The 57671-nt window shown below is 45.1% G+C and carries 60 protein-coding genes, 1 tRNA gene and 1 CRISPR repeat array (1 of these 62 running past the window's edge); of the genes, 40 read left to right on the top strand and 21 right to left on the bottom strand.

Translation table 11 applies throughout. From position 1 onward, the window contains the following. The 8 genes from gspN to VNN20_15335 all read left to right on the top strand — a co-directional run. Nucleotides 1-51: the final stretch of a type II secretion system protein GspN gene (gspN, locus tag VNN20_15370; GenBank protein HWP93572.1), read on the top strand. The gene continues 858 nt to the left of window position 1, outside the view; 51 of the gene's 909 nt are visible here — the last part of the coding sequence; its start codon lies beyond the left edge, outside the window; the stop codon is at nucleotides 49-51. A 21-nt stretch (nucleotides 52-72) separates the two neighbouring features. Next, on the top strand, nucleotides 73-336 hold the full coding sequence (locus VNN20_15365; protein HWP93571.1) for a cupin domain-containing protein: 264 nt from the start codon (nucleotides 73-75) through the stop codon (nucleotides 334-336). A 244-nt stretch (nucleotides 337-580) separates the two neighbouring features. Further along, entirely contained in the window at nucleotides 581-1099 is a 519-nt protein-coding gene (locus VNN20_15360; GenBank protein ID HWP93570.1) for a bifunctional nuclease family protein, read from the top strand. A 78-nt stretch (nucleotides 1100-1177) separates the two neighbouring features. Next, nucleotides 1178-2260 carry a prephenate dehydratase gene (gene pheA / locus VNN20_15355; protein ID HWP93569.1) on the top strand — a complete coding sequence of 361 codons (1083 nt, stop codon included), beginning with the start codon at nucleotides 1178-1180 and terminating at the stop codon, nucleotides 2258-2260. A 185-nt stretch (nucleotides 2261-2445) separates the two neighbouring features. Continuing rightward, nucleotides 2446-3534 carry a histidinol-phosphate transaminase gene (hisC, locus tag VNN20_15350; GenBank protein ID HWP93568.1) on the top strand — a complete coding sequence of 363 codons (1089 nt, stop codon included), beginning with the start codon at nucleotides 2446-2448 and terminating at the stop codon, nucleotides 3532-3534. Nucleotides 3535-3541: 7 nt separating this feature from the next. After that, nucleotides 3542-4411, top strand: a complete 870-nt coding sequence (locus VNN20_15345; GenBank protein HWP93567.1) for a prephenate dehydrogenase/arogenate dehydrogenase family protein — start codon at nucleotides 3542-3544, stop codon at nucleotides 4409-4411. A gap of 35 nt (nucleotides 4412-4446) precedes the next feature. Continuing rightward, nucleotides 4447-5205 carry a DsbA family protein gene (locus VNN20_15340; protein HWP93566.1) on the top strand — a complete coding sequence of 253 codons (759 nt, stop codon included), beginning with the start codon at nucleotides 4447-4449 and terminating at the stop codon, nucleotides 5203-5205. 158 nt (nucleotides 5206-5363) lie between these two features. Beyond that, nucleotides 5364-6473: a lytic transglycosylase domain-containing protein gene (locus VNN20_15335; GenBank protein HWP93565.1), complete on the top strand. Its 1110-nt coding sequence runs from the start codon at nucleotides 5364-5366 to the stop codon at nucleotides 6471-6473. Between the two features lie 114 nt (nucleotides 6474-6587). On the opposite strand, the gene VNN20_15330 is transcribed toward VNN20_15335, so the two are convergent. Beyond that, a complete protein-coding gene (locus VNN20_15330; GenBank protein HWP93564.1) occupies nucleotides 6588-6758 on the bottom strand; it encodes a hypothetical protein in 171 nt (56 codons plus the stop codon). A gap of 242 nt (nucleotides 6759-7000) precedes the next feature. Between VNN20_15330 and VNN20_15325 the strand changes: the two genes are divergently transcribed. The 3 genes from VNN20_15325 (at nucleotide 7001) to VNN20_15315 (ending at nucleotide 11120) form a co-directional block, all read left to right on the top strand. Then, nucleotides 7001-8692: an electron-transfer flavoprotein:ubiquinone oxidoreductase gene (locus tag VNN20_15325; GenBank protein HWP93563.1), complete on the top strand. Its 1692-nt coding sequence runs from the start codon at nucleotides 7001-7003 to the stop codon at nucleotides 8690-8692. A 129-nt stretch (nucleotides 8693-8821) separates the two neighbouring features. Beyond that, nucleotides 8822-10141, top strand: a complete 1320-nt coding sequence (locus VNN20_15320; GenBank protein HWP93562.1) for an anthranilate synthase component I family protein — start codon at nucleotides 8822-8824, stop codon at nucleotides 10139-10141. A 157-nt stretch (nucleotides 10142-10298) separates the two neighbouring features. Next, entirely contained in the window at nucleotides 10299-11120 is an 822-nt protein-coding gene (locus tag VNN20_15315; GenBank protein ID HWP93561.1) for an aminotransferase class IV, read from the top strand. A gap of 247 nt (nucleotides 11121-11367) precedes the next feature. On the opposite strand, the gene mnmE is transcribed toward VNN20_15315, so the two are convergent. Continuing rightward, nucleotides 11368-12771, bottom strand: a complete 1404-nt coding sequence (mnmE, locus tag VNN20_15310; protein ID HWP93560.1) for a tRNA uridine-5-carboxymethylaminomethyl(34) synthesis GTPase MnmE — start codon at nucleotides 12769-12771, stop codon at nucleotides 11368-11370. Nucleotides 12772-12956: 185 nt separating this feature from the next. Here mnmE and radC point away from each other — a divergent pair, with 185 nt between their 5' ends. Next, a complete protein-coding gene (gene radC, locus VNN20_15305) occupies nucleotides 12957-13682 on the top strand; it encodes a DNA repair protein RadC (protein ID HWP93559.1) in 726 nt (241 codons plus the stop codon). A 319-nt stretch (nucleotides 13683-14001) separates the two neighbouring features. Continuing rightward, nucleotides 14002-14709 (top strand): cation transporter, encoded by a 708-nt coding sequence (locus VNN20_15300; GenBank protein HWP93558.1) that lies wholly within the window; start codon nucleotides 14002-14004, stop codon nucleotides 14707-14709. A gap of 2 nt (nucleotides 14710-14711) precedes the next feature. Here the strand turns inward: VNN20_15300 and VNN20_15295 are convergent, their stop codons facing one another. The 5 genes from VNN20_15295 to VNN20_15275 form a co-directional block, all read right to left on the bottom strand. Next, the gene (locus VNN20_15295; protein HWP93557.1) at nucleotides 14712-15938 is read right to left on the bottom strand and encodes a DUF1015 domain-containing protein; all 1227 of its coding nucleotides are present in this window, start codon (nucleotides 15936-15938) and stop codon (nucleotides 14712-14714) included. Then, entirely contained in the window at nucleotides 15932-16543 is a 612-nt protein-coding gene (locus tag VNN20_15290; GenBank protein ID HWP93556.1) for an L-threonylcarbamoyladenylate synthase, read from the bottom strand. Before VNN20_15290 ends, VNN20_15295 begins: the two co-directional genes overlap by 7 nt. A gap of 15 nt (nucleotides 16544-16558) precedes the next feature. Next, the gene (locus VNN20_15285; protein HWP93555.1) at nucleotides 16559-16705 is read right to left on the bottom strand and encodes a hypothetical protein; all 147 of its coding nucleotides are present in this window, start codon (nucleotides 16703-16705) and stop codon (nucleotides 16559-16561) included. A 207-nt stretch (nucleotides 16706-16912) separates the two neighbouring features. Next, on the bottom strand, nucleotides 16913-17635 hold the full coding sequence (locus VNN20_15280) for a DUF1003 domain-containing protein (GenBank protein HWP93554.1): 723 nt from the start codon (nucleotides 17633-17635) through the stop codon (nucleotides 16913-16915). Between the two features lie 67 nt (nucleotides 17636-17702). Then, on the bottom strand, nucleotides 17703-17885 hold the full coding sequence (locus tag VNN20_15275) for a type II toxin-antitoxin system HicB family antitoxin (protein HWP93553.1): 183 nt from the start codon (nucleotides 17883-17885) through the stop codon (nucleotides 17703-17705). Nucleotides 17886-18507: 622 nt separating this feature from the next. Here VNN20_15275 and ruvX point away from each other — a divergent pair. After that, nucleotides 18508-18963, top strand: coding sequence for a Holliday junction resolvase RuvX (ruvX, locus tag VNN20_15270; protein ID HWP93552.1), 456 nt, complete (start codon nucleotides 18508-18510; stop codon nucleotides 18961-18963). A 64-nt stretch (nucleotides 18964-19027) separates the two neighbouring features. Continuing rightward, nucleotides 19028-19837, top strand: a complete 810-nt coding sequence (locus VNN20_15265; GenBank protein ID HWP93551.1) for an alpha/beta fold hydrolase — start codon at nucleotides 19028-19030, stop codon at nucleotides 19835-19837. Between the two features lie 64 nt (nucleotides 19838-19901). Here VNN20_15265 and VNN20_15260 read toward each other — a convergent pair whose 3' ends face one another. Next, a complete protein-coding gene (locus tag VNN20_15260; GenBank protein HWP93550.1) occupies nucleotides 19902-20603 on the bottom strand; it encodes an LON peptidase substrate-binding domain-containing protein in 702 nt (233 codons plus the stop codon). Between the two features lie 178 nt (nucleotides 20604-20781). Between VNN20_15260 and VNN20_15255 the strand changes: the two genes are divergently transcribed. The 3 genes from VNN20_15255 to VNN20_15245 all read left to right on the top strand — a co-directional run bounded on the left by VNN20_15255 (nucleotide 20782) and on the right by VNN20_15245 (nucleotide 23983). Next, nucleotides 20782-22371, top strand: coding sequence for a PQQ-dependent sugar dehydrogenase (locus VNN20_15255; GenBank protein HWP93549.1), 1590 nt, complete (start codon nucleotides 20782-20784; stop codon nucleotides 22369-22371). A gap of 227 nt (nucleotides 22372-22598) precedes the next feature. Beyond that, nucleotides 22599-23243, top strand: coding sequence for a TetR/AcrR family transcriptional regulator (locus VNN20_15250; GenBank protein ID HWP93548.1), 645 nt, complete (start codon nucleotides 22599-22601; stop codon nucleotides 23241-23243). A gap of 53 nt (nucleotides 23244-23296) precedes the next feature. Then, complete coding sequence (locus VNN20_15245; GenBank protein ID HWP93547.1) at nucleotides 23297-23983, top strand: sigma-70 family RNA polymerase sigma factor; 687 nt, start codon at nucleotides 23297-23299, stop codon at nucleotides 23981-23983. A gap of 146 nt (nucleotides 23984-24129) precedes the next feature. On the opposite strand, the gene grxD is transcribed toward VNN20_15245, so the two are convergent. Both grxD and VNN20_15235 read right to left on the bottom strand, forming a co-directional pair. Beyond that, nucleotides 24130-24450, bottom strand: a complete 321-nt coding sequence (gene grxD / locus VNN20_15240; protein HWP93546.1) for a Grx4 family monothiol glutaredoxin — start codon at nucleotides 24448-24450, stop codon at nucleotides 24130-24132. 90 nt (nucleotides 24451-24540) lie between these two features. Next, on the bottom strand, nucleotides 24541-24795 hold the full coding sequence (locus VNN20_15235) for a BolA/IbaG family iron-sulfur metabolism protein (GenBank protein ID HWP93545.1): 255 nt from the start codon (nucleotides 24793-24795) through the stop codon (nucleotides 24541-24543). Nucleotides 24796-25010: 215 nt separating this feature from the next. On the opposite strand from VNN20_15235, the gene VNN20_15230 reads away from it, so the two are divergent. Then, the gene (locus VNN20_15230) at nucleotides 25011-27407 is read left to right on the top strand and encodes a penicillin acylase family protein (protein HWP93544.1); all 2397 of its coding nucleotides are present in this window, start codon (nucleotides 25011-25013) and stop codon (nucleotides 27405-27407) included. A 219-nt stretch (nucleotides 27408-27626) separates the two neighbouring features. Beyond that, nucleotides 27627-27860, top strand: a complete 234-nt coding sequence (locus VNN20_15225; protein ID HWP93543.1) for an Lrp/AsnC ligand binding domain-containing protein — start codon at nucleotides 27627-27629, stop codon at nucleotides 27858-27860. A 98-nt stretch (nucleotides 27861-27958) separates the two neighbouring features. Here the strand turns inward: VNN20_15225 and VNN20_15220 are convergent, their stop codons facing one another. The 6 genes from VNN20_15220 to VNN20_15195 all read right to left on the bottom strand — a co-directional run bounded on the left by VNN20_15220 (nucleotide 27959) and on the right by VNN20_15195 (nucleotide 33579). After that, nucleotides 27959-28906, bottom strand: a complete 948-nt coding sequence (locus VNN20_15220; GenBank protein HWP93542.1) for a diacylglycerol kinase family protein — start codon at nucleotides 28904-28906, stop codon at nucleotides 27959-27961. Beyond that, entirely contained in the window at nucleotides 28896-29504 is a 609-nt protein-coding gene (locus tag VNN20_15215; protein ID HWP93541.1) for a histidine phosphatase family protein, read from the bottom strand. Before VNN20_15215 ends, VNN20_15220 begins: the two co-directional genes overlap by 11 nt. A 59-nt stretch (nucleotides 29505-29563) precedes the next feature. Beyond that, nucleotides 29564-31207, bottom strand: a complete 1644-nt coding sequence (locus VNN20_15210) for a hypothetical protein (protein HWP93540.1) — start codon at nucleotides 31205-31207, stop codon at nucleotides 29564-29566. Between the two features lie 107 nt (nucleotides 31208-31314). Then, on the bottom strand, nucleotides 31315-31944 hold the full coding sequence (locus VNN20_15205; protein ID HWP93539.1) for a lysophospholipid acyltransferase family protein: 630 nt from the start codon (nucleotides 31942-31944) through the stop codon (nucleotides 31315-31317). Nucleotides 31945-32195: 251 nt separating this feature from the next. Then, nucleotides 32196-32564 (bottom strand): hypothetical protein, encoded by a 369-nt coding sequence (locus VNN20_15200; protein HWP93538.1) that lies wholly within the window; start codon nucleotides 32562-32564, stop codon nucleotides 32196-32198. Between the two features lie 142 nt (nucleotides 32565-32706). Continuing rightward, nucleotides 32707-33579: a hypothetical protein gene (locus VNN20_15195; protein ID HWP93537.1), complete on the bottom strand. Its 873-nt coding sequence runs from the start codon at nucleotides 33577-33579 to the stop codon at nucleotides 32707-32709. Nucleotides 33580-33618: 39 nt separating this feature from the next. Here VNN20_15195 and VNN20_15190 point away from each other — a divergent pair, with 39 nt between their 5' ends. The 6 genes from VNN20_15190 (at nucleotide 33619) to VNN20_15165 (ending at nucleotide 39212) form a co-directional block, all read left to right on the top strand. Beyond that, the gene (locus tag VNN20_15190; GenBank protein ID HWP93536.1) at nucleotides 33619-34092 is read left to right on the top strand and encodes a hypothetical protein; all 474 of its coding nucleotides are present in this window, start codon (nucleotides 33619-33621) and stop codon (nucleotides 34090-34092) included. A 364-nt stretch (nucleotides 34093-34456) separates the two neighbouring features. Further along, nucleotides 34457-35464 (top strand): adenosine deaminase, encoded by a 1008-nt coding sequence (locus tag VNN20_15185; GenBank protein HWP93535.1) that lies wholly within the window; start codon nucleotides 34457-34459, stop codon nucleotides 35462-35464. Nucleotides 35465-35689: 225 nt separating this feature from the next. Then, nucleotides 35690-36733 carry a type IV toxin-antitoxin system AbiEi family antitoxin gene (locus tag VNN20_15180; GenBank protein HWP93534.1) on the top strand — a complete coding sequence of 348 codons (1044 nt, stop codon included), beginning with the start codon at nucleotides 35690-35692 and terminating at the stop codon, nucleotides 36731-36733. Continuing rightward, nucleotides 36708-37556, top strand: coding sequence for a hypothetical protein (locus VNN20_15175; protein ID HWP93533.1), 849 nt, complete (start codon nucleotides 36708-36710; stop codon nucleotides 37554-37556). Before VNN20_15180 ends, VNN20_15175 begins: the two co-directional genes overlap by 26 nt. A gap of 144 nt (nucleotides 37557-37700) precedes the next feature. Continuing rightward, nucleotides 37701-38891: a hypothetical protein gene (locus tag VNN20_15170; protein ID HWP93532.1), complete on the top strand. Its 1191-nt coding sequence runs from the start codon at nucleotides 37701-37703 to the stop codon at nucleotides 38889-38891. Between the two features lie 39 nt (nucleotides 38892-38930). Then, nucleotides 38931-39212, top strand: a complete 282-nt coding sequence (locus VNN20_15165; GenBank protein ID HWP93531.1) for a hypothetical protein — start codon at nucleotides 38931-38933, stop codon at nucleotides 39210-39212. Between the two features lie 181 nt (nucleotides 39213-39393). Here VNN20_15165 and VNN20_15160 read toward each other — a convergent pair whose 3' ends face one another. Further along, the gene (locus tag VNN20_15160) at nucleotides 39394-40923 is read right to left on the bottom strand and encodes an AMP-binding protein (protein HWP93530.1); all 1530 of its coding nucleotides are present in this window, start codon (nucleotides 40921-40923) and stop codon (nucleotides 39394-39396) included. Nucleotides 40924-41149: 226 nt separating this feature from the next. Between VNN20_15160 and VNN20_15155 the strand changes: the two genes are divergently transcribed. Both VNN20_15155 and VNN20_15150 read left to right on the top strand, forming a co-directional pair. Next, complete coding sequence (locus VNN20_15155) at nucleotides 41150-41764, top strand: hypothetical protein (protein HWP93529.1); 615 nt, start codon at nucleotides 41150-41152, stop codon at nucleotides 41762-41764. 277 nt (nucleotides 41765-42041) lie between these two features. After that, nucleotides 42042-42482 carry a CHRD domain-containing protein gene (locus tag VNN20_15150; protein ID HWP93528.1) on the top strand — a complete coding sequence of 147 codons (441 nt, stop codon included), beginning with the start codon at nucleotides 42042-42044 and terminating at the stop codon, nucleotides 42480-42482. Nucleotides 42483-42727: 245 nt separating this feature from the next. Here VNN20_15150 and VNN20_15145 read toward each other — a convergent pair whose 3' ends face one another. Beyond that, nucleotides 42728-44653: an alpha-amylase family glycosyl hydrolase gene (locus VNN20_15145; GenBank protein ID HWP93527.1), complete on the bottom strand. Its 1926-nt coding sequence runs from the start codon at nucleotides 44651-44653 to the stop codon at nucleotides 42728-42730. 142 nt (nucleotides 44654-44795) lie between these two features. Between VNN20_15145 and VNN20_15140 the strand changes: the two genes are divergently transcribed. Both VNN20_15140 and VNN20_15135 read left to right on the top strand, forming a co-directional pair. Then, complete coding sequence (locus tag VNN20_15140; protein ID HWP93526.1) at nucleotides 44796-45062, top strand: hypothetical protein; 267 nt, start codon at nucleotides 44796-44798, stop codon at nucleotides 45060-45062. Between the two features lie 74 nt (nucleotides 45063-45136). Then, the gene (locus tag VNN20_15135) at nucleotides 45137-45265 is read left to right on the top strand and encodes a hypothetical protein (protein HWP93525.1); all 129 of its coding nucleotides are present in this window, start codon (nucleotides 45137-45139) and stop codon (nucleotides 45263-45265) included. Between the two features lie 82 nt (nucleotides 45266-45347). On the opposite strand, the gene VNN20_15130 is transcribed toward VNN20_15135, so the two are convergent. From VNN20_15130 to VNN20_15120, 3 genes are all read right to left on the bottom strand, one after another. Beyond that, nucleotides 45348-46808: an amino acid permease gene (locus VNN20_15130; GenBank protein ID HWP93524.1), complete on the bottom strand. Its 1461-nt coding sequence runs from the start codon at nucleotides 46806-46808 to the stop codon at nucleotides 45348-45350. A gap of 339 nt (nucleotides 46809-47147) precedes the next feature. After that, nucleotides 47148-47225 (bottom strand) — tRNA-Glu (locus VNN20_15125). Between the two features lie 57 nt (nucleotides 47226-47282). Further along, the gene (locus tag VNN20_15120; GenBank protein HWP93523.1) at nucleotides 47283-47609 is read right to left on the bottom strand and encodes a hypothetical protein; all 327 of its coding nucleotides are present in this window, start codon (nucleotides 47607-47609) and stop codon (nucleotides 47283-47285) included. Between the two features lie 335 nt (nucleotides 47610-47944). Here VNN20_15120 and VNN20_15115 point away from each other — a divergent pair, with 335 nt between their 5' ends. The 10 genes from VNN20_15115 to cas2 all read left to right on the top strand — a co-directional run bounded on the left by VNN20_15115 (nucleotide 47945) and on the right by cas2 (nucleotide 57341). Next, the gene (locus VNN20_15115) at nucleotides 47945-48100 is read left to right on the top strand and encodes a hypothetical protein (GenBank protein HWP93522.1); all 156 of its coding nucleotides are present in this window, start codon (nucleotides 47945-47947) and stop codon (nucleotides 48098-48100) included. After that, entirely contained in the window at nucleotides 48097-48870 is a 774-nt protein-coding gene (gene cas6, locus VNN20_15110) for a CRISPR-associated endoribonuclease Cas6 (protein ID HWP93521.1), read from the top strand. The genes VNN20_15115 and cas6 overlap by 4 nt, the downstream gene beginning before the upstream one ends. Further along, the gene (locus tag VNN20_15105; protein HWP93520.1) at nucleotides 48867-50000 is read left to right on the top strand and encodes a hypothetical protein; all 1134 of its coding nucleotides are present in this window, start codon (nucleotides 48867-48869) and stop codon (nucleotides 49998-50000) included. Before cas6 ends, VNN20_15105 begins: the two co-directional genes overlap by 4 nt. After that, nucleotides 49997-50539, top strand: a complete 543-nt coding sequence (locus VNN20_15100; protein ID HWP93519.1) for a hypothetical protein — start codon at nucleotides 49997-49999, stop codon at nucleotides 50537-50539. Before VNN20_15105 ends, VNN20_15100 begins: the two co-directional genes overlap by 4 nt. A gap of 30 nt (nucleotides 50540-50569) precedes the next feature. Beyond that, nucleotides 50570-51649: a type I-B CRISPR-associated protein Cas7/Cst2/DevR gene (gene cas7i / locus VNN20_15095; GenBank protein HWP93518.1), complete on the top strand. Its 1080-nt coding sequence runs from the start codon at nucleotides 50570-50572 to the stop codon at nucleotides 51647-51649. A 24-nt stretch (nucleotides 51650-51673) separates the two neighbouring features. Further along, nucleotides 51674-52498 carry a type I-B CRISPR-associated protein Cas5b gene (cas5b, locus tag VNN20_15090; protein HWP93517.1) on the top strand — a complete coding sequence of 275 codons (825 nt, stop codon included), beginning with the start codon at nucleotides 51674-51676 and terminating at the stop codon, nucleotides 52496-52498. Continuing rightward, nucleotides 52482-55400 carry a CRISPR-associated helicase Cas3' gene (gene cas3 / locus VNN20_15085; GenBank protein HWP93516.1) on the top strand — a complete coding sequence of 973 codons (2919 nt, stop codon included), beginning with the start codon at nucleotides 52482-52484 and terminating at the stop codon, nucleotides 55398-55400. Before cas5b ends, cas3 begins: the two co-directional genes overlap by 17 nt. Then, entirely contained in the window at nucleotides 55397-55906 is a 510-nt protein-coding gene (gene cas4, locus VNN20_15080; GenBank protein ID HWP93515.1) for a CRISPR-associated protein Cas4, read from the top strand. Before cas3 ends, cas4 begins: the two co-directional genes overlap by 4 nt. A 135-nt stretch (nucleotides 55907-56041) precedes the next feature. Beyond that, the gene (cas1b, locus tag VNN20_15075) at nucleotides 56042-57076 is read left to right on the top strand and encodes a type I-B CRISPR-associated endonuclease Cas1b (protein ID HWP93514.1); all 1035 of its coding nucleotides are present in this window, start codon (nucleotides 56042-56044) and stop codon (nucleotides 57074-57076) included. 4 nt (nucleotides 57077-57080) lie between these two features. Further along, complete coding sequence (gene cas2 / locus VNN20_15070) at nucleotides 57081-57341, top strand: CRISPR-associated endonuclease Cas2 (GenBank protein HWP93513.1); 261 nt, start codon at nucleotides 57081-57083, stop codon at nucleotides 57339-57341. A 105-nt stretch (nucleotides 57342-57446) separates the two neighbouring features. Continuing rightward, a CRISPR array of direct repeats spans nucleotides 57447-57671; the repeat unit is 26 nt; unit sequence ACTAGAATCGAACCATGGTGGAATTT.

Genomic DNA, 57671 nt, shown 5'->3' with positions numbered 1-57671 from the left:
TTTTTCAATCCCAGATTAGTGAAGGAGTCGAGCAACCCGAGCCGGTTTTAGCCCTGGGCTTGATTGATTACTATGGATAGAGAATTGGAGAAAAAGCTTCGTAGGGAAGGTTTCTCGAACATCTTTGTATGGCAGGACCGTCCGAACGCCTTTTATCCCGACCATACACATTCCGGCGTAACCGCCCACATAGTCTTGGAGGGTGAAATCACTGTCACCTGTCAAGGAGTCACCAGGACATACAAGGCCGGAGACCGGTTTGATGTTCCAAAGGAAACCGTACATTCGGCCAAGATAGGCCCCGAGGGCTGCCGCTATGTAATCGCTGAAAAGTAGCCGACCATAATTGACGGCAACCGTCAGTACCGTGGTTTCCTAGCGGGAATCCATAACTTAAAAACCTAAGGTGTCCGACCTACTCATGATGGGATTCTTTTTGTATACTGACTGGAGCTTTGGTGCAATTACGCAAAACATTCTTTGAGCATTTGACTGGGTGGCTAGTGTAAGTCAACCGACTATATTTTTCCATACTTTTCCCGTCATTTTATGCTATGCTAACTCTGAGGAGGTATAGATCATGAATAAGTATTCTCTATTTAAGGCAATTTTTGTATTTTTAGTACTTATGTTCAGTGTTTTCACTCGAGCCGAGGAGAAGGGGGTTACAGTGGAGGAGGAGGAAATGACTATAAAGGGGCTGGGATTTGACCCGCAGGCCCAAACCCCGGTCGTGCTCCTTTCGGACAAGGAGAATAAAAAGGTTTTACCCATCTGGATAGGCCTCTGTGAGGCAAGGTCCATAGAGCTCGGCCTTTCCGGTGAGGTAGCGCCTCGTCCGCTCACTTACGACATGTTTGCGGCAATAGTGAGGGCAATGAAGGGAAAAGTAGAGAGAATAGTAATTGTAGACCTACGCGACCAGGTTTTCTACGCTCAGATTGAGGTGTCTTTGAACGGCTCGGTATCGAAGGTGGATGCTCGTCCCAGCGATGCCATAGCCCTGGCATCCCGTATGGGGGCGCCGATATTCGTGAAGAAGTCGGTTTTAGAGAGGGCGGCACCTCCAGAAACGGAGGGTGAGAAAAGAGGAACTTAGCGATTGCGGATTGCAGGTTTTAGATTTCGGCTTTAAAATCTTTATTCCGCAATCCGAATTCTAAAATTGAGAAAAATAATGAGTTCTTCAGAAGCTTTAGAAAATCTGCGAAAAAGGATAGATGAGATAGATAGAAAGTTACTCGAACTCCTGAGCGAGCGAGGGCGGGTTGCTATCGAGATAAGTAAGCTCAAGAAGGAGAACTCGTTCAGTGTATATGACCCGGCCAGGGAGAGAGAGATTGAGAAAAATATCACAAAGATAAACAGGGGCCCTCTATCTAAAGAGTCAATAATTTCTATTTTCCGGGAGATTATCTCCGGTTGCCGTTCCATTCAGAATCGGGTCAGGATTGCCTATCTGGGACCGGAGGGCAGCTTCTCGCACCAGGCGGCTTTTCATGAGTTCGGAGCATCGGTCGATTTTGACCCGGTTCCTAGCTTTGAGGAGGTTTTTGAGGAGGTGGAGAAACATAGGGCGTCTTTCGGGGTTGTGCCCGTGGAAAACTCCATGGAAGGTTCGGTGGGGGGAGTTCTCGACCGTTTTATAGCATCTGACCTCAGTGTTTCATCGGAGTTTTTCGAAAGGGTCAGCCATTTCCTACTGTCTAAGACTGACGATATAAAAAACATCGAAGTGGTTGCCTCACACCCACAAGCCCTTGGACAATGCAAGAGATGGCTGAGCCATAACCTTAAACATGTAGAACTCCGTGAGACCACCAGTACGGCAAAAGCGGCGCAGCTTGCCTCACGCGATAAGAAAATAGCGGCCATAGCCGGAGAGCTGTCCGCAACTATTTACAAGCTGAAAATACTGGAGCGACACATAGAGGACAACCCGGGGAATACGACTAGGTTTCTGGTAATCGGACGTATGCATTCCTGCCCAACCGGGTCGGACAAAACATCGATAGTGTTTTCTCTAAAGGATGAACCGGCCGCGCTTCAAAAAGCACTCCTACCCTTTGCTGAAGCTCAGATAAATCTGACCAAGATCGAATCTAGGCCATCCAAAGGAAGGCCGTGGGAGTACGTTTTCTTCGTCGATTTCGAGGGTCATAGTGAAGACGAAGGGATTCGGAGTGTTCTTTCCGCAGTGGAGAAAAACTGTATTTTCTTGAAGGTCTTGGGCTCTTATCCCAGTGGGAAAAGCGAGTGAACTAGAAGAAATTGGCTAATATTTTTTGAAAGGATTAGTAGAAGCGAAGGGCTGTATTCTCTACAAGAGAGCAAAACGCCTTCCAACTAATAAGACTAAGCTTCCTTCCGGATTCTAAATTGAGATACCTTTCTGGTATTATATAGACCGATCTCAAACCGTCTACGCTACTTCTGGAGGACTCATTGATAAAGCCAAATGAATACGTAAAAGACCTGATTCCGTACGTTCCGGGAAAGCCGGTTGAAGAGCTGGAGCGCGAGCTGGGGATTAAGGATGCAATAAAGATTGCCTCGAATGAAAACCCTATCGGCCCATCTCCGCTGGCGATGAGTGCCGTATCAGAGGCCTTGGTTAAAATGCACCGCTACCCGGATGGGGATACATTTTATCTCAGGCACAAGCTTGCCGAGAGGCTAGGGGTAAAACCGGATGAGCTCATTTTCGGAAACGGCTCGAATGAGATAATAGAACTAGTTGCCCGGACCTTCATGAAACCCGGTGATGAGGCGGTCATGGGAGAGTTTGCATTTATTGTTTTTCCAATAGTCACGCAGGCAGTCGGGGCAAAGGCGGTTATATCCCCGATGCCCGACCTTACTCACGACCTCCGGGATATGTTTAAGCGAATCACCGCTAGGACAAAGACGGTGTTTATCGCAAACCCGAATAATCCTACCGGCACTATGGTAAGAAGAGAAGAGCTAGAGTGGTTTTTGGATAGGGTATCGGAAGACATAATCGTGGTCATAGACGAGGCCTACTTTGACTATGTGGATGACCCGGGTTATCCCAATTCGCTTGACTATCATAAGCTCGGGAAGTGCATTATTACGGTCAGAACCTTCTCCAAAATTTATGGACTTGCCGGACTGAGGCTAGGATTTGGGGTTTCTTCGGAGGAGATTATCTCTTACATGAATCGGGTAAGGGAGCCTTTTAACGTAAATTCCCTGGCGCAGGTGGCCGCCTATGCCGCCCTTGACGATAATGAGCATGTGGCCAGGTCCAGGGATATTAACAAGGAGGGACTGGCCTATTTAACCGATGAGCTTAGAAAAATAAATCTTCCCTTTGCCCCATCCTTCACCAACTTCATACTGGTGGATTTGGGTTCTGACGCAATCCCTGTTTACGATGCCCTCCTTAGGGAAGGGGTGATAGTAAGACCTGTTGGGGGATACGGACTTAAAACCCATATCCGGGTGACAATTGGATTGCCCCGGGAGAACAAGAGGTTTATCAAGGCTATTAAAAAGGTGCTAGAGAGATGAATTCGAGATGAAGTGGAAAAAGATCGGCATAGTCGGTCTCGGCCTCATAGGAAGTTCGCTAGCCTGGGCTTTAAAAAAGACAGGACAGGTGGGCGAGGTTTGTGGGGTTGATATAAATGAAGAGACTCTGGAATATGCTGCCAGAAAGGGGATAATCGACTCCGGCTCTAAAGAACTTGAAGATGCGGTCAAACATTCGGAAGTCGTGGTGGTCGCTACTTATGTATCCACTATTCCCACGATAGCTAGGACGGTTTCATCCTTAGCTTCTGAGGGAACAATCGTCACAGACGTGGGAAGCGTCAAGGGAAAGGTAGTTAATGAGATCGAGGGCTTTTTACCGCCTCATCTTTATTTTGTGGGCGGACATCCCATAGCCGGAACGGAGCGCTCTGGGGTCGAGGCTGCCGATTCCGGCCTTTTTCGTGGAAAGAGATGTATTCTGACGCCCACTCCGAAAACCAACCCGGATGCTTTGGCTAAGGTGAAAAATCTCTGGGAGTCTGTCGGGTCTCGGGTTTTCTCGATGGACGTAGAAACCCATGACCGGGTCTTTGCCTTCGTCAGTCACCTTCCTCATGTGGTTGCCTACGCCCTGTTGAACTCGATCGCATCTCAAGAAGAGTCCGAGAATATGCTCGAATTTGCCGGCGGAGGGCTAAGGGACTACACCAGAATCGGCGCAAGCTCTCCTGGCATGTGGGGTGAGATATTTCTCAGCAACAAGGAGAACGTATTGACAACTATAAAAGAATTCAAGAAGGCTCTAGGAGTGATAGAAAGGATGGTCGAGGAAGAAGATTTGAAGGGCTTGACGGAGGAGCTTAGACTAGCGGCAGGGGTTAGAGAACGTATAAATAAAAAAACAATTCCTTGACATAGTTTGTATAGTTGGGTTAAAGTTTAGAAACCATGAAGGCGATAAATATAGCGATTCTCATCCTGGTATTGCTTACCTTAGGGCTTAACGCCTGGATAGCGAAAGACCTTATCAATCTCAAGAACGATCTTAGTGACCAGAAAAATCAAATAGCTACTGCCCTACAGGAAATGAAAAAGATACAATCTCCAAAGGCTGCCGCCCCAGCCCAGCCGGAGCAGCCGAGTGAGGTCAGGGTAAGCATCGAAAACGCCCCAATGAAGGGCGACCCCAAGGCGCCGGTGACTATTGTGGAGTTTAGCGATTACCAGTGTCCGTTCTGTAGAAGGTTCCACCAGCAAACACTTCCCCAGATTGAGGAGGAATACATAAACAAGGGAAAGGTAAGATATGTGTTCAGAGACTATCCCTTAGATTTTCATAAACAGGCCGTGCCCGCAGCGCACGCGGCGAACTGTGCCGGCGAACAGGGAAAGTACTGGGAGTTCAACGACTTCTTATTCGAGAATCCGGATAAGCTGGACACTGCAAACACGCTAAGTTTTGCCAAAGGGGTAGAGGGCCTCGACTATGAACAATTCGAGAAATGCGTCAACGAGAAAAAATTCGAAGCCAAGATAAACAAGGATCTCGAGGACGGCCGGAAGTATGGGGTTAGGGGCACTCCCAGCTTTTTTGTGGGCAAAACCGAGGACGGAAACGAGTTAGTCGGCTACTACATAAGGGGCTCGATGCCTTTTCCAGTATTCAAGACTCAGATCGATAAGCTCCTGGAAGAAAATAAAAGCTAGTGCTTGACCGTAAAGGGCTTTTCCCTCCTGAATACTTTTTCTTTCTAACCCCCGATGGTTATTGACATAATAAAACATCAGATATAAACTTGCCGGAGAATAAATAGTCTTAGCCGAAAGGGTAGCTTACGCTTTGGGTTAAGGAGGATGGGGAGCTTATGAAGAGAAGCACGACCAGGCTTGTTTCTTCGTTTGCTTTTGTTCTTTCAGTTTCTTTTCTTACCCTAAATTTCCCAACTTCTTCATCACCTGCCGCTACCTATTACCATAAATACAAGGGTGGCGTTATCGTGTATACGAATATACCGCCTATCGAAAAGGGTTATAAACGCATAATCATAAAGCATGAGGATTATAACCCCAAAAGGAAAGGTCTTTTTGGCAGCTTCAAGTACTCAAAAGAGTACGATGACCATATCAATAAGACGGCGAATTGGCATGGGATAGACCCCTACCTGGTAAAAGCAATTATAAAGGTGGAATCGAATTTTAATGCCAAGGCCGTGTCTCCAAAGGGAGCTATGGGTGTCATGCAACTCATGCCCGAGACGGCCAGGAACCAGGGCGTAACTAACCCTTTTGACCCTTCTGAAAACATAATGGGGGGAGTGAGATACCTGAAGAAATTAATAGACATGTTTAACGGAAACATAAGCCTTGCCCTTGCCGGTTACAATGCCGGAGAGAATGCAGTGGTTAAGTACGGATACGCCATCCCTCCTTACAACGAAACCATGGATTATGTGGACAAGGTGCTAGTTCACTACAATAATCTTAAAAATAGCCTTATCGGGCAAGCCGATAACAAGGATGAAAAAGTGGACCAGAAGTATACAGTTAACAACATTGGACCGGGTATCAAGAAGAATTCCGAGCCAACAAAGGAAGAGAAGTTTTCTGCCGACGAGGCAAAAAAAGAAGATAAAAAACCTTCAACCGCCGATAATAACCTGGTAGCAGAGGCAGTGATAAGCGACGCTGCGGTTAAAACTGCACCGTCGGTCGTTCCGGCTGACTCCGCAACCGGCAGGTTTACCGTTCAAATAGCTTCCTTTCCGCAATTGGAAGAGGCTCAAAGGATGGAGCAGTCATTGAAGGCAAAATCACTTCCGGCATACATACAAAAAACCGATTTACCGGGCAAAGGGACCTGGTACAGGGTGAGGGTGGGAACATTTGCCACTCTTGAGCAGGCTAAGCTATACGGAGAATCCCTAAAAAGCGGTGAACTGGGAATAGAAGAGGTGCTGGTCACATCAAACCGATGATGGGGAAACTTTGCCCCAGGACTCAGGGTGAAGGTTTTTATTCCTCATTCCCAGCGGGTGCTGCATCCACTAGAAAAAAGTAATAAAACCGTTCACTCTTAGCGGGTCCACCGGTTAAACCGGGAGAAGAATGAACCCCTCAAAAATCATAATTCGTTTGCCGGCGAAGCAATCTCTTGTTCCGGGCAGGCTTGCTGTCAGCTTAATCTGAATATAAAGGAAAAGCTCGTTTATTACCAGATTCTCTTTTAATAATCTAAAACCCGGAAATTCGGTTACGGCCATGCTTTCGGCCTAACCCACATCGGAGTCGAGTTCTGATTAATATATTAGCTATACTTTATATATGATATATACAGTATTAAGTACCCTTCTGGATTCCAATCCCTCTTTGCATACTGCATATGCTATTTTCGGCTCATACTCACCTTGACTTTAGCATCAACTTTTGTTTATGTTATTTGAGAAGCCCTTTTGCAATTAGAGCACCACTTACCGTTTAATCTCAATTTGGAGGGAGTAGCAAAATGTCTAATATACCAGCAGAGTTTAAGCCAGAGATAAAAGAGGATAGATTCGTTTCCGGCATCACCGGAAGCCCAGATGAGCGAGTGGAAGTAGGTATTCTCTTCGTCGGCGCCGGGCCGGCCAGCCTTGCTGGTGCGATTCGGCTGGCGCAGCTCTTAGAGGAGGAGCCAGGGGTGATGGAGTCGCTCGGTGAAATCCCCATCGCCGTCCTGGAAAAGGGTAAGTATCCGGGAGCGCATCTGGTCTCCGGAGCCGTAGTCAACCCGGTGGCCTTCAGAAAGCTATTTCCCGACCTTCCCAAGTTTGAGTTTCCCTTCTTCGACCAAGTGACCAAAGAGGCGGTTTACTTTTTGACCGAGAGCAGTTATCTCCGCCTGCCCACCCCGCCCACCATGAATAATCACGGCAACTATGTGGCATCAATCAGCAAAATGACCCAGTGGTTGGCTCAGAAGGCGGAAGAGAAGGGGGTCATGATTTTCAACGAAATGGCCGGGGTGAAGGTGGTCGTAGAAGACGGGGTGGTGAAAGGCGTCCGTACCGACGATAAGGGCCTCGACCGTGATGGCAAGCCTATGGAGAATTATCAGCCAGGCTCTGATGTCCTGGCGAAGATTACCGTATTCGGCGAGGGCACTACCGGGCACCTCACCCAGGCGGCCATAAATTACTTCAATCTGAAGAGGCCGAATCCACAGATCTATGCACTCGGGGTAAAAGAGGTGTGGGAGGTGCCGAAGCCGCTTGATCGAGTCATTCATACCATGGGTTGGCCCCTTCGCGGAGCGAAAAAGTATAAGGAATTTGGAGGGAGTTTTATTTATCCCATGGGGCAGGATAGGGTTTCTATTGGCCTGGTAGTGGGCTTGGACTACGCTGATGCGTCTCTTTCGGTGCATGATCTTTTACAGGAATTGAAATTGCACCCCTTGATCAAGCGGATTTTAGAGGGTGGAAAGAGGTCGGAGAGCGGCTGGGGCGCCAAGACCATTCCGGAAGGAGGCTTTTATTCTCTTCCCGACCGTTTGCATGTACCGGGCGGGGTGTTTATAGGTGATTGCGCTGGGTTCGTCAATGTCCCTGCGCTAAAAGGAATTCATTATGCCATGTGGTCTGGGATCCTGGCGGCCGAGACCATATTTGCCGCTTTGAAGGAAGGCCGCGACCCGGCAGCACCTAAATCCTTGGTCAAGTACGACCAGGCAGTAAAAAACAGTTTTATATGGAAGGACCTTTATCGGGTGCGGAATATGAGACAGGCATTCCAATACGGCTTTGTACCCGGTTTCATACTCGCCGGGCTGATGACCGTTACCGGCGGTTTATTCCCCGGTTGGCGGTTTAAGTCCCATGCCGATAGCGAACAGCCTATGTTTCTGGGTGACCGGAAGTACCCAAAGCCGGATAATAGCTACACGTTTGATAAGCTGTCCAGCGTTTATGTCAGCGGCAACAGAAGCAGGGATAACCAGCCGAATCACATAATTTACAAAGCCGAGGTGCCGGAGGTGATTGGGGAAGCTTGGATTAACATGTGCCCAGCGCAGGTTTATGAATGGCATGAGGAGGGGGGACACAAGGTGATAAGAACCGACCCCACTAACTGCGTGCAATGTGGGGCGATAAACGCCAAGGGATTACGTCTGACCCCTCCTGAGGGCGGAAGCGGTCCTGAATATACGCAGACATGATAGCGGCGGAAAGGGCAAAACTGAGCATGTCCTAGCGGCCGTTTGACCCTCGTCGGACTGTAAGAGTTTCATCATCCCTTTAATTTTAGCCTCGCTTACGGTGTTTAAACTTAGAGGCCTTTACCGAAAATGCATCCCAAGCCTTTCTCTTCACTTTTTCTCGACTCGGGCGGCGGTTGGCTAAACGGCGAGGAAGAAGCCTTTATCCTATTCAAGAGCCCTTCCCTTTCCCTATTTACCATTGAGGGATCTACCACAGTTGTTTTGCCCGAGGGGCGGTTTAATACCAGCCGTAGTCCTCTTTCCCTCCTGGATGGTTACTTGGGCGAGGGGTACATCGCCGTGGGATATCTAGGCTATGAGTTTTCCAGGTTTACTGAAAATGGTCTTACGGTATCCCGCCAAAAAGAGGGGTACCGCTTCCCGGACACCTACTTTCTATTTTATAAGCAGGAGGACATGATTTCGGGCGAGATCAAGGACTTGATACCCCTTATTATCGAAACTCCTTCACAAAAACGCGTTGGTTTGGGTAGTAGAGACGCCCGGCTGGGCAGCCTGTACAGCAATATGACAAAGGATAAATATGTTGAGATGGTCTTGAGTGTGAAGGAGTACATCGCCAGCGGCGACGTTTATCAGGTCAACCTTTCCCAGCGGTTTACAACTCTACTTAATTTTAATTCTCCCCCTATTTCTTACTTACTTGACTTGTACAATGTGCAGCCCGTTCCCTTCGGTTGCTACATAGACTTTGGCTACTTTCTGCTTGTAAGCGGTTCTATGGAGCTATTTGTGAGAAAAATAGGGAGGAAAGTGGCTACAAAACCGATTAAAGGGACCAGGAAAAGGGCCTTTACGACCGAGGAGGACGCACTACTTCGGGCAGAACTACTCAGCAGTGATAAGGAAAGGGCAGAAAATCTGATGATAGTCGACCTGATGAGGAACGATTTGGGCAGGATATGCCAATACGGGACGGTCAAAGTGAGCGGCCTATTTCGGGTGGAGTCTTATTCCACGGTGCATCAGTTGGTATCGGAGGTGGAGGGACTCCTAAATGACGGAATCAAGACCGGCGATATAATAAACGCTACCTTTCCCCCTGGCTCGGTAACTGGGGCCCCTAAAAGGAGAGCCATGGAGGTCATAGATGAGCTCGAGCCGCACCTTAGAGGTCCTTACTGCGGTGCTCTAGGCATATTTATGCCGAATGGGGATTTTACCCTGAGCGTGGCTATAAGGATTTTAACAATAAGGGAATTAAACGGGTCAGATGTGCCGACTTCGCTCAGGATAAGCAGGGCCGATGAACCCGTCCTAAACAAAGCCGAAGGGACATTCTGGGTGGGAGGCGGTATTGTATGGGACTCAGACCCGGAAAAGGAATACCAGGAGACTTTAATTAAGGCCCGGGCTATAAATAAAGCCCTGGGAATAGAAGAATAGATGTTAATTGGGCCATTTCAACCCCAAATGTTACCCGGAATGGATGCGCAAAAATGTTGTCCCTATACAGCCAAGATCGAATTGCCTGCTTCTTTAAAACTGCTTATTACGGGCGAACACGGCAGCATAAGGCGATGAGTTCACCCAAGGTAGAGTCATGAAGGAATATATTTCTTTAAACGGAGAGCCTATACCAGACCGATTACCCATAAGATCTCTTTCTTATGGAGAAGGTGTATTTGAGACCTTCAGATTGAGGTCAAGCCTTCCGGTTCTATGGGATAGACACCTCTCTAGGATGGGTAGGGGTGCCGAGTTTTTGGGGATCCCCTTTCCAGGGCCTGAGCGCATAGAAAAACTGGTCGAAGACGCCGTTTCAGAGTCTGGGATCTCCGATGCTTATGTAAAAATATGCCTACTTTCTGGTGGAAGTACCCACTTTCATGAATATCCAGGGAATTCTTCACTTCTCATCGTTTTAAGGGAGTTTAGGCCTCCGAAAGCGCCGATTAAGGCCTTCGTTTCTACTTTTAGTCGTGGCTCTTCTTCGCCTATCGTGGGTATTAAGTCCCTGAATTACCTAGAGAACATAATTGCTAGGAGGGAGGCTATTAGACTCGGTTTTGACGAGGCTATATTCCTTAATGAAAGGGGAGAAATTAGCGAAGGATGCACGAGCAATATTTTTTGGTTAAAAGAGGGTGTACTTTTTACGCCGTCTTTGGAATGCGGGCTACTTCCAGGGGTTATTCGAGGCCTCGTCGTCGAGCTAGCGGCCGATCTCGGTATCGAAGTTGTGGAAGGAAGGTTTGATTTAACTAGTTTAATCTCGGCCCAAGTGGCATTTTTTTCTAATTCTTTGGTAGGGGTGATACCAGCCACACATATATATGGGATCGAGTTTATGCCCGAGTCAAAGGAATTTTTAGCTATCAGAAAGGCCCTTTGTGATAGACTCGAATGGCCATTAAAGATATGACTGGAGCTAGACCTTCGATCAGTTTTATTTGGGCTTATCTACCATTCTTACCGGTATAAAAGTTGTGGGAAATATGTGCACAAACCGAATTTTCTTGTGGATGAATTGTGGATAGTTTTGAGACCAAGAAAATGAATTTATCTAAGTATCATAAGACATTGAATTTTATTTTCCGTTATTGTCCATAGTCGTGTAAAATTTTATTCACAGCCTGTGAATGTTTCACGTGAAACATTAGCTAAGCCACTTATTTCCCGATACAGAATTTGCTGAATATCCTTCCCAGGACGTCCTCGGTTGTGGTTTCCCCGGTGATTTCACCCAGTGAATCTAGGGCGCTACGCAGGTCGATAGCCAGAAATTCGGGCGATTCGGAGCGGTCAAGGGCTTTCAGGAAAGAGAGCAGGCTTACCCTAGCTTTTTGAATCGCTACTTTATGTCTCTGCTCGGTCAAGACGATTTCCGCAGACTCGGAGCGGTTGTTTTTACCCAGGATAACCTCATGTATCTTGGTTTTGAGTTCTTCTATGCCCAGCCCGGACTTTGCCGAGGTCTTGACGATTAACTCTCGAGGATAGAATTTGGAAACGTCTTCCTCAGAAATTTGTGGCGGAAGGTCGGTTTTGTTTATAATCAGGATGGATTTTTTAAGGTCTAAGCATTTTATAACCTCGAGGTCGTCTCCGTCAAGGCCTAAGCTCCCATCTACTACCGCAATGACTAGTTCAGCCTCGCTGCCCTTTTTCTTTGCCAGCTCCACTCCTACCTTTTCCACCTCATCGGCAGTGGCTCTAAGTCCAGCGGTATCCACAAGCCTGAGAGGAATTCCTCTCACGTCCAGTGTTTCCTCTATAAAGTCTCTGGTGGTTCCGGGATGCGGGCTTACAATCGCCCTCTCTTTCATCAGTAGCCGGTTTAAAAGGCTTGATTTTCCCACATTTGGCTTTCCCAAGATGGCGGTATAAACCCCATATTTGAGTATCCTTCCCTCTTCATACGAAGCCAGTAGATTATCCATTTGGGCTATAAGGTCGGTGGTACGCTCTATCATCGTCGTTTTGATGATAGGGTCGATATCCTCCTCGGGGAAGTCCACCTGCGCCTCCACTTCGGCCAGTATGTCCAGAACGGTGTCTCTAAACCCCCAGATCCTTCTCGAAAGAACGCCCTCCATTTGCAACTCCGCCTGCTTCAAACTCTCTTCGGTTTGCGCATTTACTACATCGGAAACGGCCTCAGCTTGGGCCAAGTCCATTCTTCCGTTGAGGAAGGCTCTCAGGGTGAATTCGCCGGGGCTAGCCGGCCTCGCTCCATATCTGAATAGAAGCTCCAATACTTTTTTGGGGACCAGGTGGCCGCCGTGGGTATGTATCTCCGCTACATCCTCTCCGGTATAGGAGCGGGGAGACTTCATGAAGACAGATAAGACATTGTCGTAAACCCTTTCCGAGGCCGGGTCGATTACCCGGCCTCGGTATAGCCGGTGAGAGCTCATTTCAAATACACTTTTATTGTTTACCCTCTTAAATATCTTATTCAGGAGTTCTAGCGTGCGAGGACCGCTTATCCTGATAATGGCGATGCCACCTTCCCCGGGCGGCGTGGCTATCGCTGCTATTGTATCCTGATGGGGAAGCGAAATCCGAACCATATTTTCAATAATCTAACACATTCTCCCCGGGGGTGCTATTAAGGAGTACACCGCAGTGTTGACTAGTATAGCCTGGAGATAAAGGGCTCTATCAGCAGTCAGGGAACGGGTAAGGAATTATTATTGAACGGGGTTTTACTTTCAACTACCTGAAATTGAAAAAAGGACTATTTCCGGGTTAGAATTTGAAAACCGTAAAGATAAAAGATAAGGGGTTTGCCCGGGTGACGGAAAAACCACATTACCTACAGCATAGAAAACGGCTAAGGGAGCGGTTTCAGAAAACCGGGTCCGAGGGAATGCATGACTATGAGCTACTCGAGCTTCTTTTAACCTACGCTCTGCCTAGAAGGGATGTAAAACCCGTTGCCAAGAAGCTGGTAGAACGGTTTGGTGGTGTATCTGGTGTCTTGGATGCAAGCCAGAAGGACCTGGAACAGGTTTTCGGATTAGGCTCGATATCGGCGACCCTGATCAGGCTGGTCAAAGAGCTATGTACTGCATACCTGGCGGAAAGGATGAAGCAAAGGGACGCCCTTTCTTCTCCCAAACTGGTAGTAGACTTTGCTAGATTGAAACTTTCCGGCCTACCCCACGAGGCCTTCATGGTGGTTTATTTGAATGTAAAAAACGAGATTCTGGATCATGAAATCATAAATGAGGGGACTGTGGACAGCGTGGCTATCTACCCGCGGAGAATAATAGAATCCGCCCTATCCAATCATGCCACCGGGCTCATCCTGGTTCATAACCATCCCAGCGGCCACCCGGAGCCCTCGGAGGAAGACAAGAAAATTACACGGGACATCATCGAGGCGGCGCGCACCCTGGACATCCGGGTGTTAGACCATGTTGTCGTGGGGAAAGACGGTTATTTTAGCTTTTTGGAAAACCGGCTCTTGACGGGCTAAAGAATATATAACCGCAATATAGTATATACCTTATTGTACACATATGTATATTTTCTCCGCCTGTTATTTGATTTGTGGTTTATCTCACCTTTAAGCATGATAGAAAGAGCAGTTAACGCCTGGAACGCAGATCCTTCGGCTAGGCTCAGGACAGGCGTGCGTTCCCTACAAAATCTATAATTCACACAACAAAGACATAGCATAATACTCTTTCTTGTCGGATCGGGTTTTCAAACAGGCAAATATTTTCTTTCAGGCAGGTATTTGATAAAATGGATATAGTAGGGAGGGAAGATTCACTAGCGAAATAGAAAGAACAATGAAATCACCGATAGCTTTAATCTGCGCATGTAATTGTGACCAGTGTCCAGAGTGTAGCGGCAGAACCATAGAAACTTCAGCAGATTTTACCACCGGCAATTCTAAGCTTCATAAAAGGGCGCTTTTTCTCTCTTATTTCACCGTTGGGTACAATTTTCTGGAGGGGCTAGTGTCGGTTTTTGCCGGGGTGCTCTCTGGGAGTATTGCGCTTGTCGGATTTGGGCTTGATAGCTTCATCGAGTCACTTTCCGGCGGGGTTATGATATGGCGCTTCGGTAAGCATGGACATATTTCAGACGAGGAAGAAGAGAGAATAGAGAAAAAAGCAATAGGGCTCGTCGCATATACATTCTTTATTTTTGGGGCTTATGTCTTATACGAATCTATAAAGAAGCTTTATTACCAGGAACCCCCGGAGCCCAGCTTGTTAGGAATAATCATTGCCGTTGTGTCGATAATAGTTATGCCTATTTTGTTTTACCTCAAGTACAAAACGGGCAAATCAATCGGCAGCAGGAGCCTGGTCGTGGATTCAAAGCAGACCCTGGCCTGCGTGTTTTTATCATTCGCCCTCCTCTTAGGGCTCGGACTTAATTACCTATATGGCCTCTGGTGGGCAGACCCGGTTGTGGGGCTGGTTATTGTGGCTTACCTGGTAAGGGAAGGCTATGAGGCGCTTAGGGAAAGGAAACTGTGCAGTTGTTGACCTCAATCCAAGAGACGAAAAACCAAGCCGGAAAGTAACTTTGGGTGGAAATAGGTAGTCTTGTGAGGCATTTTTTCCCCGGCCATCGAGACATCGAATATGTCCAGCGGTGAAATATTGGGAAGTATGAATCCGAGTTTATACTCACCGCTCCTTACAAGGCTGACAACCTCTTCCGTCGATTTGGTGTATAGAATTTGAGCTTCCTCTTCTTTTAAAATCTCTCCGAACACCAGTTTATGAAGAAGCATGACCCCGAGGTTATCGTACGAAACGGAGAAAGAACTCTTTGAAGACACACGGAATACAAGGTCGTGGTCTTTTGTAACCACCGCGAATGCCCGATGGCCTATCTCAGATATTCCTTCAGCAAATGAAACCTTTTCCAGGTTAAACCGCTCATTTAACTTTTTAAGAAGCGATTCCACATCCAGAGAACCGAGATTCTTTACTACCCTGTGGGTGGGCTTAATTATGAGGCCTTCTCCTTCCGCACGGGATAGGTACATCAACACAAAATCATAGGCTTTATCACCGGAAGAATTTCCGTATTTTCTTCTCTGAATGTTTCTATATTCTAGTGCCGTCTCGTAGCGATGATGTCCGTCGGCTATGAGTAGGTTGCGATTTAACATCTGGTTCTTAATTTCGGCTATTAAATCGGGGTCGAAAACCCTCCACAGCCGGTTTTTCACCCCCTCTTTGTTGACAGCCTCGATTATCGGCCTTTTGGAAAGATTTTCTTCGATGGATTTTTCGACGGTGCCTTCAGGGTCGGAGTATATGGAAAATACCGGGCTCAGGTTTGCCTTGCAAGCTATAGTGAGCTTGAGCCTATCCTGCTTGTGCTTGGGAAAGGTTTGTTCGTGCGGGAGAATGCGTTTAGAAGAAAAGTCTTCGAGCCTGACCGCGGCGATGAAGCCCTTCCTGGTTACCATTTTTCCGTTCTCTTCGAATTCCTGATAATAGGGGTAAATGCAAGGTTCTCTATCCTGTATAAGTACTTCTTCCTCTATCCATCTTCTGAAGGTTTCGCTGGCTTCGGCATACTTCCGGTCATCTTCGCCCTTCCTGAGTATTAGGCGGATGACGTTGTAGGGGTCCTTCTCATAAAGCTCGCTCTGTTCCTCGGGACTTATGACATCGTAAGGCGGGGCAAGCACGGAGCCGAAGTCGTTTATTTTATCGGGGTTATAACGAACCCCCCGAAAGGCGTTTACCATTACCATTTGATAAAATTACCCAATTCCTCTTTGCTTATATCCCCTCCTCTTATGAGGAGTGGGGGGCTGGCAGTTAAATCTACTATTGTCGAACCCTTTGACGGGGGAAGCGTACCTGAATCTACTATAAGTTCAACCTTGCTTTTGAATGTCTCATGGATTTCTCTGAAATCGAAGAGGTTCTCATTCCCGCTTATGTTTGCGCTGGTTGAGGTTATAGGCTGGTCTATTAATTCGAACAGATTTTTAACAAATGGATGCCTGGATATCCTGACCGCTATTTTCCCCGTTCCGGCGGATATAAGGTTCGGCAACTTTCTCTTCTCCTTAAACACCAGGGTTAGCGGGCCGGGCAGAAATTTATCGATTAGTATCGATCCCTCATCGCTGACCTCGGCGAATTCGTCAAGCATTGTCTTATCCTTCACCAAAATCGGGATCGGTTTGCCCTCCGGCCTTCCCTTTATGTCGAATATCCTTTCCACCGCCTTTTCATTTTGAGCGAGCGCACCCATACCATATAGCGTTTCGGTGGGATATATGATGACCCCGCCCCTTTTGAGCACCGATGCTGCCTTTTCCGGTGTATCTTCCTTGATTATTTCAGTCAAAAATGGACATGACCTCTATCTTAACTTGATAATTATCGTCCCTTCCCCCTTGACGGGGTCGGGATGGGGGTGATTGAAGAGGTTTTCACCCTCCACTTTAGCCCGTGAGCTAACTTCAACACGTGAGATAAGTTTCACTATCTCATGTGTTTCATATCTCATGGGCTGAATACCCTCCCGTCAAGGGAGGGAAGATCTATGATAAAAAGAAGTTTTACTAAATAGCAAGTGTTGCGGAAACCTTCAGGTTCCATGCCTCTTACTTTTAAGAAATTATACCGAACTCTGGTTAATTATTATTGCTATACTTGATAAATTCTTTTCTCCCTCGAGATATCAGGCTTTGTAGAGACGCAAAATTTTGCGTCTCTACCTTCCCTGTCTCGGTGAGGATTTGCTGACAAGCTCTTCGATCAGCTCCATCTGAATTTGCTGAATCTCCAGTAACCGGTGCCATTGGTGTGTGAGCAACAAATCGAGTTTGGCGTTTAAATGGCGAATTTCCAGTTCCGCTTTCAGGTTGACTTGGTAATCGTGCTCAGCACGCAAACGGTCCCTTGCCTCCTGCCTGTTCTGGCTCATCATGATTATCGGGGCCTGGATAGCGGCAAGGCAGGAGAGGACAAGGTTAAGCAGTATAAAAGGGTAGGGGTCGAAGGCATTTCCAATAAGCGCGGCAGAGTTGATTGCCACCCATATTGCCAGAATAATGGCAAAGATAATTATGAAGCGCCAGCTTCCCCCGAATTCGGCAACTTTATCTGCTACCTTTTCCCCGAAGGTCAGCTCACGGTCGAATACAATATTAATATTTTTGGACAGCAATTCGTGCTCTTTTAAGCTGGTTACTACCCCTTCTTCCAGGGCGGATAACTCCCCCTTTTCCTCTTCGAGGACGTCTTCGACGTATTCGGTCCTGAAGTGATTGAGGTCGGGAAGACATATAAACCCGTCAGAAGACCATTCTGGGTATTTTTTCCGAATGAGCTCGACGATGTGCGAGCGCACCAGCTCCGCCGGCAAAACCTCGCTTATCTTTTTTTGTTCCTTACAGATCTGACAGACCACCGTTTCTTGTTTCTCTGCAGTCATGTTCTAATCCTCTCCTGTATGCGGCTACAAGCGGTCGATAAATTTTTAATTATTTAAAAATGGAATTTCAAGGAAACCTGCTATTTTCTTCAAGGCAAAGTTCGACGACTTCTTCAATTCGTGGATAAAGTTCTTCAAGGGTTTTGGCTTGAGTGTAGCAGCTCTTCAATGAGGGAACTGTAGCTACGAAGTATCCATCTTCATCCTGCTCAATTAGAACTGTTAACCTAAGTTGCTTCTTTTTCCTCATTTTACTTTACTCCCTAACCTCTTAAAATTTCTTGCACCTGATTCGCGTTTAATAAAACGGGTTCATATCTCAATACTCTTCAATGAAGCTTATCATATCTGTCCGAAATTATACAAATTTCGGAAAAACTTCTGTTTAGAAATATTGCTATAGCCTTTTTGAATCGAGCGAAGAGACGCGGTAGTGAGAGAAAAAGATACTAAATATCCCTGGATCTTAATCTTATAAACTGGTTATAGCTCACATCTTCACCATATCAGCCTGTTTTCTGGCCACTCCAGGTCAAAACTTGCAAAGATAGCTGCAGCCATGACACAAGGATAAATTTTACATGCCGTGCAAACTTTCTGAAAACCATCTAAGACAAAATTATAGTAGTTTTTATCCCCTAATGCTTCTGCAGATAGTTTTATTGGAAATCCAAAGCAAAAACATTCTTCTTATGTTTTTTGTAAAATTCCTTAACTTTTTGAATGTCATTCTCCTCAATTTGCCATAGAATTTTCATAATCCACCTTCTTTTGTAGGGTTAGCTTTTTACAATTCAAGTGAGACGCTGGTATTTTATTTCAAGTAATTGCATAATTCCATAACAATAGGGAAAGGCTTGATAATATCTCAAATGCGCATTCTGGCACTAGACGTAGGCACAAAAACAATAGGGGTTGCAGTGAGCGACGAGCTTGGTATAGCCGCTCATGGGGTCACTACCATAAAAAGGAAGGAATTGAAGCGTGACCTTGAAGCCCTCCGTAAATTAATTGACGAATACAAACCTTGTGAGATGCTGGTCGGGGTTCCCTACAGTTCTGATGGAACGGTAGGGAAAAGGGGTGGGGAAATATTGAAGTTCGCCGAGGAGCTAAAGAAGGCGTTTTCGATACCGGTTGAATTCTGGGATGAGAGTTACTCTACCGTTAGTGCGGAGGAGGTATTATTGGAAGCGGACCTCAGCAGGAAGAAGAGAAAAAAGGTAATTGATAAAATGGCCGCTGTTTTTATACTCGAGGAATACTTGGAGAGCAAGAGAAGCGAGAGGTCAGGAGTCAGAAGCCGGAATACAGGAGAAGACGTCTGAATTCTGACTACTGGCTTCTAAATTCTTACTTCGTGACTTAGTGTCTCTGTGGCAAAAAATTAACATGCCTTACGCTGGAGCAAATGGTATCAAAATATACTACGAAACATACGGTGACGGGACTCCGGTAGTCCTCATCGGAGGTCTGGGAAGCCAGTTGCAAAGCTGGGCCACCCAGATTCCCCTTTATTCAAAACACTTTCGAGTGATAGTTTTCGACAACCGCGGTGCGGGAAGATCCGACAAACCCGATGTTCCCTACTCGATTGAGCTTATGGCGGATGACACCGCCGGGCTTCTTGATGCACTGGGCATAGATTCCGCGCATGTCGTCGGGAAATCTATGGGGGGAATGATAGGACAATGGCTTGCTATAAAGTATCCGGAGAAAGTGAAAAAGCTCGTCCTTGGATGTACGTCTGCATCCCGCGACCAGGTGGGGAACGAGATTCTCAGGATGGGTAGGGAAATAGCAACTAAAGTGGGGATGAGGGCGGTATGGCTTACTGCGCTCTTCCTTGGTTACACTAGAGATTACCTAGAGGACAACATCGGCTCTATAAAGGAAGCTTTAGCGGCTATACCAGAGAATCCGGAAGCACTTACCGGCTATATTAGACAAAGCCTGGCCTGCCAGGAACACGACGCCAGAGACCTGGTAAGGAGAATAAAAGCGCCGACTCTGGTTATGCTCGGTGAACGGGACCTGATTACCTCACCAAAGCGCTCTGGTGAGCTAGCCGAACTGATACCGAACGCCAGAGTGAAAATATTTGAAGGGGTCGGGCATGGATTCTGGAGAGAGAGGCAAGAAGAAGTTGACAGATTGGTATTGGACTTTTTGCTCGAAGCTTCTATGATTCAAGATATATGATAAATAAGGCATGAACGTTATCTTAATGATCCTTAATCCTGTATCGTGCATCATGGTTTGGGCTTCAATTAAGGTTTCGCTTCTCTAAAATTTCGTTCCTTTTCTTCGAGGTTATGGAGACGACCTGTAATCTCGTTTCTAGATAGCTAATTATCTTCTCAGCTCTTCTTTTAACATTAGGCTCTGCTAAAAGTTCCTGTCGGTCGAAGATGTTGGACACGATCAGAGAAGCGAGAGCATCAGTCAGGCATTCAAGGGGCAGTTGTAGGTCGATTTTGATCTTGTGGGATTCCTGCTCCTTTCCGAGCATTCCGTTCCAGGCGGTTATGAGTTTGGTTATACTTTCCCGGCAAAACTCTTCGTTCGCTTCGTGTATATCTTCCAGGATTTTGACACGGGCGACCCGGTAAGGATGGTTTTTCACGATTTCAACAATTCTTATCCTTTTTAGACCGTAAAGGACAATATTAAATTTTCCATCTTCAACCGGCTCGGAGCTTACTATCCTTCCCATGCAGGCAACGTCGTATATTTCGGGATTACCGTAATAGTTCTTCTCCCATTGAGGTTTCAGAAGCACCATCCCTATTATGCGCTCGTCATTAATCACGTCGTTTATCATCTGTTTGTACCGGGGCTCGAATACGTGAAGGGGGAGGAGTGTGTTTGGGAAGAAAACAACGGTGGCCAGGGGAAAAAGAGGTACTAAACCGGAGAAGTTGGAGAGGTCGGCAACGCCACTGAGGTCTATAGTTAATTCACTCATTTACTTTTAAGTTTGCTCTATCCTTTAAGGGCAATAGCTTTAAAATTAAGTATAGCATAGTCGAGAGACCGTGATATATTATGCTTGCTTATTGCACCGTCTTTCACATATGTGCCGTTTATGCTTATAGAGCGTGTGTAAAATCAATTCTAGTTTCCGATTCTCCGGTTTAGTTTTTATGTTGAAACGACTTGGTCCAGTCCTGATATTTTTGCTACTGTCTCTCTCGAGCCTGGGCTACCTTGTATCTTTATCGAAAAGCGAGCAAGTGGATGCCTCGTTTACCGCTCTGCAGTCGCCTGACATCGCTTTTCAAGCTATTGCTACCGGACTTAACAACCCTCTCGGGATAACGGACCCGGGCGACGGGTCGGGAAGGCTATTCATCACGGAACAGAACGGACGGATTCTAATATATGACGGAACAAAGATACTGCCTACACCATTTCTTAACATCGCTTCGATTGTTTCGTGCTGTGGGGAGAGGGGACTCCTGGGCCTTGCATTCCATCCGGAATACGACACGAACGGCTTTTTCTATGTTAACTACACCAATACCAGCGGAAACACGGTTATCGCTCGTTACTCCGTGTCGAACAACCCCAACGTTGCCGACCCAAGCTCTGCTCAGATATTGCTGACCTTTACCCAGCCAGCTTCCAACCACAACGGCGGACACTTGGCCTTCGGCCCAGACGGATATCTTTATATAGCATCCGGAGACGGCGGGGGTAGCGGCGACCCCAATGACAACGGCCAGGACTTGGGAACTCTCCTAGGTAAGATACTTCGGATTGATGTGGATGGGGATGATTTTCCGGGCGACCCGAATCGCAATTACTCTATACCATCTGATAATCCTTTCGTCGGTGCTTCAGCCCTGGATGAAATCTGGGCTTATGGACTAAGGAATCCATGGCGGTTCAGTTTTGACCGGGAGACCGGTGACCTATTCATCGGCGATGTGGGGCAAAACAGTCGTGAGGAGGTCAACTTTCAGCCCGCTTCCAGCACCGGTGGCGAGAACTACGGCTGGCGATGCTACGAGGGGAACGAAGAGTTCAACCTGGATGGGTGTGGGGAGGCGGATGATTACGTATTCCCAATAATCGATTACACCCATGCTCAGGGTTGCTCAGTTACCGGAGGATTCCGCTACCGCGGGCCGGATACCACACTTTTTGGCTACTATTTTTATGGAGACTTTTGCAGCGGCATGGTCTGGGGAGCACTGCCTGACGGAAAAAGCGACTGGACCAGCACCCTCCTCTTGGACACTAACCTTTCTATAAGCACTTTCGGCGAGGACGAAGCTGGTAATTTATACGTCGCACACTACCACGGGGCAAGGGGAGCCATTTACCGGGTTATCGAGGCAAGCTGTGATTGCAACGCCCCTGACGCTATAAATGGAGATGAAAACGATAACATGATAGACGGAACCCCAGGTAATGATATTATATGCGGTCAGGGTGGCAATGACACGATAAGGGGTCTAGGCGGCAACGACTGCATCGATGGGGGAGATGGGAACGACACCCTTAGGGGTAATACAGGGAGGGATGTACTCTTAGGAGGTGCGGGTGATGACACCCTTATCGGGGGTCGTGGGCATGATACCCTTGTCGGTGAAGACGGAAATGACGTTTTGAAAGGGGACAAGGGTGGCGATGTACTTAATGGCGGGCCGGAATCAGACAATCTAAACGGCGGCCCCGGTATTGATGCGTGCATCGGTGGGGAAACCAACATAAGTTGCGGGAATTAGGCTATTAGCATCAAGCCCATTGGCACAAATTTTTAAATTTAGATAATGCCCTAGTAGCCTTAACAAAATTCTCAATGTTTTCAGATAGATCCTATCTTTCAAGTTTTTGACCAGCATGCCTTGAATGCTGACCAGGATATAGAGTTATAAGTTTGCTAGAATTTTCCCCTTGACAAGGCATCATACCTATATTAATATTTTACCGACTGGTCAAATAAGAGGAGATTATGGGACGTACAAGTAACGCCAGGGAAAGGCTGATAAATAGTGCAATAGAGCTTATAAGCGCCCGGAGCTATACAGCCGTCGGTGTTCAGGAGTTATGCGAACATGCCGGTGTGAAGAAAGGGAGTTTTTATCATTTTTTCCAGTCCAAGCGCGATTTGACGTTGGCGGCGTTAGACACAGTTTGGAAAGGATTTCGGGACCAGGTTTTAGAGCCTATATTTAACTCCGACCTGCCGCCTCTTGAGAAATTTAATCGGTTTCTAGACATATCCTACGAGCGCCACTGTTCCACTAAGGACTGCACCGGTGCCATGACCGGTTGCCAGATGGGTAATCTGGCTGTCGAGCTAAGCACCCAGGACGAGGTAATTCGGCAAAGAATACAGGAGATATTCGAGCAATGGACCGGTTATTGCGAGAGGGTTCTCAAAGAGGCTATTGCCGCCGGTCAGTTGCCACCGGAAACAGACCCTCGCACCACGGCTCAAGCGATCCTAGCCTATATAGAGGGCATTCTGCTTTTGGGTAAAACATTCAATGACCCGAACTTGATCCGGCGTCTCGGGCAAGGGGTAGTTCAGCTAGCTATATGCAGTAATTCTAATCGATGTATAGAAACGAAAGAGAATACCCTGAGTTCTTAAATATTATTTTTTGTCTAATTGTAAACCAACTGGTCAACTAAGGAGGTAAAATCATGTTGCTAACCACAGCTGATAAGAAGACAGCCCGGTTTAGTGAGCGGTTTCCCGGAGGTGAAAAGGGATTTGGGCTAAAAAGTCATAATGAATTATCCGACGAGGAACTGGTAAAAATATTCGTTCAAACCAAGGATGAAAGTGCTTTCAATGAGCTGGTAAGCCGATACGGTGACAGAATTTTCAGGCTGGCTTTAAGGATCACCCATAATCCCAACGATGCCGAGGAGGTCCTGCAGGAGGTGTTTTTAACCCTGGTAGGAAAGCTGGATACCTTTCGTCAAGAATCTAAATTCTCGACTTGGCTCTATCGGGTTACGACAAATGCCAGCTACATGCTTATAAGGAGTGAGAAGAGAAAACAGGAAAACGAGTTAGATATCGAGAACTACAAGCCTTACCACGAATCGGGCAAGCTTGAGGGCATTCAAGTAAAAGACTGGAGCGATAGACCGGATGAAGCCCTTCTGAGCTGGGAAGGCAAGGAAATAATAGAGCGGGCGGTCAATGACCTTCCCTTGCCCTACCGGGTAGTCTTTCAGCTAAGGGATGTTGAAGGATTGACGAACGAAGAGGTGGCTAAAGTTTTAGGCCTCACTCTTCCTGCAGTTAAGTCCAGGGTTCTAAGAGCCAGGCTATTCTTGAGAGATAAGCTCTCGGATTATTTTTATGATTTTAAAAAATAACCCAATTTGTGAATACGGTAGGACGAGGAAATAGTGACGAATAAGAAAAGGCTTTTGATATTCTAAGGTCGGAATGGTTTTGAAAAGGGGTTTTCGAACATATGACAACGGGTCCCGGCCGAATGTTTATGAAGATATACGAGTTGCTATTCAACAGCGGATTTTACTATTGGCTCTAGCTCTCCCGACCGATCCATCTCCACGCAGATATCACATCCGCCTATCAACTGGCCGTTCACATAAAGCTGTGGAAAGGTGGGCCAGTTGGAGAACTCCTTTAATGCCTGCCTTAACTCCGGGTCAGCAAGTACGTCGACGCTTTCATAAGGAACGCCATACGAATTAAGGATTTGTACCACACGGGCGGAGAAGCCGCACTGGGGCATCTCTTTTGTGCCTTTCATGTATAGAAGGATTTTGTGCTCATCTATTTGCGACTTAATTTTTTTCATTATATCTTCAGCCATTTTCAGACTCCTCGATTTGATTATTAATATTTTACAGATGGGAATATGAAAAACAATTCTAAGTAGGGTTGAACATCAAGCCCTCTTGCTTTAGATCCTGGCTTGTTTTGTACGGGCACTCTCCCACTGCTCGGGAGTGTAGGTTTTTAGGGAAAGGGCGTGTATGCGCTGCTTCATTGCCTCGCCAAGGGTATTGTAAACTATCTGGTGGCGTTCCAGTAAAGCCTTTCCCTCAAACCCGGAATAAACTACCACCGCCTCGAAGTGGGTACCATCGCCCTCCACAACCACGCTTGAGCCGGGTAATCCCGCTTCGACCATGGCTTTAATTTCTTTTGGGTCCATGTTTTTATATTAATCTAGTATTTGAGACCTTTCAAGGTAACGTTATCTTCTACTGGCGCCTTTGCTAATGGATTTTGAAAAAGGGCTTAAATTCTTAGACTAAATACTTTCTAATATGGCTTGGAGAATCGTCTGATAATAAGGGAATATAATTAAGAGTCGATTGGTTTTTAAAAACTGTTGCCACTTTTATCGAAATGACTTTAGTGAAATGGATGCTAGCGATACTAATTATTCTGGGGATGCTACTTTCCGCCCTAGGTTATAAGACCTTTAGGGATATTCAGCCAATCATCGAGGGGGAGATTAGATTAGAAAGGCTTAAATCCCCCGTCCGCATTATCCGGGACATCTACGCCATTCCACACATATATGCGGAGAGCGGCCATGACCTCCTTTTTGCACAAGGCTACGTCACCGCTCAAGACCGGCTCTGGCAGATGGATTTATCGAGAAGAATAGCTACCGGCAGGCTATCGGAAATATTTGGTGAACGCACGGTGGAGATCGATTATTTTTTTCGTTCTCTGGGGATAGGACGAATTGCAGAAAAGATTTATGCTAACCTTGACCAGGAAAATAGAAATGACCTCATCGCCTATGCGAGCGGGGTGAATGCCTACATAAATTCGGGCAAAAAAACGATCGAGTCGGTCATCCTGCGGTACGATATCGAGCCATGGAGGCCGATTGATTCCATCTCCATTCACCTACTTTCCGCTTTTGACCTCTCCATCAACATGGATGAGGAGATATTTGCCCTGAAGGCTTTGAGGAAGCTGGGAGAGGATATGACGAAGGAACTTTTTCCCCGCTATCCGGAGGGAGGGAACACAATAATAGATGAAGTAAATAAGCTTAATCTCGACTTGAACTTACCCCGTGGATACAAAATGGCAAAAGAGAGATTTGGATTGTTTCAATCGAAAGGTGCGAGCAATAACTGGGTAATCGACGGGGCAAAATCTAAGAGCGGAAAGCCGATGCTGGCCAACGACCCGCATTTAAGGATCCAGATTCCTTCGGTTTGGCATGAGGTTCATCTAAACGCCCCCGGAATAAACGTGGTCGGAGCTACATTCCCCGGCTCCCCATACGTGCTCATCGGCCATAACCAGAACGTAGCCTGGGGGTTCACCGACGCCATGGCAGACCGGATTGACCTTTACATCGAGAGAATTAACCCGAAGGATCCTTATGAGTATTGGTACCAGGATAATTGGGAGCGCATGAGGACAGAAAATGTAGAAATAAAGGTTAAAGATGGAGGCGATTATAAAACCATAATCAGGGAGATTAAATACACCAAACACGGGCCAGTTATTAGCTCCACCGATATAGAGGTTGAAGGAGTTCTGTCCATGAAGTGGGCAGGAGGTGTAGTCGAGGATCAATCGATTAAAGGGCTCTCCATCCTAAACCGGGCGAAGAATGTAGAGGAGGCAAAAGAGGGTAGGAAATACGCCAGGATATATACCTTAAACATGGTGTATGCCGACGTAGACGGCAATATAGGATACCAACTTATCGGCGGCATTCCGGTGAGGGGAAAAGGTACAGGGATACTGCCGGATTCACTTCAGGGCAAAATTCCGGTTCCCGGCTGGTCGGGGCAATATGAGTGGAAGGGATTCATTCCCCACGGTGAACTTCCAAACCTCTCTAATCCTCCCACCCACTTCATTGCCACGGCCAATAATAAAATCATCGATGACACCTTTACGTATTTAATATCAAATACCTGGGCTCCTCCTTATCGGTATGAGAGAATCGTTTCTCTCCTGGAGCAAAAGGAAAAGCTCTCGCTCCAGGATTTCAAGCAGATGCAAGCCGATGTTTATTCTATTCCCGCCCAAAAATTTGTGAATGAGATTATCGAAGTCGAGACAAATGACCCAGGGGTAAAATGGGCTCAGAAGGAGCTAAACAGGTGGAATTATGAAGTGACATCCGGGAGTCTCCCCGCACTTCTATACGAGGTGATTAGGTCAAATCTCATCAGAAACACCTTCGAGGATGAGCTTCGGGAACTATACCCGGAGTTTCTATACACCCTCAATTTCAACTACAACATGATGGACAAGATAATGGATGAACCGGGCTCACGTTGGTGGGATGATATTAGCACCGCTGTTGAAGAAACTAGAGATCAAATAGTCGTAAAGAGCATAGAAGATGCTCTTCGAGAAATAAGAGAGACAATGGGAGTTCATAGAGAAAACTGGAGATGGGGCCAGCTTCACAAATATCGCTTTACGCACCCGCTGGGTCGAGTGAGATTTTTAGACAAGTTATTCAATCCCAAACCAATCCCCGCCCCGGGAGACAGGGACACCATAAACAATTCCTATTTCGGGTATAAAAGACATTATTACTCTGACGGCGAAACCTATGATGCAACCGTGATACCCTCCTACCGTTTCATAGTGGATTTATCGGACATCGGTAATGCCGTGGCGATGAATTCAACCGGGCAGTGGGGAAATCCCCTTTGCAGGCATTATTCGAATGTAATTCAAAGCTGGGCCGATGTAGAATATCATCCTCTTTATTTCGAGGAAAGCGACATTGAAAAAAATAAATGGAAAGAGCTTAGGTTGAGTCCGAAGTAGAGTTTATGCTGCCTGGTCCTTCGACCTTTCGGCATAGCTCGGTGCAGGCGTTGCCAAGGATATGCCTGACAAAGGACGAAAACATAGATCAATTTTGAAAGTACCGTGCCTTCGACCTGTTCAAGATGAGCGGATAAAGCTTTTTCCTTTCATTTGCTAAATTCTTGATTTACTATAATCTTTTTGTTTTCAAAAATAAACCCAAAGGAGGAAGCATCTATGGCGGCGAGTGCCTATGTTCTGGTGAATATCTCCGGCCCGCAGACCAAGGGGGCTGTAGGAAAGATCAGAAAAGTAAAGGGGGTAAAATCCGCACATATAGTTGCCGGCCCGTTTGACCTCATAGTCTTCGTAGAAGGGAAGAGTCAGGAAGAAATCGGCGAACTGGTCATATCCAGGATTAGAAAGACCCAGGGCGTGACAAACACGGTTACCTGCTTCGTCGTGGGCTAAAATCAATGTAGGAACGCAGAATCTTCACTAGGGAGAGGAATGCGTTCCTGATCTTACTTGTATAAACTAAAAACCGGTATTCTCTAACTACCTTGCATCTATTCTTTAATACTAGATATGACCTCTAATGCCTTAGGCACCACTTCTACCCTATGCTTTCCTGGTTCCAGAAGAAAGGATTCACCGTCGAGATGAGCAGGCAGCATGTGCTCAAGGCCGATTTCCATCCAGGGGGCGCGTTTTATTATCACTTCTTCGAGGCTCAAGTGCTTACCCTGGCGAACCTTAGGGATTTGAATAAGGCGTCTTAAAGGCGGCATATCCCTGATCACATGTATGTCCAGCAGGCCGTCGTCAATAGTAGCGTCGGGCGCTATCTTAAAATCTCCCCCCTGTGACGGGCCGTTAGATGCACCTATAAGAAGGACCAGCCCGTTGTAACTCCAGTCGGGAATGGCAATCTCCACCGGAAAGCCCTTGAAAATCAGCGCTTCCTGGACTGCTCCCCAAATATATCCAACTTCTCCTCGAAGTAGCTTCATGCTACGGTAGCGATAGGATACCGCACCGTCTAGACCGATGCCCAGGCCGTTTATGAAGTAGCGTCCTCCGAGTAAGCCGACGTCCACTCGCCTACGGAAGCCGTTGGCCAGGGTTTCGACGGCTTTGGAGATTTCGAGCGGTATTCCGGCCGCCTTGGGGAAGTCGTTACCCCCTCCGGTGGGTATCATGCCGAAAACTACCCTTGACCCGATGAGGCCGTTCACAACCTCATGTGCGGTACCGTCCCCTCCGACGGACACGATTTGGCCAAATCCCAGGCCCACCGCATCTTTGGCTAGCTCTGTGGCCTGTCCAGGCCCGGTGGTAATACGAAACTCGTAAGGAATCTTGTTCGCATCGAGTAGTGTTTGCAGGTAGGGAATCAGCCTTCCGGTTCTTCCGCGCCCCGAGACTGGGTTTATGATGAGTAGATATTTTTCTCTATTCAAAGAGTGTTTAACGTAAGTAGAGACGCATTGCAATGCTTCTCTACTAAAGTTCAATCTCCCACAGTTTTAAGAGCTGCTCCCTGGGGATTTCAAATGGGATGACGCTTTCGTCTATGTTTTCCCTAAAGTGTTTAAGCCCGATACCCAGAAGAGTGCATCTTAATATAGACCTTATGTGCTTATGCATGATAACCAGCAGGGTTTCTCCGGGATATCTCAGGGCAATTTTCTTGATTGTCTCTACAATTCGTTTCTGGGCCATTGGTATTGGCTCTGTACCTTCCGGTATGGGAATGCTGGTGGGGTCATCAAACCATATTTTGAAGTCGGAGTTCTTATCATCTAATAGTTCGTCTGTCTTCTGGCCATTCCATATACCGTGGTCTATTTCTCGTAGCCCCGGGCACACGTGGAGCGGGACCCCCAGATGCTCTGCGTATATCTGAGCCGTCTGATGAGCCCTTTTGAGACTACTGCATATGATTCTCTCGATACCTAGATTCTCGATCTGGGATAGGTTTGACTTTGCCTCGATTAATCCCTCTTCACACAAGGGCAGGTCGGTGGTCCCTATCAGCCTTCCCTCCAGGTTCCATATTACCTTGCAATGTCGTCCCAAATAAATCTTAGCTAACTTATCAAGGTCATTCATTTTATACTTCGTTATGCTCTCGGCTCATCCCAGAAAGAATACACCGGCCTTTGCATTAGTTAATTCAACTCGCTTTTTTTAAGGTAGGGTAAATATCTGCCGCCTAACAAGATGCGGCCCTGGTCCGACCCTTCGGTCAACCTGGCTACTATGTATTCCTTGTTCGCTCCTAAGATGTTGACACCGTGGTCCGATTCCACTAAACAGAGGAGGTTCATACTGCCACCGTTTTGGTTGGCCAGTTTGTAAATAGCTGAATAATTCAACAAAGCCGCCTCCACTGTTCCGCAGGGCATGGATGGGTTTTTTGCCCCGGAATGATATTCGTTGTGCTTAAACCAATCCGGGTCCGGATATCCGTGGAAATGAACTATGGGCAGCCCTTCTTTGATCAACTCCGGTGTGTAAAGCGCGGAGGCGAGGGCCTGGGCCAGTATGACATAGGTGTCAAATGAGGGCCGGATATCCCTTCTGTTGAGGTTGATCCCTTCGGGGACCTGTAAATAAAGCTTTCCTTTTATCAGCCCTATTCGGATTACATCGCTACCGGGGTCTAAATTAGTCTTATCGCACCCGGAGCGAGATGTTACTATCCATATATCGGGGACCTGCTGGTATATTTCTTGCTCCTTCACTACTGTTTTTAAGTACCATCGGCCGTTTTCGCTCTGCCTCAATACTTCCCTGCTGAAACCATCTACTCCGGGCATAGATTCCCATTCGTTTCTAGTGACCTCTTTGGGACCTTCGTACCTGGGGGCTTCGGCGATGGCGATGAACCCGTAAGAAACCCCGGTCCTTCCTTCCAGGATTTTTTCTACCACGTCCCGATGAGAGAGCCTGGTGATCTTTTCGCTGAATTTCGAGCCGGAGGGGAAAAGGTCGGTATTCTTTAACTGGCTGCCCAAGCGGGCCAGTTGAATGGCATAGCTAGACTCGCCCGGATTGTACTCGCCGATCTCGAATCTCTTTAGCACCGGGGGTTTTATAGGGGCATAAATCTTTGGTATCAAGGAATTACGGATAAATTCATCGAGTTGCTCCGCCGGAAAAATGGAGTCGGAAAGGTTCATGTTGATAATGGAGAACTTGTCTTCCGAAACCCCGATCACGATCTCGGACATCGTTCTTATCAGGTCTTTCAAGCCTAATGCTATCTTCTGGTCATAAGGGGTATTTTCATCCACGAATTCCTTGTTCAAGGAGGTCATGGTTATAATCTGGGTGTTGTAAGGATCCTGAAGGTACTTCGCGGTGATGTTATCGGCCCATCCGCTCGTCCTCAGTATTTCCATGACCGACATATCCGGCGAACGTACCTGCCGGTAAATCGCCTCAGCCATATTGCTTATCATCTTTCTCAAAAGCGAATAGGGCCGGTCGACGTCGATCACCGCATCTATGCTGCTTTTCACCTTTCTGATTCTCAGGATTTTGGCCGTGAAGCTGTTCGGCACTATCTCTGCCGCCTCCTTCCAGGACACCACCTGAACACCATAATCTTTTAATTTTTCCTCAAGGGTTTTTCGGAATTTAATAATGGTCTCGTTTCCGTATCCGTTCGGCAACGGCCTGAAAGTCACCCTCACCCTCTTGGCCATTTCCAGTGGATTTTTAGGGTTAACTATATCTTTCTGGGGCGGGATGCCGGTTAGGCTTATGATGGTTTCTAAATCTAAATCTGCAAGCTGGGTGTCGTTCATTCCCTCTGACCTCTCTATGCCTTCCTTCTGCATGCTGATGACAAAACGAAATAATTTAGTCTACTTTATCGTCTTATTCAAGCCGTTCTAGAATTTTTACTAGGTGCTTATAAGGCTACCTTCACCCTTTCACCCTGTCCTAGGGCCCTAAGCATCTCATTCCTTACCCGTTCCATCAGTATTTCCCTACCCTCCTTTCCCGGGGGAAGATGCTTTACATCGATCGGTGGAAGGATTTTGATCTTCATATTGCCACGGTTTATCCTTTTCGAGCCCCTGGACATAATCTCTTTCCCTCCGGTTATAACCATAGGTACAACCGGTACTTTGGCATAAATAGCCACCACAAACCCGCCCTTTTTGAACGGAAGCAACTTGCCGTCCGGGCTTCTTGTTCCCTCTGGCGCTATTAAAACCGAGGGGCCTGACCTGATTCTCTCCGCAATTTTTCTGATCTCCTGTGTATCCCTGCTCGAGCCGTCCCTCTCCACAAAATAGTTTCCGGTTATTCTCGACACCCATCCGACGAAAGGAACGCTGGCCACCTCTTTTTTCATAACCGCCTTCCACTCGATAGGGAGATAGCCGCAGAATGCGAATATATCGAATGAGCTCTGATGGTTGTACATGATTACGGAGGGTTCTTGGGGAAGGTTTTCCTTTCCCTCCAGCTCCACTTTAATGCCACAGGATGAAAGTATGAACCGTCCCCATGGTCTTATGGCGTATCTATTCACCCATCGGGGAAAGGTTAATGATAAAAAAACACCAATTACGCCCCAAAAAAATGTCCAAAAAACTATGGCAACCCAACAATAAAACGTTCTGAACATATGTTTTTTTTAGCCTGATTACTTGTAAGCTAAATTAATCATTAACCCAGGGTCTTGTCAAGAAAAAGCATATCCGATTGTAGGGCTAGGGTTCTAGTCCTAAACGCTGTAGATTTCGGTAGGTACGGAAGGTTACACGATATTATCTATGTCATCTACTCCGCCAGGCGGCTTTTTAGCCAGGTTTTTATGGGGTCGTTTATAGGGTATCGCCCGTCTTTTTCCAAATCGGCACCAGCTTCCTCCACCGCTTCACGAAGCATTTGTTCCGGAATCTCCGTTATTTCTGCGACGAATTTGCCCGAGCCGTCCGGGTAATTTTCGTAGAGGTAGAGTGCGGCTTGTTGATACCGTACATCTATGTAGAAATAATGGCCAACCCGGGCTTCCAATTCCTTTTGAATCCGGTCCATTTCTTCCAGGGTTTCCGCACCGGTACGCCGGTACCTTTCCCGGGGCTTTAAGTCCCAACGGATTTGAGATTGGAGGTCTTTGTCCTGGCGAATATCCTCTAATGTTTTCATTTCTTGGTTATTCCTCTTTATAGAATCGATTGCAGATTCGCTGTTAACCTAAATACAACGCTTGAATCTACCAGATTCTGTGAAAGTGGGCAAATCAGCGGGCTGAGAAGATCATCTATAATCAGAATGTGCACTGTTTTGCTTAATCCTCTAGAGACTTGATTCCGAAAAATGCGGCAAGTTCCTGTTTGATGAGATTTATCTCGTTCTCAAAATATTCAACGTAATCCGCAATTCTTTGCGCTCCGTGCTTGCCTATGGGTAAAAAATGATTTCCTGGAATCGCTTTTAACAGGCGATTTGGAAGATTGTTGATATAGCCGACAAATTCGTTGAACTCGGAGTTCGATGCCTGAGAAATCCACTCTTTATTCTTAACAAAATAGTCGTGGTAGATCTTTCGAGTGACCAGAAATCCCCAGGTTCCTTTATCAACTAGAGGATGGTAAGGGGCTATTTTTGAATCTCCGGAGATGTTGGCAACCAGCGGGTACTCGGTAAAGGCAAAGAAATTCTTATCCTCAAAGCTCTTTTCTATATTCACAACAAATTGGCCATTCTCGAAGCGCTCATTCGTTCCCATTAGAGCTACGGGAATGTCTCCCAAAAAACCCCTGAAGTAAACCTCCTTCGGGATGATATCATCGCTATTTAAGTGATTTTGATCCTCTATTTCCTTCCAGAATAAATCGTAATGAGAGTCTTCCAGTGACACCATGCTTTTTTCTGTCTTCTTCATACCGATTGTGCGGTCTGACGGGATCTGGAGGGCCGGGGAAGATTCTAAACCGAGGTGGAAAAGGACTTTTATTCCCAATGAACTGCAGGCGACGTTGAATGGCCTTATCACCTGCCCGGCGGCGCTCCAGCTTATGCCTATCACATCTTTGCCGAGGCCTTTTTCAGATATAAACCGGTCCACAATCTCGGCGGCCATCTTTCCCCAGTCGGTAAAAGTAAAGTGGGGATACACCTTGCTGTAGACCGGGTGATCGATTGGATAAGACGTTGCCAAAAAAGGATAACCCTTCCGATTAATCCAGTGAGCTAGAAAGTGCTCTTTGTTACAACCAGGAAAGCCGTAGCTGATTCTCCCCAAATGGGCCCATCCGGGGAAAAAAACGACCAAGGGTTTGGCAACGTCCCCGGGGAAAAATCTAATCAGAGATGGAAAGCCACCGCCAATCCGTATTTCTTCCTCTTCATAAAGTCGCATGTTCGGCTAACAGTATACATTGATTATCAGCCGCTGGGTGTTGCCATCGCTTTAGACATCAAACCTACTATTGCACACTACCATAAAGGTTTTGATGAGATTTACTTCGTCCTGGACGGCGAAGTAATGCTAGAGCTTTACGACCCCCAGGAAAACAAAATCTGGACTGAACATCTGGGCGCTAATGACCTGTGCCTTATCACCAAAGGAAGCCATCACAAGATCACCGGGGCGACGCAGAGTAACCGTCTTTGTGTGATTAGCGCCCCGCCTTTTCACATCGATGATGAACATCTATCCGATTGCATCTGAATAATAGCGCTATCAAGCTTGTCCCAAATAAGAGATTGATCATAAGAGTTCGTCCGGTACTAATCAAATGGCTCCAATTACGGACAAGAGGAAGCATCCCCTCTTTAATTCCCCCTGCTTCGACTTCATCAGCACAGGCCCTTCGACCAAGCTCAGGACCGGTTTAGTAAGTGGGGAAGAACAAGGGGGAGTAGGATCAAAAGACTATTTCAATGAATAAGGTTAGCACAGCGTTAGGTGTGTTACTACTGTTGAGCAAAACATTAATAACTTGCCAGAGATTTGCTTTCTACAAGCTGAGATTGACGCCATGTTATTCTCGACTCATAATTTCGCTAAATTTTAATAAAACGGAGAAAAGCGCGTGGAGGATTTCACCAAAAAAATTCCAAAGGCGGAACTTCACATCCATATCGAAGGAACCTTAGAGCCGGAGATGATGTTCATGATGGCCGGGAGAAACGGGATAAAACTTCCTTACCGTTCGGTGGAAGAGGTAAAGCAGGCTTACCAGTTTGAAAACCTGCAGTCCTTTCTCGACGTTTACTATGCTGGTGCTCAGGTTTTAAAAAATGAGGAGGATTTCTACGACCTAACTATGTCTTATCTCAAACGGGTGTCTCAGGACAACGTAAGGCATACGGAGATCTTCTTCGACCCGCAAACTCATACCAGGCGTGGTATTCCCTTCGAGACGGTAATAGACGGTATATATGGTGCGTTGGTCGACGGGCGGAGAGAGCTTAATATTTCCTCCTATCTGATTCTGTGCTTCTTGAGGGACTTGAGCAGTGAAGACGCCATGAGCACACTGGAACTAGCGCTACCGTTTAAGGATAAAATAATCGGTGTGGGCTTGGATTCCGACGAGATGGGTAATCCTCCCGGTAAGTTTACCCAGGTTTTTGAGAAGGCACGGCAAGCGGGCTTTCTACCTGTAGCTCATGCAGGCGAAGAAGGCCCGGCCGAGTACATCCGCGAAGCACTCGACAAGCTGAAGGTCCTCCGCATAGACCATGGAGTGCGCTGTGTGGAAGACACGGAGCTGGTGCAAGAACTGGCTAAAGAAGAGATTCCTCTTACGGTCTGTCCCATTTCCAACGTGAAGTTGTGTGTTTTCCCGAGCATGGAGAAACACAACGTCAAATATCTCATGGACCAGGGTCTCCTCGTAACTATTAATTCCGACGACCCGGCCTATGTCGGAGGTTATGTGGGGGATAATTATCTAGCCGTTCAATCTACTTTCAATCTAACCAAGGAGGATATCTACCGTCTAGCCAAAAACTCTTTTCAGGCCAGTTTCCTGCCGGAGACAGAGAAGCGGAAATACATCGCCGAGCTTGATGCTTTTATGGCTGCCAATAAATGAGCAAGGAAAGGGATATAATTCCGCACTTATTTGTCTAACTCACTGTGATTCCTGACTATTGTTGACGTCCACTAAGACACATTCCAAATTTCTGTTCACTATTTATCTTCGTTCATTATTTGTGAACATTAAATAATAGTGTACAAATTTATTATTGACAAATGTTCACTAAATTGATATGTTCATTAATAATGAACATCTGGATAAAGTGAACAAAGTATGGTGATGCCAAAGGAAACTCATAATAAAGAGGCTGAAATTCTTGAAAGAGCTTTAGAGGCTTTCAATAAATTAACCGGCTTGGGTTTTGTGGTTGAAGGGAGAGAAGTAGATATTGAAGGTCGCCAAGCTGATGTCATTAGCCTAGCAGTGGATGGAAAAGTTATTAGATATGTTGCTGAGATTGAAAAATTTCTTACACCAGTCAAAATTCATTTAATCTTTCTTGCGAAATTTGCACAGTTCCACCTAAAGAGAATAATTGTTACAGATTATATAAACCCAAATTTAGCTGAGCAATTAAGGAAATTGGATATACCCTTCATCGACATGGCGGGCAACGCATATATAAATGAACCTCCGGTGTTTATATTTATCAAGGGTAATAAACAAGCAATTGAAGTTCTTACTAAGAAACGAAAGATAAGGGCTTTTCAACCTACAGGATTAAAGGTCGTATTTGCTTTTCTGTGTCAGCCGGAATTAGTGAATGCCCCATATAGAGAAATTGCCAAGAAAGCAAAAGTTGCATTAGGAACAGTCGGCTGGGCAATAAGAGACCTAAATGCGGCAGGCTTTTTAATCGGGACTAAAAAGCGAGGCAGGAGGCTCATAAATAAGAGAAAACTATTGGATCGATGGACAGAAACCTATCCTGAAAACCTAAGACCGAAATTAATGCTTGGTAGATTCCAAGCCAATGAAGATGAATGGTGGAAGTTTACTCAAATACAAGATTTTGATGCCTATTGGGGTGGTGAAGTAGCAGCGGCGAAAACAACCCAATATTTGAGACCAGAAATTGTTACTATTTATGTAAAGAACGATCCAACAAGATTATTACTACAAAAGAAACTTGCAAAGAAACCAAACGGTAACGTTGAGATCCTTAAAGCTTTTTGGGAAATAGAGTATAACTGGCCTTATAAAGATTTAGTTCCACCAATTTTGATTTACGCGGATTTAATTGCAACTGGCGATGCCAGAAATACTGAAACTGCCAAAATAATATATGAGCGAGAACTTGCTAGACTTATCGGGGAAGATTGACCCTTTAACGGTTTCTATTTACGAAACCATAGCAAAGGTAGCCGATTCTTCCGGAATAAAGTATTTCATTGTAGGTGCTTCGGCAAGAGATATGATCCTAAGCTATGGTTATGGAATTAATACAACTAGAGCTACAGTTGATATAGATATAGGAATACAAGTATCAAGCTGGGAAGATTATAAAAAATTATCAAAGGATTTAGTCCAAACGGGAAGATTTACTAAATCAAGAGAATCTCAAAGGTTTCTCTTCAATAATAGTATCCCCATAGATTTTATTCCTTTCGGTAATATTGAAACCAAAGGCAATCAAATAACATGGCCACCAGAGGATGAAGCTATTTTAAATGTATTAGGTTTTGAAGAAGCATATAAAAGCGCTACTATGGTTAGATTAAGTTCAGATCCGGTACTGGATATACGTGTTGCTTCTCTTGCAGGTTTGACTATTTTGAAATTAATATCATTCAATGATCGCTCATCAGGGAGTGATAAAGACGCTAAAGATTTGATTCTAATATTTGATCATTACTGGGAAGCTGGAAATGAAGATCACCTTTATGAGAAAAATCCAGATATATTGGAAGAAGAAGATTTTACTTTACCTGTAGCAAGTGCCAGACTACTCGGGAGGGATATAGCAAAAATTATAGATAATAATATTAAGAATAAACTACTAGAAATACTTGAAAATGAAACAGACGATAAAGGTCAGTTTCGATTTTTGAGCCAAGTGACTGCTCGTGAAATTGATTCAGAAAAAATATTTGAGCAAAGATTAAATCAACTTAATGCTCTGAAAAAAGGTCTTAAGGAAAGATAAAAAAGAATCTTTAATAGCAAAGGGTGTGATCCTGAAGAGGACTCAAATCTGGATGAAGATTTAAAAAGCATTCTCTGGATAGAGAAATTAAATTATAATGAGAAAACAAGTGATGTCAGAAGAGAAGAATTGGGGAGGTAAGCTATGAAGGATGACAAAAAAACCAATCCGAAGAAAACGAAAATCGGCAAAAAGATAATAATAAAGAAAGATAAGAAAGATTATTTCTCTTCATTCAAAAGGGCTTGGGAACAGGCTAAAAAAACAGTTTCAGGAGTTTCAGAATCGGTGAAGGAAGCCGTACCTAAAAACTTTGAAGAAGCCAAAGAGAAAATAAATACATCTGTTGATTTTGTAGTGGATAAAGGAAAAGAAGTCCTGGATGATAAAGCTGAATTAATTAAGGTCTATCCAAGAAATGTAAAACTCAAATTTAAGGATGATATAGAGCTGATCAAGAGTGAATGCTCGCTACTGAACGAGTGGAAAGAAAACAAATTACCACCCGTAGTAATACAGTCCGCTATTTATGCCGCTGTAGCAATGGGTCTAAAAATAAACGAACTCGAGCTTGCCCGCCTATCAAGAGATGTTATGGATAGCGATTCCTCTTCATTGCAAAGAATCATTTCTACTTTTTTCGACGCTCAACAACTAACAAAGATTAATACTTGGATCGATAAAGTGCCTGGAAAAGAGACAGTGGGAGGAATGTATCATAGAATAGAACATGGGCACGACATAGAAGCTTTAGTTCACTTGTTCGAAAAACATGAGCTAGAGGGTGTTATGGCATGGTTTAATCATATAGCCTTAAGAGACTTCTGGACACCTGCCGGCGTACCGTATTTACCCAGCGGAAGCGGTTCAGTTTATGAATGGTTATGTGAATTAGGAATTTCTTCCGAAGCAGCTGCGGACTTACTTACTATAAATTCTTGGGAAATGATGGCAGCGATCCTCGCATATAATAGCAGCAAGAAAATGTATGGATTTATAAGGGACACTATAGGAGATAAAAGAGCTAAAAGAAGCTGGGAGAGAGGACTAGAGCTAGAAGAATTGGGAGATTATGAAGCTGCTGATCATTGCTTCCAGGATGTTTTGTCTTATATATCCGAAAGGCATCATGTAGAAATTTGGTATGCAACTAATTTCTTATCTCGTGCCCAGAAACAAGAAAAAGAAAATTTATGGTATGAAAATTTAACCCGTTGTTATGACCTCGCAAGCAGAGCACGTCTTAAGTTATCGAGTGAAAGTACAATTCCTTATCAGGGTGGAATACTTATTAACTTGCGAGGATTGGCAACAACCTTGATGGTCAGTTCCTGATGCGCCAGGGGAGGAAATATAAATACCATCAAAGGGGTTATGAACAGCGGCGTAGATGATTTACTAAAAACAGCCAACTACCTAAAGGATAAATGGTTTGAAAGACCTTTCTCAGCTATTGCAAATGAGGCCCTTGCACTAAATCTATTAATGGCATCTCCTTTCAACTTAGGATCAACCTATACACCTCTATATGTTCGCAACCGTATTGCAAATACTCTGGGGCAAATCGCATCAAAAGATGACGAAGCTGGAATGTACTCTAGAGAACTGTTAGAGAGTTTTAAAAGGAAATATCCTCTGGCATCTCCGAACGTATAATCTACTGGCTTTGCGTTTTTACTTGAGAGCAACTAAGCTACAAAAACTTCCGCATTGCTTTCTTCCATATCCTTTCCCTCAAACGCTTCCCTCAGAACCTCCTGCATCAACAGTTCGGTTTCCTCTTTTGACTACTTAATCTGTTCCTCCAACTCATCACGAAACTTAATAAACTGTAAAACTATTTAGAATCAAGCTTGGCCGCAAGCGCGTGTAAGCCTCTCCGGTCAATCTTGCCCACTTCGTTCCTGGGGAGTTCTTCGACAAATGTCCAGCGGTCGGGCACCTTGTAGGCCGCCAATCTTTTGGCCGCGTAGGCAGAAAGCTCTTTTTCTCCGGGAGGGTTCTCTAAACCTGGTTTTAATTCGATGAAGGCGTGTATAAGCTGTCCGTAGCGCGGGTCGGGCGTCCCGACCACCCCGCTTATAATCACATCCGGGTGGTCATCGATTACTTCCTCTACTTCACCGGGTGCAACGTTTGAGCCGCCTTTTATGATTACTTCCTTTATCCTTCCGTTAAAATGGTGGTAGCCGTCTTCATCCCTTCGCCCCAAATCGCCTGTCCTGAGCCAGCCGTCCAAGAATGTTTTTTTCGTGTTCTCGGGGTCATTCCAGTATCCAATCATCACCGAAGCGCTTTTAATCAGGATTTCTCCGATCTCCCCATCAGGAACATCTTTACCATCCGGATTAACTAGGCGAATTTCGACGCCCTCCCTGGGCTTCCCTATTGATCCTCGCTTAATCAACCCGAACGGTGGGTTTATGCAAGCACCCTCGCATTCGGTGAGACCATATAGCTGGTTCAATTCATAACCGGCAACCTTGTTGAAGTGTTCATATAAATCATGCGATATCTGGTCTCCTCCGCATTCTACTTCCTTGAGGCAGTTAAAATCAACCGACTGGGCCTGGGGATGTTCTACTGCATCAAGTAATTGCGCAGGGAGAATCACGGTGCGGGTTGGACGGTGCTTTATCAAGGCTTCGAGAAATAGAACCGGGTCGGTTTTTTCTAATATGACCACTGTACCACCTGCATATAGAGTAGGGAAGGTCACTCCAATTGACGCCCCGGCATGACAAATCGCCGTGGCCGCCAAAGAGACATCTTCTTCGGTTAGGCACTGCGAGATTTTACGGCTCGAAGCGGTATGGAAAATCGAACCGTGAGTATGGGTGACCCCTTTTGGTTTATTGGTGCTGCCGGAGGTATATAGAATCATTGCCGGGTCGTTCTCCTGGACTAATGGCCATTCCGCATTCTCCGGCAGATTTTTTAGAATCCTGCTCCAGGAATTTTCCATATTTGTGGGTTCATCGCCGAATACGTAGATCCCTTGAAGGGATTGCACTGAATCCTTTATGCCTTCGGCTCTGGGAAATAAACTTCCATCTGCTATCAGCACCTTAGCTCCACAGTGATTGACTGCATAGATTACCTCGTCGGTTTGATAACGGTGGTTTAACGGAACCGCTATAGCACAAATTCTGAAGCAGGCAAAATAAAGTTCGACTAATTCGACACGGTTTTCCATGAAAATAGCTACCCTATCGCCGCGGACAATGCCCAGGCTTAAAAGGGCGCGCGCCGACCTATTCATCAAATCATAAAGTTCTCGATACGAGGTTGACCTGCCCTTAAAGATAATCGCCTCTTTATCGGGAGTATTCTTGAGCGCTTCTGCAAATAGATCGTGAAGTAACATACACGAACTCCTATATATGACTTAACAGCGTTTTTATCCTACCCTGTGAATGAGCCACGTCTAGCGATTATTTCACAAGGACTGAACCCCTGTCAAGAAAATAGTGCGATGACGGGGTTGGTTAAGCTTCCGCTTAGCGCTTTATTACGATCGACGACGAATGGTAAATCCAGTACATTTAATTAGAAGTATATTCCTTAAAGACGGAAACTGTACCGGAGGAATCATGCAGGAAATCCTTCCCGGCATCTTTCATTGGGCGACGTTCCATGAGGGAATCGAACAGGACGTTCATTCGTACTACATCGCTGTTACCAGACCGGCATTCTTGATTGATCCCAGAGTCTCTGTGGAGGGGATAGGCTGGTTCAAAAAGAAGAAGCCGCCCAGGCACGTTTACTTAACTAACCGGCACCATTATCGCCACAGCGGAAGGTTTGCTGATTACTACGGAGCAAAGGTGTGGTGCCATAAAGAAGGACTCCACGAGTTCACCCGGGGAGAAAAGGTGAAAGCGTTCAATCATGGAGACGAACTGCCCGGCGGAATACTGGCGCTTGAGGTCGGAGTATTGTGTCCGGAGGAGACAGCCTTTTATATCCCCTTAAATGCCGGGATCCTCTCCATTGGAGATGCGTTAATACGTGAGGATGGCGAGCTGGGTTTTGTCCCAGACTATTTAATGGGTGATGACCCCAAGGCGGTTAAGCGCGGCTTACGGAAGGTTTTCCTATCGCACCTTGAACTGGAGTTTGACCACTTGCTCTTCGCCCATGGCGAGCCTTGGATTGGAGGCGCCAAGAAGGGATTACGACGGTTCTTGAAAGGGCTCCGAGTCTAACCCTTTGTGTTTCCCCCCTTACTAAGCCCGTCCTGAGCTCGGTCGAAGGGCCTGTGCTGAGCAAGGTCGAAGCAGGGGGAATTATAGAGGGGTGAAGAAACTAAGCCGTCCTAACTTCCGTATATCATCCAAGCAGGAGAATTTTCGCATCGCCACGGAACTGTCTAGAACTTCATAGAACTAAGAAAACGCTTCACCAACGCCTATCCCATTTTTTGAATTTCCAAAACACAATCGGATATAATGATATATATACGGTTTAAGGAGGTAATTGCCCATGAGGAGTTTAAATTTTTTGAGCTCATTAGTTTGGTTAATTGTAGCGGTTTTTATGCTTGCGGTTTCATTCACCTATACTCAAGCCGAAGAAGAGAAAACGGCGGCACCCGGAAGTGTTACTGTGGAACTAAAAGCTGTCGGTGACTCCGGTGTGTCTGGTCAAGCGTCTCTGATGCCTATGGGCGATAAAACCATGGTCTCTATAACCCTGACCGGAGCCCCCGAGGGTGTTGCTCAACCTGCGCATATTCACCAGGGAACCTGTGAAAAACTCGGCGCGCCAAAGTATCCGCTTAGTGCGGTCGAAAATGGGAAGTCCGAGACGACTGTAGAGGCCAAGATCAGCGACCTTACCACCGGAGACCTGGCCATAAATGTTCACAAGTCGGAGAAGGAGATGTCAGCATATGCCGCCTGCGGCGAAATTCCAAAGAGTTGACGATTACCTGAAGTGCCGTGAGCGAGTTGCGCATGCGGGCGAATCCGTCATCATGAGTATCCTTGCTTCCTGATTATTCGCTGGTAGACATATCTCTTCTGATATGGAAGGGCTTCTTGGCTTCGTGTCCAGGCTTAAAGTAGGGAACGCAGATCTGCGTTCCCTACAATTTTGGTATCGTCTTTGTGGAGTAACCCTCCGGTCATCGAAGCTCGAACTATTTTATATTGGAAATGACATAAACCCTAATCTCCGTGGTCGCGGGTAAATACGAGCAAGGAGTTAGCCGGTATGACGATCGAGGCCGACGCAGGCAAACCATGTAATGGGACTCCGCCTACGAATATCCGGCCGCCGTTGCCAGCCACTCCGGGATTGGGAAGATCTTCATAAAAATCGCTGTTGAATGACTCAATCCAATCGCCTTCCACAGGAAACCCCAGTGTGTAATTATAAAATGTATTATCGTTCAGGCTGGCCACTACAATGACATCTCGCCCCGCTCCTTCGATCCAACGGTGAAAGGCTAGAATTCGGTTCCGGTTGTGAACGTGAAAGACGTTGACCGCTCCCACCCTCAAGGCCGGATGTTTATGCCTGAGCCGGATCAGGTCCTTCATGAAGTGGAGGTGGTCGACTACCGTTTTATCGCCGCTTTCCAGCCCTCCCCACCAAATCAGGTGGTCAGGGGAGCGGGAATCGTGCCACTGCTTGTCCTCCAGCAATTCCTGTCCCATGAAAATCATCGGGATACCGGGGGCGGTCAGAAGGAGACCATTGGCTACCCTAGCTCGGCTGCGCGCATACCACGACCGGTGATTACCGGGGTCGGCCAGAGCCGGCAAACGTTGCCCGCGGTCTTTGTAAACTATGTCATGGTTCTCCACACAGGTCACGGCGTTCCACTGATGCTCAAACCCCGGTAGCACCAATGAGGAAGCTATATGGTCAAGATTAACGGCAGCATTCATTCCATAAGAGGATTGTCCAATTGCAGCACGAAGTGTATTGCGAAGCCCATCGTGCTGGGTCGTATCAAAGCCGGCTCCGCCATGAATTCGGGGACGGACCACCGCTGTATTGACCGGCCAGTATTCGGCGTTCTGAAGCGCTTCGGGCTTGGTGTGGCGAACCGTGCTGGTCAGGTCCTGACAAAAGAGCCAGCCGGACTGGCTCATGTGGTCGATCACGCTGACCTCGTCGTAGCGAAGTCCGTCAATGTGGAATTCTTTTAGGTAATACACGGCGTTGTCGATCAGGAATTGCCTTACTTCTCCTTTCCAGAACGCAAAAACCAGTCCTCCGGCCCATCCCTGGTCGGTGAAGTAAAGGCTGTTATTCTGGTCGCCGTTTTTCCGGCGGTCAAAGAAATAGATGCTCTCATCGCCGAAATCGCCGCCTGCATGGTTGTAGACCACGTCCAGAATCACGGCAAGGCCATAAACGTGGCAGAGGTCGACCAGAATCTTGAGCTGGTTCATGGAGCCGCGCGCGTGGTCTAGGGAAAGGGTCTCCTTACCCTTTCGGGAAAGGAGGTCATTAACGAAGGTAAGGTATTGGCCTAGCTCTTCCTCGTCATCCACTCCGTAGTCCATCTCCGGGGAAAAATAATCGGTGCCGTTATACCCCATGCTGAACATGGTCTGGAATTCGACGATGGGCATGAGCTGAACGGCAGTGATGCCGAGCCCCGCCAGGTATTCTACTCGCTTTACCACGTCCAGAAACTTGGCCACCCGGTTGGGCCTGTCCGGGCCATAATAGCAGCCCACATGTAACTGGTAAATAATCATGTTGTGGAAATAGGGTGTGCGGTATTGACTGTCGTGCCACGGATACAAGTTCGGGTCTCGCAGGATGCAGTTAGATTGAGGCCAATCTGGCGTCAATTCACGGGCGTAGGGGTCCCTTTTTCTGCCCTCGGACCCCTCTCCCACCACATAGAACATGTATTCATCGCCCTCTTTAGCTTCGGCGTCAAATCCGGTCCAGCGGCCGTCTGGGCGTTTAAACAGCGCGGTTGATTCGTCTCGTGCCCAATTATTAAAGCTTCCCATCACATGTACTTCCAACGCCCCGGGGGCCCAGACCCGGAATGTGGCTCCCCCCGCTGGCAGCAGGTTCCCTCCCATCGGGGTCTCATCGTTGATATGTTCTTGGGAAAGCGGCATCTCGATTCCCTTTCTTTAGGCGAAGCTCGGTTTCGTTACCGCTGGCTATTATACAATAGGCGCCACGGAAGCACTATTACCGACTCAAAACTTTCTCTAACGCCTTGACAGCGTGTTATACTAATTTCAGGGGTGGATAAAATTGGGGATAATATTTGAAAAGAACATAAAAAAGATATTGTTCTTTTTGTTTGCTCTGGTTTTATCTGGCTGCGGCATGTCTGGAAAGAATTCCGTTCAAACAAGCCAGGAAGGAATAACCCAGGCCTATTTAGGATGCCTCATGTATAGCTCCGATATACTAAAATGCCAGGACCTAAGGTGGGGAGCCATGCTCGCTCTATCCAATAGACAGAAGGAAACAACCGTTACCATAGAGGACCTGGATAAAGCGACTCCGGTAAAGTGAAATGTTCAGGGGTTAACGTGTTTGCGAGTTTGCGGGTTATAAAAAACGGAACCCGGAAACCCGAGGGTCAGGTCTTGAACCGAGAATTCAGGCTTAAGGAAAAGGATGCCCCCCCTTTTTTCGAGGTCCTTTCCACCGGTGGATTCCCGGCCGGTGGGGCGAAATGGAATCTTCTACTTTTTAGAATGTACATGGATAGATAAAGTAGAATCCGCTGGCAACACCTACGGGATCAGAACCGGCGTTTCTTCGTCGAGTGCACGTGCTTTTTGAGGCGAGCGGCTTTTATCGGCGAGTTACCGACCGAACCAGGCTGTGCCGGAGGCCGTAAGCGAAGTAAATTACCAGTCCTATGGCCATCCAGATAATCAGCCGTAACCATGTATCACCCGGCAGTGAAAGCATTTGCAATAAACTCAGGGCAGCGCCCAGAATTGGCACCAGAGGAACTAGCGGCGTCTTGAACGGGCGTGGAAGTTCCGGACGGGTATAACGTAGCACCAGCACGCTTATACTGACTATAACGAAGGCGAGTAGGGTACCAATAGAAACGAGCTCACCCAGAATGCCGATGGGGAATAGGCCGGCAAAGAAAGCCGCTAAAATACCTGTCACTATCGTTGTAATATACGGCGTTCGGAACCGGGGATGCACCGCTGCAAACTGTTTCGGCAGCAAACCGTCCCTGGCCATGGAATAAAAGATTCGAGGCTGTCCCAAGAGAAATACGAGGATCACGGAGCTGAGTCCGGCAATTGCCCCGATTTTAACAAGGGGACGTAACCAGAAAAGCTCTGAACCTACTGAGTCCACAGCCACTGCAATGGGGTCCGGCACCAGTAGCTGGTCATACTTCACGATGCCAGTCAACACCAGTGCCACAGCTATATATAACAGTGTGCAAACCCCGAGTGAGCCTAGAATGCCAATCGGCATATCTCGCTGGGGGTTTCGCGCCTCCTGCGCTGCCGTGGAAACAGCGTCAAAACCGATGTAAGCAAAGAATATCACGCCAGCACCCCGTAATATACCACTCCAGCCAAAGTGTCCAAAGGTTCCCTGATTTGGTGGTATGAAAGGTTTCCAGTTCTCCGTATTGATGAAAAATAGACCCACACCGATAAAAAGCAGTAACACAGAGATCTTGACAAATACCATCACGTTATTTGCGGCGGCCGATTCCTGAATTCCCACCACCAGGAGAAAAGTCATCACTACAATAACGAAGACGGCAGGTAGATTGATAATGGCGCCTGTGCGTATCCAACCCATGGTTGCATCGAATGCCAATGGAGAATTTGAAAGTTGCTCGGGAATTACAATGCCAAAGTCTTTGAGGAAACTTACCACATATCCGGACCAGCCGACGGCTACAGTAGCCGTGCCGAATAGGTATTCCAGAATAAGATCCCATCCGATGATCCATGCAAAAAACTCACCCAGAGTTGCATACGAATAAGTGTAGGCACTGCCAGCGACGGGAATCATCGAAGCCATTTCTGCATAGCACAAGCCGGTCAACGCACAGCCGATACCCGATATAATGAAGGATAGTACTATGGCCGGTCCTGCATACTGTGCGGCTGCCTGACCAGTTAGCACGAAAATACCGGCGCCGACGATGATACCGATACCAAGGGTTATCAGATTAAAAGGACCCAGCACGCGTTTCAGACTGTACTTTTGGTCCTCTGCTTGTTCCACCAATTCAGCGATAGTCTTCTTCGCCAGAAATCGTCTGTGCATAAGTCTCTACGCCCCGAACGATAATAGTATCCTAAATAATATGCTATTTATGATGGAAAGGGAATGTCCAAGTATGTTTCTTATGAAAGGATTTGTCGGATTTACAACTAACCTGGTTATGAAAGGTGTTGATCTTACAATGGTTCAAGAGTTGTTATGCCATAAATCAATTGTGATGACGAGGCGGTATTCGCATTCAACTCTAGAGCTAAAAAAAGAAGGCCGTTGAGGGTCTCAATTTTGAAAGGATGGGCACCTCTTCGGGCACATCTCTTAAAAAGGCGGAATCTCCTTATTTTGAAACTGTACCGTATCTAGCCGCAATTAAGTGATAATTGATGGCGGCCCCTACGGGATTCGAACCCGTGTTTCTGCCTTGAGAGGGCAACGTCCTAGGCCGGGCTAGACGAAGGGGCCTTATCGGTTACATGGTAATTTAGCATACCGAAGGATGAAATCAATATAAAACTGAATTTAAGCTTGCGCCTGTTTGGAGCTATCGAGCGGGGATCTTTTCAATAGGGCAATAACAAGTGAGGTCTCGTAGAGCTCTTCACAGCCGAAAATGATGGAGAGAAAAAGTAGGCTCTCCATATTCCATATCCAACCGGCTCCGATACCGACTAAGCTCAAGCCGACAAGTCCGATACGCATAGATCGCACTAGGGCCAGTGCTCTCATTGGGTCGAGTGACTCTTGGAGCACCTTCTTCACTCCCCAGGATAAACTCCAAGAAACCATAGCTAAGCCTAATATTAGAACCAGGATGGCAAGATAGATGTTCGAGGGAATCTCGGTCATTGTTCTTTCCTCCATTGGCTGGAGGTGACAAACGATGAACTCACATAGATTTATGATGCGGATTTAAGAGCTTTTGATTCACGCTAGAATTGGACCACATTGGAATTTAAACTAAGCGGTTAGCGAGTTACCGTGTTAGCGGGTTTGAACTAGAATCTAACCATGGTGTTTAAATCTGGCTCTTGATGGACAGTTTTTGTCCAGGTTAGTACTTATACTATGGTTAAAACATGGTGGATAAAACTAATGTGGAGACATGCCATGGGGTGTCTCGATTGATGCTTCAACTGTTTTTGAATTTGTGCTAAAATGGGCTGAGACTGGGGAGAGCGATTATGCGGAGTTTCGTAAGTTTCCTTTACAAACTCGCCAGGATTCTAAACGATATAACTACCCTTCTCGGCGGTGATCCCAAGAGAATCGGCAGGCGTGCAAAGAACAAGCTGGTCGGCAGGAGTATAGTAAAAAAGATCTGGAGGTTCCCTTTTTGACCACTGCCATGAATTCGTCAAATGATTTTGGTTTAGTGCTGGTATCCAGATTATCGGCCGTCAACGAACACTCGGAAACCGCTTCTCTTAAAGTTGATTTCAGAGAAGGATTCATGTCTATCATCAAGGGGGCGATAGAAAGCTCGGCTCCAGAGCTTTACAAAACCCTCTTTGAAAAAAGGACGGTAAAGCCCTATACATTTGCCGTATCTTTTGGAAATGAAGTGAGGGTAGAAAACGATGAGCTTTTTTTCAAAAGCCCAATAGAGTTTAAATTCAGCAGCAACCATCCGGACATACTCATCATGGTTTATAACCATCTCTTGAAAACTAAGGAATTCCCAATACGCAATGTTACATTTAGGGTAGAACATAACGACATCATCAAGCCTAAAAGACTGGAGAAAAATGAGGTTATTCTCAGGACCATCTCTCCTATACTCATAAGAAGTCACAAAAATGAAAGACACTATGTTTGTCCGAAGTGCTTCAACTTTGAGGGAGATAACGATTTTGAGGAAGCCTTCAAGTTCAATATGGATGAGCTTTGTCGGAATCTCCTCAGCTTGAATGACGCCACCGAGGTTATATTCAATCCTATCAAGTTAAGGAAACTCGTCATCAAACACATGGGGCTAAAGCTCCCGGGATTTGTTGGTACTTTTTCTCTGAAATCAGACCCAGGCATTCTAAACCTTATAAACCTAGTTGGTCTCGGCTCGAGACGTGGACAGGGCTTCGGGATGGTTGAGGTGGTGAGGGAGATATGAATGAAGAGAAGGAAAACAAAATAACTCTTTACCCATCAAACTGGCTTTACAATGCGGGAGTGGTGGGGTTCGTTCGGTCTATCGAGATTATCGAAAATCAATTAGACAAGACTTATTTAGATACAGATGGCAGAGCTCATATAGAAGCTCAACTATTTGATGAATTAGATGTTAAGAGAAGATATTTCTCAGAAGACAAAATTTCATCAATAATTGGAAACGCACCGATTTATAGAAATTATTTACAATCAAGTTGGAAAGATGCTTTTCCCCACTTTGTAAAATCCCTGAGGAATATTCGAGAGAATAGCAATATAAACTGTGGATTATGTCTTCAAAAATTCAGTTTTGACCAAGCTGAAATAGATTTTCTTAAAAATCAAGGACTATCCAAGTTTTTAGAGGGTATAACCAAGTTGGATGTAAGATTTCATAATGATATAGCGCCTTCTCAAAAGTTTCCCAATGGCTTTTGGAATTTGAATTCAAGTATTCCTATATGTTATCTATGTAGTTTTATAATCGTCCACCACCACCTTGCCCTCACAACACTTCAAGATAACTCCCAAATCTTCATAAATGCTCCATCTTTTAAAGTGATGTATCACCTCAATAAATTTCTTGGAGATATTTACACCAAGCAAGGAGCAAAAGATGTAAGGCAGATACTCGGCATGAGCGTTATCGAATACGCCACCAAAATACAGGCTACGCTTGGCGAATGGACAGGAATGAATATTGAGGTCGTGAGCAAATACAGGAAAAAAGTTGCAAATACAGGTAACCCAAACCAGGATTACAAAGTTGAAATAGATTTTTTTAGTTTGCCTTATGAAATCATCAGAATTCTTTCGGATAAGGAAATTGCAAACCTTTTGAATAGTATAGGTGAGTTCAAGGTGCTAAATATTGTGTTAGATGGAAAGCTTACAAAATTGGTGGAGGATGCATATAGGATGTTGAGAATTGGTTTAAAACCTTTCAATGAACGAAATAAAAGTGAGAAGGAGTTTTTGAATGACTATCTTAGGTTATCAACAAATAGAAGTAAACCATTTTTAGTAGCCCAAAAAATGCTCAAACTTTATGCATCAATTGAAGAGAAAAACAAAAAAGAGGTAATCCTATGAGTACAGAAACCAATCGAAATGAGACACTTGAACAAATCTTCGCGGATTTAGAAAGCAAAATAAGGAACGGTTCAATAACAAAAGATGATTTCGGTAAAGGAATAAAGGAGTTAAAAGCTAATTATAAAAAACTTCAAAGCTTGCTTGAATGGGCAAAAGAGGCAAAGCCTCAAGATAAAGGTATTTACAGATTATACAAACAAGTATCTTATGAGAACACAAGCGATCTAGCCGAATCATTGAGAAAATACGGCTATAGTCTGGTAACTCCTTCAGAAAAGGATACTAGTGAGCAGAGTAAGAAAAAGAACGAATTGAAGGAAGTATTTGTAAAACGGCAAGGCTATCGCCTTATGGAATTAACTAGGCTTGGTAAAAGAGATGAAGTTTTTTATGGACTCTTGAGAATCTTCTGGTCATTCAAACTCCAATTCCGCCTAGACTTAGCTGAAGCATTCAAACCCGTTTACTCAGATGAATTATTCAAAGTGCTTATTCTTTCCTTCTTAAGTGGTGTGTTAGGAGAGCAAGAAGAATGAAATAAACAAAATCTTAATAAGAGGTGCATTATGAAAAATATCACCATAACAGTAATTTTTGAAGGTTTCGCTCTCAACCGTGATGAGAAAATAGGAGGGAACATACTTTCTATCAAAAAACTGAGAAGGGCTAGCGGAACTTATAGCTTCATCGGGAAAAATGCTATTAGGCATTATTTGTTTGAAACGTTACATAAGCGATTCAAAGACAACCAAAATAATACAATTTGGGGAAAAACACTTGTTAAAGCTGAGGACGTTATTCAATTCGATATTACGCAGGAGGATATTCTAACCAGTCCCGAGCTAGATGTTTTCGGCTACATGTTCACCACTGGAAATAAATCTATAACCCGTAAGGGGCCGCTAGGCATTACTAAAGCTGTCGCACTTGAACCTTATGAAGGGGATATGGCTTTTTATGCCAATCACGACCTAGTGAAAAGGGCAAAAAATCAAGGAGTAGAAACGGAACCAGACCCTTTCAATAAAGAAGAAAACATTTCATTCTACAAAGTCAGCTTTACAATTGATTCAGAAATGCTAGGCAGGGATGAGTGGATAGCTGATGGTTTTGATTCTTCTCAAGGCGAAGTTGTTATTAAGTACAAGGAAGCAAACACAGAAAAAGAATTGAAAATAGTAAAAAAGAATGTTAAATCAGAAAAAATTAGAAATTCAAATAAGTACAAAATCACTTTTGAACTCGATAATAACAAAAAGAGAGAACGTATACTACAAATCCTTGAAGCTATAAAAGATGGTCTGTATGCTCAATCCAGTGGTGAAACAAACACAATAGTTCCCCTTTTCCTCATTGCAGGTTCCGTAAAAGTTCCAACCCCTGTGTTTCATTCCTTTATTGACGTGAGACGGGAAAATGGTCAGTACAAAGTAATCGGTGTTCAGGATGGACTTAGAAATTCTTGGATAGATGGGAAGGTGTATATCCAGGATTGTGAACGGCTAGGAGTTGACGAATATCTAAAGAAAGATGGAAAGGTAACTGATAATTGGGATGAGTTGTTACAAACAATTGGCATAAAAGATAAAAGTGACAGCCAACAAAATCAGCAAACACTAGATGAAAAAGATAAAAATTCTGGTTAAAGAAAAAATTAGGCAAATCTTGCAATGAATAAAGAGTCAACCACAAAAGCCTTACGTATAAGAATCTACCAACCACAAGCACACTATCGTGTTCCGTTTACCTATCAACGGAGACATACTTACCCCATCCCGCCTTACTCTACAGTGATTGGACTTTTATGCAATGTGTTGGGAATAAGGAATCTGAAGACACAAGGGGAACCTAAAGAAGATGCGAATTATAAGAAATTAAAAGAACTAAAAATCTCCATAGCCGGAAGGTTTGAAAGCAAAACAACTGAATACACGTGGCTTAGAAATCTTTCCAAAGACAGTCATATAATAAGGTTTGGCTCTACAAATATCAGAGAAATCAACGGTCATATCGAACATATAGGTGGTCAAAGCCCTGTTCTAATTGACATTCTTAGTGAGGTAAAACTGTTCATTTACCTGGCAAACAATGATGAAGTTTTTTTAAAAAAGATAAAAACCAGTTTAGAGAATCCTACACAACGTCTTTATCCCATCCATTTGGGAAGAGCGGAGGATTGGATAGTTTTTGAGGAAATATCTAGTATTTTTGAACTAGAATACAAAGAAAAAATCCAAGACGGCAATTACCGCAACTTTTTCTGGATACCTAAACATTATGTTCGCAATGGGCAAACACCGGGGCTCCGCTACAGAGTGCCAACCTTCTATAAATTAACCAACGGCGTCAGAAACTTTGAGTACGAAGACGCTTTCTTAAATGATGGAAAGATTATCGGACTAAAAGGTTACTTTGACGAATTTGAAGAAAACAACGTGAAAATCAGAATGCCTGTATTTTTCTCAGGAAGACGGGATAATGGATCGACCACATAGAATCCTGGCTAAAAGCATCAAAAAGCATAAAGAAACAGATAGTCAGGAGAAAGGTGAAATATATCTCAAGGAACATACTCGTGATGTTTGGGATGCCTTTGAAAATCTCTCTAATTCTAAAAACCTCCCTGACAAACACATAGATGAAGCAGTAAAACTGGCAATCCAGATTGCCATAATGTGCCATGACTTCGGAAAAGTTCTTCCTGCATTTCAGCAAAGAACCCTCGGAAACATTGATTACAAACCTCTTTATCCCTACAATAATATTCCACATTCTCTTTTTTCAGTCTTCTGGATGGATGGAGAGAAGATAAATGAACAGTTAAAGAATGTAAAACCTACCCAAGAAGAATTAGAACACCTTACTCAGTTTATTTACTCCGCTGTGGCATTTCACCACTGGCGCGGCAACTTTGACCAGCTTATCAACTGGAGTGATAAAGATTTGTGTGAATTTCTTAGCAAACTAATTGAACATAGGTCATTTCGAGAAGCACTATTTGAAAACCTAGCGAGTGAATTTGAGAACTTTCAAGACGGATTCAACCCGAAAGACTATATCCTCTTTAATGAGGAATGGGCAAGCGGGATTGTAAACGGCTTGTCTTTGGCTCATTACGTTATGCCACCCTACTTAAATACTCTTCTACCACAACGTGCTGAACTATCAAAAGAAGAGAAAAAGAAATGGATATTAATAAGCGGTTTGCTCATGCGCTCAGACCACTTTGCTTCATTCTGCGAAGAAGAGAACGAAGACACGAATAAAATCGAGATCTCAGGTTTAGATAACAAACTGGAAGAAGAAGTCGAGAAATACATTAAGGACAAATCATCAAGCCCAAACGCTTCAATATGGCAAGTAGATAAAGTAAAAGATTGTAAAGATAAAAGCGTTATCCTAATTGCTCCCACTGGCTACGGAAAAACCGAGTTTGCTTTCCTCTGGTCGAATGGAGATAAGTTCTTCTACACACTGCCGCTCCGTTCGGCTGTGAATCAAATATTTAAGAGGGCAAAAAACATCTTCACAGAAGAGAAAACAGGATTGCTTCACTCCGATGCGGATGTCTATCTTCTAGGGGACGGAGCCGAAACAGACAGTTTAAAGGTTTACGATTTTGCCCGCCAGCTTTCTCATCCTGTAATTGTTTCGACTGGCGACCAGTTCTTCCCCTATGCTCTAAAGCCCCCATCTTATGAGAAAACCTATGCTACTATGTCTTATTCACGTCTTGTGATTGACGAGGTGCAGGCTTACAATCCCAAATCCGCCGCTATCATTGTGAAATTTATAGAGGATATGGTCCTTATGGGTGGGAAGTTTCTTCTTATGACGGCTACATTGCCGAAGTTTGTGAAAGAGGAATTAGAGAAAAGGATTAAAAAAGCAGATTATAGGATAGTCGATGTCTACACCGACAAAAAGGAAAGTAAAAGAAATTTTAGCAATTTGAAGAAGCATAAGATTGAACTTGTGAGAGTTGAAGGTGTAGGGGACACGAAAAAGTCGCTGTTTGAACTTTCAGATGAGCAACTGGAGCAAATCATCCAAAGAATTAGTTGGCGAGTTATTCAAGAAGCTAAAGGAAACAAAAGAGTTCTTGTAATCTTAAACACAGTTAGAATGGCTCAAGACTTATACGATCAGGTTAAAAGGCTAGCTGGAAATACTCCTGTCTATCTTATTCATTCCCGATTTACATTGAAGGATAGGGAAAATAATGAAAAGGTTCTTGCAGCCGAATTCAAGAATCCGAAATCTCTGAATGGAAATCAACCTAGAATCCTCATTGCGACTCAAGTTGTCGAAGCATCTTTAGACATTGATGCGGATGTGCTATTTACAGAAATCGCACCTCTCGATGCGCTTGTTCAGAGGATGGGAAGGGTGTTAAGACGTATCAAACACAATCCTGAAGGTGAAGTTGTTGAATATCGTTATCGTTACGATGAGCAAGCGAAAAGTACCGTTGAGTTTAAAAATTATGGAAATGGATTTGAACAGTCCGAGACTAATGTTACCGTTTGGACTTTTGAAAATGGTTTGGAATCGGGAAATGCCAACTTCTATGATAAAGACCTTCTACTTTTAAGTTTGAAGATTCTAAAGGAGTGTAGCGACCGGAAAAGTCTTGAACCTCAAAATTTAAAAGATTGGCTGAAGAGTATGGAGAAAAAAGATACAAATGAAATCCTAGATGAGCTTTTAGGTGAGGTTAAGCAGCCTGCAAAAGGCAAGAAGAAAAAGCTAGTTTTGCCGCATCAACAACTCAAGAACCCTTACGCCGCCCTATCCGAATACGATAAGTACGAGATGGTCAAACTGCTTTATTTATCCTTGCCGGATGACCACAGCTATTTGAGTGAATTCAGGAAAACTTTAGACATCTTAGACGCTGGCTTTATGTCGGACAGGAAAGAGGAGGCACACAAAATCTTTAGAGAGATTTACGATATTCAGCTTATACCTGAAAGTAAAGTCAGTGATTTCATAAAAAAGATTAAAGAATTTTTCAAAAGTGATGAAATAAAAGAGTCAAAGCATCTTTTCACACTTTTTAAAAAGCAAGTCCTTTCACAGTTTGTCGTTTCAGATGGTTATTTTAAACATCGCAAGAACCTATCCCCCGATGATTGGGTGTTTTATAAAGTTTTTGAAAAGTTGAATAACAATGATATTGAGGAAATCCTTGAAAAATTAGGAAAGATCTATGGATACAGGAATTACAAACAAGATGACTTTGAAAGGAAACTTAAAAGATGGCTGTCGGGCATTTTTGCCCTTCCAGTTCAATATGATGAGAGCTTGGGCATTAGAGAGAGCAAAAGTAAGACCGGAGAGAGCGATAATAAGGAAAATCAAGAAACTGAGGATGCAGAAAGCAACATAATATGACCCTGGACCAGCAGCTAAAACACACCGGAACCCTCGTTAACTACTACTTCGTCTGCAAACGGAAGCTGTGGCTTTTTGCGCATCAGATAAATTTTGAAACAGAGTCTGACACGGTTGCACTCGGGAGGTTGTTATCTGAGATTTCCTACGACCGCCAAAAGAAAGAAATTAAAATTGACGAAATGATCTCGATTGATTGGATTGATTTCAGGAACAAGGTCATTCATGAGGTAAAAAAGTCGGATAAACTCGAAGAAGCACACCTTTGGCAGGTGAAGTATTACCTCTATTTTCTTGAATCAAAGGGCGTCCAGGGATTTAGGGCGGAGATAAACTATCCCAAGTTTCATAAGCGCGAACTCATTGAGCTTATCGACTCGGACAGGGAGTATCTAAAAGAAGTGATAAAGGAAATCGAAGAGATTCTTCCGAGGGATGAGATCCCAGAGAAAGTAAGAATTCCGGCCTGCAGGTCGTGCAGTTATTTTGAATTTTGCTGGGTGTAGATTTTTGTAGACTCCACCACGAAGTCACTAAGGCACAAAGAAAAATTTATGAACACAAGGTTTTCTTATGGCCACTGAATTCCTAATACAAAACTTCGTGTCTTGGTGCCTTTGTGGTTAAAATGGATGGTTTAAATGGAAAAACCGTTCTATATCTTTAGCAACGGGCGGATAAGGAGAAAGGATAACACGGTCTTTTTCGAATATGGCGATTCTAACGACGAATCCCAAGAAGAAAAGGAATCAAAGCCTGCAAACAGGCGCGCGGTTCCGGTAGAGACGATAGATTCGATCTACCTTTTTGGTGAAGTTGACCTGAATAATAAAGTTATAAACTTTCTCGGACAAAATCATATACCGATTCATTTCTTTAACTACTACGGCTACTACACGGGAACTTTTTATCCAAGGGAGTACGCGGTTTCGGGCCATATTTTAGTAAAGCAGGTATCACATTACGTAGATCCAGGCCTGCGCTTTGCCATAGCGCAGGAAATCATACAATCTTCAAATCACAACATACTCAAAAACCTGAAGTATTATGAGCGCAGGTACGGAGACCTGAGCGGTTTCATTTCGCATATAGAGAATAAAAACAGAGAGATGGGCAGTTCAAGATCAATAGAGGAACTCATGGGATTTGAGGGGCAAATCCACAAGCGTTACTTCGAGGCCTGGAATAAGATTCTAAAATCTGAAACGTTCCTATTCGATAAGCGCACTAGAATGCCGCCGGATAATCCCATAAATGCGCTTATTTCATTTGGTAATTCTATGGTATATGCAACTGCTTTAAGCGAGATTTATAAAACACAGCTCAATCCGGCTATAAGTTACTTGCACCAGCCGAGTACAAAGCGTTTCTCTTTGAGTTTGGATTTAGCCGAGATATTTAAGCCGCTCCTGGTTGATAGGCTGATTTTTAGCATGATTAACCATAACCAAATTCGCGAGAATCACTTTGAGAGCAATTTGGAATTTTGTTATCTGAACGAGAAGGGAAGAAGAACTTTTACGGAGCAATTTGACGAGAAGCTAAAAACCACAGTAAAGCATCCGAGCCTTAAGCGGAATGTGAGCTATCGTCAGTTGATAAAGTTGGAGTGTTATAAGCTAGTTAAGCATATTCTAGGAGAAGAAGAATTTAAAGGATTTAGAATGTGGTGGTGAAGCTATGTACTACATAATGGTTTATGATGTAAATGTGAAGCGGGTCAATAAGATGCTTAAGTTGCTCAGGAAGTATCTAAACTGGGTGCAGAACTCTGTTTTCGAGGGAGAACTCAGTGATTCCCAATTGGAAAGATTAAAACATGAGATCAAGGATATTATTAAGTCTAATGAGGACTCTGTTATAATCTATGCGATGGAATCAAAGTGGTTAGCACGGGATATCATAGGGTTGGAGAAGAAGGAGATTGGAACGATTATATGAAGGGTTTTTAGTCGTGGACTGGGGTTTTATGCATTTTGACGAGCGACTTAAAAAGCAGGCTAAAATTTTTAAGTTTTTCGATTGGTATCAGCAAGTTAGAACTAGGACTAGAATCGAACCATGGTGGAATTTAAACTTGTCATATAACAATCGATACCGGCCCTAATAAGGTACTAGAATCGAACCATGGTGGAATTTAAACTTGAACAAATCAGGCTGAGATGGAAGCAAGGCAAATACTAGAATCGAACCATGGTGGAATTTAAACTCAATAACAACAGATGCTTCCTCTATATGATCGTCAACTAGAATCGAACCATGGTGGAATTT

The organism is Thermodesulfobacteriota bacterium (assembly GCA_035559815.1).
Taxonomy (GTDB): Bacteria; Desulfobacterota_D; UBA1144; order Nemesobacterales; family CSP1-2; genus DATMAT01.
Note: the sequence above shows the minus strand (reverse complement) of the source record. Positions and strands in the feature narration are given on the sequence as shown.

Coding starts and splice junctions, on each gene's coding strand:
- VNN20_15365 (HWP93571.1), top strand. CDS start 73: ATGGATAGAGAATTGGAGAAAAAGCTTCGTAGGGAAGGTTTCTCGAAC.
- VNN20_15360 (HWP93570.1), top strand. CDS start 581: ATGAATAAGTATTCTCTATTTAAGGCAATTTTTGTATTTTTAGTACTT.
- pheA (HWP93569.1), top strand. CDS start 1,178: ATGAGTTCTTCAGAAGCTTTAGAAAATCTGCGAAAAAGGATAGATGAG.
- VNN20_15345 (HWP93567.1), top strand. CDS start 3,542: ATGAAGTGGAAAAAGATCGGCATAGTCGGTCTCGGCCTCATAGGAAGT.
- VNN20_15340 (HWP93566.1), top strand. CDS start 4,447: ATGAAGGCGATAAATATAGCGATTCTCATCCTGGTATTGCTTACCTTA.
- VNN20_15335 (HWP93565.1), top strand. CDS start 5,364: ATGAAGAGAAGCACGACCAGGCTTGTTTCTTCGTTTGCTTTTGTTCTT.
- VNN20_15330 (HWP93564.1), bottom strand. CDS start 6,758: ATGGCCGTAACCGAATTTCCGGGTTTTAGATTATTAAAAGAGAATCTG.
- VNN20_15325 (HWP93563.1), top strand. CDS start 7,001: ATGTCTAATATACCAGCAGAGTTTAAGCCAGAGATAAAAGAGGATAGA.
- VNN20_15320 (HWP93562.1), top strand. CDS start 8,822: ATGCATCCCAAGCCTTTCTCTTCACTTTTTCTCGACTCGGGCGGCGGT.
- VNN20_15315 (HWP93561.1), top strand. CDS start 10,299: ATGAAGGAATATATTTCTTTAAACGGAGAGCCTATACCAGACCGATTA.
- mnmE (HWP93560.1), bottom strand. CDS start 12,771: ATGGTTCGGATTTCGCTTCCCCATCAGGATACAATAGCAGCGATAGCC.
- VNN20_15300 (HWP93558.1), top strand. CDS start 14,002: ATGAAATCACCGATAGCTTTAATCTGCGCATGTAATTGTGACCAGTGT.
- VNN20_15295 (HWP93557.1), bottom strand. CDS start 15,938: ATGGTAATGGTAAACGCCTTTCGGGGGGTTCGTTATAACCCCGATAAA.
- VNN20_15285 (HWP93555.1), bottom strand. CDS start 16,705: ATGAGATATGAAACACATGAGATAGTGAAACTTATCTCACGTGTTGAA.
- VNN20_15280 (HWP93554.1), bottom strand. CDS start 17,635: ATGACTGCAGAGAAACAAGAAACGGTGGTCTGTCAGATCTGTAAGGAA.
- VNN20_15275 (HWP93553.1), bottom strand. CDS start 17,885: ATGAGGAAAAAGAAGCAACTTAGGTTAACAGTTCTAATTGAGCAGGAT.
- ruvX (HWP93552.1), top strand. CDS start 18,508: ATGCGCATTCTGGCACTAGACGTAGGCACAAAAACAATAGGGGTTGCA.
- VNN20_15265 (HWP93551.1), top strand. CDS start 19,028: ATGCCTTACGCTGGAGCAAATGGTATCAAAATATACTACGAAACATAC.
- VNN20_15260 (HWP93550.1), bottom strand. CDS start 20,603: ATGAGTGAATTAACTATAGACCTCAGTGGCGTTGCCGACCTCTCCAAC.
- VNN20_15255 (HWP93549.1), top strand. CDS start 20,782: ATGTTGAAACGACTTGGTCCAGTCCTGATATTTTTGCTACTGTCTCTC.
- VNN20_15250 (HWP93548.1), top strand. CDS start 22,599: ATGGGACGTACAAGTAACGCCAGGGAAAGGCTGATAAATAGTGCAATA.
- VNN20_15245 (HWP93547.1), top strand. CDS start 23,297: ATGTTGCTAACCACAGCTGATAAGAAGACAGCCCGGTTTAGTGAGCGG.
- grxD (HWP93546.1), bottom strand. CDS start 24,450: ATGGCTGAAGATATAATGAAAAAAATTAAGTCGCAAATAGATGAGCAC.
- VNN20_15235 (HWP93545.1), bottom strand. CDS start 24,795: ATGGACCCAAAAGAAATTAAAGCCATGGTCGAAGCGGGATTACCCGGC.
- VNN20_15230 (HWP93544.1), top strand. CDS start 25,011: ATGCTAGCGATACTAATTATTCTGGGGATGCTACTTTCCGCCCTAGGT.
- VNN20_15225 (HWP93543.1), top strand. CDS start 27,627: ATGGCGGCGAGTGCCTATGTTCTGGTGAATATCTCCGGCCCGCAGACC.
- VNN20_15215 (HWP93541.1), bottom strand. CDS start 29,504: ATGAATGACCTTGATAAGTTAGCTAAGATTTATTTGGGACGACATTGC.
- VNN20_15210 (HWP93540.1), bottom strand. CDS start 31,207: ATGAACGACACCCAGCTTGCAGATTTAGATTTAGAAACCATCATAAGC.
- VNN20_15200 (HWP93538.1), bottom strand. CDS start 32,564: ATGAAAACATTAGAGGATATTCGCCAGGACAAAGACCTCCAATCTCAA.
- VNN20_15180 (HWP93534.1), top strand. CDS start 35,690: ATGCCAAAGGAAACTCATAATAAAGAGGCTGAAATTCTTGAAAGAGCT.
- VNN20_15170 (HWP93532.1), top strand. CDS start 37,701: ATGAAGGATGACAAAAAAACCAATCCGAAGAAAACGAAAATCGGCAAA.
- VNN20_15165 (HWP93531.1), top strand. CDS start 38,931: ATGAACAGCGGCGTAGATGATTTACTAAAAACAGCCAACTACCTAAAG.
- VNN20_15160 (HWP93530.1), bottom strand. CDS start 40,923: ATGTTACTTCACGATCTATTTGCAGAAGCGCTCAAGAATACTCCCGAT.
- VNN20_15155 (HWP93529.1), top strand. CDS start 41,150: ATGCAGGAAATCCTTCCCGGCATCTTTCATTGGGCGACGTTCCATGAG.
- VNN20_15150 (HWP93528.1), top strand. CDS start 42,042: ATGAGGAGTTTAAATTTTTTGAGCTCATTAGTTTGGTTAATTGTAGCG.
- VNN20_15145 (HWP93527.1), bottom strand. CDS start 44,653: ATGCCGCTTTCCCAAGAACATATCAACGATGAGACCCCGATGGGAGGG.
- VNN20_15130 (HWP93524.1), bottom strand. CDS start 46,808: ATGCACAGACGATTTCTGGCGAAGAAGACTATCGCTGAATTGGTGGAA.
- VNN20_15120 (HWP93523.1), bottom strand. CDS start 47,609: ATGACCGAGATTCCCTCGAACATCTATCTTGCCATCCTGGTTCTAATA.
- VNN20_15115 (HWP93522.1), top strand. CDS start 47,945: ATGCGGAGTTTCGTAAGTTTCCTTTACAAACTCGCCAGGATTCTAAAC.
- VNN20_15105 (HWP93520.1), top strand. CDS start 48,867: ATGAATGAAGAGAAGGAAAACAAAATAACTCTTTACCCATCAAACTGG.
- VNN20_15100 (HWP93519.1), top strand. CDS start 49,997: ATGAGTACAGAAACCAATCGAAATGAGACACTTGAACAAATCTTCGCG.
- cas7i (HWP93518.1), top strand. CDS start 50,570: ATGAAAAATATCACCATAACAGTAATTTTTGAAGGTTTCGCTCTCAAC.
- cas5b (HWP93517.1), top strand. CDS start 51,674: ATGAATAAAGAGTCAACCACAAAAGCCTTACGTATAAGAATCTACCAA.
- cas3 (HWP93516.1), top strand. CDS start 52,482: ATGGATCGACCACATAGAATCCTGGCTAAAAGCATCAAAAAGCATAAA.
- cas4 (HWP93515.1), top strand. CDS start 55,397: ATGACCCTGGACCAGCAGCTAAAACACACCGGAACCCTCGTTAACTAC.
- cas1b (HWP93514.1), top strand. CDS start 56,042: ATGGAAAAACCGTTCTATATCTTTAGCAACGGGCGGATAAGGAGAAAG.
- cas2 (HWP93513.1), top strand. CDS start 57,081: ATGTACTACATAATGGTTTATGATGTAAATGTGAAGCGGGTCAATAAG.